General features: G+C 72.2%; 39 protein-coding genes. 15 read left to right on the plus strand and 24 right to left on the minus strand.

Features of this window, described 5'->3' with window-relative positions:
• The 4 genes from NJ376_RS08990 to NJ376_RS09010 all read right to left on the minus strand — a co-directional run.
• Window positions 1–559, minus strand: a 559-nt coding sequence (locus NJ376_RS08990; RefSeq protein ID WP_252952909.1) for a creatininase family protein, incomplete at its 3' end; no start/stop codon positions are given.
• Window positions 560–793: 234 nt separating this feature from the next.
• Window positions 794–2,314 carry a class I SAM-dependent methyltransferase gene (locus NJ376_RS28975; RefSeq protein ID WP_305879969.1) on the minus strand — a complete coding sequence of 507 codons (1,521 nt, stop codon included), beginning with the start codon at window positions 2,312–2,314 and terminating at the stop codon, window positions 794–796.
• Window positions 2,315–2,510: 196 nt separating this feature from the next.
• Window positions 2,511–2,726, minus strand: a complete 216-nt coding sequence (locus tag NJ376_RS09005) for a hypothetical protein (RefSeq protein ID WP_252952910.1) — start codon at window positions 2,724–2,726, stop codon at window positions 2,511–2,513.
• Window positions 2,727–2,803: 77 nt separating this feature from the next.
• On the minus strand, window positions 2,804–3,418 hold the full coding sequence (locus NJ376_RS09010) for a DUF6134 family protein (RefSeq protein ID WP_252952911.1): 615 nt from the start codon (window positions 3,416–3,418) through the stop codon (window positions 2,804–2,806).
• A 344-nt stretch (window positions 3,419–3,762) separates the two neighbouring features.
• Between NJ376_RS09010 and NJ376_RS09015 the strand changes: the two genes are divergently transcribed.
• The 7 genes from NJ376_RS09015 (at window position 3,763) to NJ376_RS09045 (ending at window position 11,324) form a co-directional block, all read left to right on the plus strand.
• Window positions 3,763–4,311: a SixA phosphatase family protein gene (locus NJ376_RS09015; RefSeq protein WP_252952912.1), complete on the plus strand. Its 549-nt coding sequence runs from the start codon at window positions 3,763–3,765 to the stop codon at window positions 4,309–4,311.
• Entirely contained in the window at window positions 4,308–5,837 is a 1,530-nt protein-coding gene (locus NJ376_RS09020; RefSeq protein ID WP_252952913.1) for a CYTH and CHAD domain-containing protein, read from the plus strand. Before NJ376_RS09015 ends, NJ376_RS09020 begins: the two co-directional genes overlap by 4 nt.
• Before the next feature lie 76 nt (window positions 5,838–5,913).
• The gene (locus NJ376_RS09025) at window positions 5,914–6,471 is read left to right on the plus strand and encodes a thermonuclease family protein (protein ID WP_252952914.1); all 558 of its coding nucleotides are present in this window, start codon (window positions 5,914–5,916) and stop codon (window positions 6,469–6,471) included.
• 129 nt (window positions 6,472–6,600) lie between these two features.
• Window positions 6,601–7,917 (plus strand): citrate synthase, encoded by a 1,317-nt coding sequence (gene gltA / locus NJ376_RS09030; protein ID WP_252952915.1) that lies wholly within the window; start codon window positions 6,601–6,603, stop codon window positions 7,915–7,917.
• A 352-nt stretch (window positions 7,918–8,269) separates the two neighbouring features.
• Window positions 8,270–9,244, plus strand: coding sequence for a Gfo/Idh/MocA family protein (locus tag NJ376_RS09035; protein ID WP_252952916.1), 975 nt, complete (start codon window positions 8,270–8,272; stop codon window positions 9,242–9,244).
• A gap of 123 nt (window positions 9,245–9,367) precedes the next feature.
• A complete protein-coding gene (locus NJ376_RS09040) occupies window positions 9,368–9,718 on the plus strand; it encodes a RidA family protein (protein WP_252952917.1) in 351 nt (116 codons plus the stop codon).
• 874 nt (window positions 9,719–10,592) lie between these two features.
• Complete coding sequence (locus NJ376_RS09045) at window positions 10,593–11,324, plus strand: CHAP domain-containing protein (protein ID WP_252952918.1); 732 nt, start codon at window positions 10,593–10,595, stop codon at window positions 11,322–11,324.
• A gap of 75 nt (window positions 11,325–11,399) precedes the next feature.
• Here NJ376_RS09045 and NJ376_RS09050 read toward each other — a convergent pair whose 3' ends face one another.
• A complete protein-coding gene (locus tag NJ376_RS09050) occupies window positions 11,400–12,527 on the minus strand; it encodes a serine hydrolase domain-containing protein (protein ID WP_252952919.1) in 1,128 nt (375 codons plus the stop codon).
• Between the two features lie 4 nt (window positions 12,528–12,531).
• Window positions 12,532–13,461: a 3-hydroxyacyl-CoA dehydrogenase gene (locus tag NJ376_RS09055; RefSeq protein WP_252952920.1), complete on the minus strand. Its 930-nt coding sequence runs from the start codon at window positions 13,459–13,461 to the stop codon at window positions 12,532–12,534.
• A gap of 79 nt (window positions 13,462–13,540) precedes the next feature.
• Here NJ376_RS09055 and NJ376_RS09060 point away from each other — a divergent pair, with 79 nt between their 5' ends.
• Genes NJ376_RS09060 through NJ376_RS09070 form a run of 3 tightly spaced genes read left to right on the plus strand, consistent with a single transcriptional unit; the run spans window position 13,541 to window position 15,548 of the window.
• Window positions 13,541–13,693: a hypothetical protein gene (locus NJ376_RS09060; protein WP_252952921.1), complete on the plus strand. Its 153-nt coding sequence runs from the start codon at window positions 13,541–13,543 to the stop codon at window positions 13,691–13,693.
• Window positions 13,693–14,439, plus strand: coding sequence for a hypothetical protein (locus tag NJ376_RS09065; protein ID WP_252952922.1), 747 nt, complete (start codon window positions 13,693–13,695; stop codon window positions 14,437–14,439). Before NJ376_RS09060 ends, NJ376_RS09065 begins: the two co-directional genes overlap by 1 nt.
• Window positions 14,436–15,548: a toxic anion resistance protein gene (locus NJ376_RS09070; RefSeq protein WP_252952923.1), complete on the plus strand. Its 1,113-nt coding sequence runs from the start codon at window positions 14,436–14,438 to the stop codon at window positions 15,546–15,548. Before NJ376_RS09065 ends, NJ376_RS09070 begins: the two co-directional genes overlap by 4 nt.
• A 627-nt stretch (window positions 15,549–16,175) precedes the next feature.
• On the opposite strand, the gene tsaA is transcribed toward NJ376_RS09070, so the two are convergent.
• The 8 genes from tsaA to NJ376_RS09110 form a co-directional block, all read right to left on the minus strand.
• Window positions 16,176–16,631, minus strand: coding sequence for a tRNA (N6-threonylcarbamoyladenosine(37)-N6)-methyltransferase TrmO (gene tsaA, locus NJ376_RS09075; RefSeq protein ID WP_252952924.1), 456 nt, complete (start codon window positions 16,629–16,631; stop codon window positions 16,176–16,178).
• Window positions 16,628–17,827 carry a CaiB/BaiF CoA transferase family protein gene (locus tag NJ376_RS09080; RefSeq protein ID WP_252952925.1) on the minus strand — a complete coding sequence of 400 codons (1,200 nt, stop codon included), beginning with the start codon at window positions 17,825–17,827 and terminating at the stop codon, window positions 16,628–16,630. The genes tsaA and NJ376_RS09080 overlap by 4 nt, the downstream gene beginning before the upstream one ends.
• On the minus strand, window positions 17,824–18,666 hold the full coding sequence (locus NJ376_RS09085; RefSeq protein ID WP_252952926.1) for an FAS1-like dehydratase domain-containing protein: 843 nt from the start codon (window positions 18,664–18,666) through the stop codon (window positions 17,824–17,826). The genes NJ376_RS09080 and NJ376_RS09085 overlap by 4 nt, the downstream gene beginning before the upstream one ends.
• A gap of 47 nt (window positions 18,667–18,713) precedes the next feature.
• The gene (locus NJ376_RS09090) at window positions 18,714–18,995 is read right to left on the minus strand and encodes a hypothetical protein (protein ID WP_252952927.1); all 282 of its coding nucleotides are present in this window, start codon (window positions 18,993–18,995) and stop codon (window positions 18,714–18,716) included.
• A gap of 122 nt (window positions 18,996–19,117) precedes the next feature.
• Window positions 19,118–19,567, minus strand: a complete 450-nt coding sequence (locus tag NJ376_RS09095; protein ID WP_252952928.1) for a sarcosine oxidase subunit gamma — start codon at window positions 19,565–19,567, stop codon at window positions 19,118–19,120.
• Window positions 19,560–22,364: a 2Fe-2S iron-sulfur cluster-binding protein gene (locus tag NJ376_RS09100; protein ID WP_252952929.1), complete on the minus strand. Its 2,805-nt coding sequence runs from the start codon at window positions 22,362–22,364 to the stop codon at window positions 19,560–19,562. Before NJ376_RS09100 ends, NJ376_RS09095 begins: the two co-directional genes overlap by 8 nt.
• Window positions 22,361–22,627: a sarcosine oxidase subunit delta gene (locus NJ376_RS09105; RefSeq protein ID WP_252952930.1), complete on the minus strand. Its 267-nt coding sequence runs from the start codon at window positions 22,625–22,627 to the stop codon at window positions 22,361–22,363. The genes NJ376_RS09100 and NJ376_RS09105 overlap by 4 nt, the downstream gene beginning before the upstream one ends.
• 112 nt (window positions 22,628–22,739) lie before the next feature.
• A complete protein-coding gene (locus NJ376_RS09110; protein WP_252952931.1) occupies window positions 22,740–24,002 on the minus strand; it encodes a sarcosine oxidase subunit beta family protein in 1,263 nt (420 codons plus the stop codon).
• A 200-nt stretch (window positions 24,003–24,202) separates the two neighbouring features.
• Here NJ376_RS09110 and NJ376_RS09115 point away from each other — a divergent pair, with 200 nt between their 5' ends.
• Together NJ376_RS09115 and NJ376_RS09120 are read left to right on the plus strand one after the other, a co-directional pair.
• A complete protein-coding gene (locus NJ376_RS09115; RefSeq protein ID WP_252952932.1) occupies window positions 24,203–25,588 on the plus strand; it encodes an aspartate aminotransferase family protein in 1,386 nt (461 codons plus the stop codon).
• A gap of 61 nt (window positions 25,589–25,649) precedes the next feature.
• Window positions 25,650–26,492, plus strand: a complete 843-nt coding sequence (locus NJ376_RS09120) for a TauD/TfdA dioxygenase family protein (protein WP_252952933.1) — start codon at window positions 25,650–25,652, stop codon at window positions 26,490–26,492.
• A gap of 152 nt (window positions 26,493–26,644) precedes the next feature.
• On the opposite strand, the gene NJ376_RS09125 is transcribed toward NJ376_RS09120, so the two are convergent.
• The 5 genes from NJ376_RS09125 to NJ376_RS09145 form a co-directional block, all read right to left on the minus strand.
• Complete coding sequence (locus tag NJ376_RS09125; protein ID WP_305879970.1) at window positions 26,645–27,844, minus strand: CaiB/BaiF CoA transferase family protein; 1,200 nt, start codon at window positions 27,842–27,844, stop codon at window positions 26,645–26,647.
• A 176-nt stretch (window positions 27,845–28,020) separates the two neighbouring features.
• A complete protein-coding gene (locus tag NJ376_RS09130) occupies window positions 28,021–29,607 on the minus strand; it encodes an ABC transporter substrate-binding protein (protein ID WP_252952934.1) in 1,587 nt (528 codons plus the stop codon).
• Window positions 29,608–29,624: 17 nt separating this feature from the next.
• The gene (locus tag NJ376_RS09135; RefSeq protein ID WP_252952935.1) at window positions 29,625–30,401 is read right to left on the minus strand and encodes an SDR family NAD(P)-dependent oxidoreductase; all 777 of its coding nucleotides are present in this window, start codon (window positions 30,399–30,401) and stop codon (window positions 29,625–29,627) included.
• Window positions 30,394–31,158, minus strand: a complete 765-nt coding sequence (locus NJ376_RS09140) for an SDR family NAD(P)-dependent oxidoreductase (protein ID WP_252952936.1) — start codon at window positions 31,156–31,158, stop codon at window positions 30,394–30,396. The genes NJ376_RS09135 and NJ376_RS09140 overlap by 8 nt, the downstream gene beginning before the upstream one ends.
• 66 nt (window positions 31,159–31,224) lie before the next feature.
• Window positions 31,225–33,186, minus strand: a complete 1,962-nt coding sequence (locus NJ376_RS09145; RefSeq protein ID WP_252952937.1) for an elongation factor G — start codon at window positions 33,184–33,186, stop codon at window positions 31,225–31,227.
• A 419-nt stretch (window positions 33,187–33,605) separates the two neighbouring features.
• Between NJ376_RS09145 and NJ376_RS09150 the strand changes: the two genes are divergently transcribed.
• A complete protein-coding gene (locus NJ376_RS09150; protein ID WP_252952938.1) occupies window positions 33,606–33,800 on the plus strand; it encodes a hypothetical protein in 195 nt (64 codons plus the stop codon).
• 105 nt (window positions 33,801–33,905) lie between these two features.
• Window positions 33,906–34,679 carry an SDR family NAD(P)-dependent oxidoreductase gene (locus NJ376_RS09155; RefSeq protein WP_252952939.1) on the plus strand — a complete coding sequence of 258 codons (774 nt, stop codon included), beginning with the start codon at window positions 33,906–33,908 and terminating at the stop codon, window positions 34,677–34,679.
• Between the two features lie 254 nt (window positions 34,680–34,933).
• Here the strand turns inward: NJ376_RS09155 and NJ376_RS09160 are convergent, their stop codons facing one another.
• Window positions 34,934–35,821 (minus strand): TauD/TfdA dioxygenase family protein, encoded by an 888-nt coding sequence (locus NJ376_RS09160; protein WP_252952940.1) that lies wholly within the window; start codon window positions 35,819–35,821, stop codon window positions 34,934–34,936.
• A gap of 337 nt (window positions 35,822–36,158) precedes the next feature.
• Between NJ376_RS09160 and NJ376_RS09165 the strand changes: the two genes are divergently transcribed.
• Window positions 36,159–37,415 carry an ABC transporter substrate-binding protein gene (locus NJ376_RS09165; protein WP_252952941.1) on the plus strand — a complete coding sequence of 419 codons (1,257 nt, stop codon included), beginning with the start codon at window positions 36,159–36,161 and terminating at the stop codon, window positions 37,413–37,415.
• Between the two features lie 146 nt (window positions 37,416–37,561).
• Here the strand turns inward: NJ376_RS09165 and NJ376_RS09170 are convergent, their stop codons facing one another.
• The 4 genes from NJ376_RS09170 to NJ376_RS09185 all read right to left on the minus strand — a co-directional run bounded on the left by NJ376_RS09170 (window position 37,562) and on the right by NJ376_RS09185 (window position 41,113).
• On the minus strand, window positions 37,562–38,695 hold the full coding sequence (locus NJ376_RS09170) for a DegT/DnrJ/EryC1/StrS family aminotransferase (RefSeq protein WP_252952942.1): 1,134 nt from the start codon (window positions 38,693–38,695) through the stop codon (window positions 37,562–37,564).
• A 7-nt stretch (window positions 38,696–38,702) separates the two neighbouring features.
• On the minus strand, window positions 38,703–39,704 hold the full coding sequence (locus NJ376_RS09175; RefSeq protein WP_252952943.1) for an NAD-dependent epimerase/dehydratase family protein: 1,002 nt from the start codon (window positions 39,702–39,704) through the stop codon (window positions 38,703–38,705).
• Between the two features lie 69 nt (window positions 39,705–39,773).
• Window positions 39,774–40,751 (minus strand): potassium channel family protein, encoded by a 978-nt coding sequence (locus tag NJ376_RS29245; RefSeq protein ID WP_252952944.1) that lies wholly within the window; start codon window positions 40,749–40,751, stop codon window positions 39,774–39,776.
• The gene (locus NJ376_RS09185; RefSeq protein WP_252952945.1) at window positions 40,748–41,113 is read right to left on the minus strand and encodes a RidA family protein; all 366 of its coding nucleotides are present in this window, start codon (window positions 41,111–41,113) and stop codon (window positions 40,748–40,750) included. The genes NJ376_RS29245 and NJ376_RS09185 overlap by 4 nt, the downstream gene beginning before the upstream one ends.
• Window positions 41,114–41,542 lie beyond the last annotated feature (429 nt).

Below are 41,542 nucleotides of genomic sequence, written 5' to 3' on the forward strand. Positions count from 1 at the left end.
GCTCCATCCGCACGCTTTCGGGGCGGAGATGCATGATCATGCTGGTCTCCGCCTCGCAGGCATGCATCAGCCCGCCCTGGCGCTCCAGCAGCGGGCCGATCACCTCCGGCACCACATGCCAATAGGTGCCGCCGGCGACCTTCACGCCGAACTCCACCGAGAATTCGGTGGCCGCGACCGCCACCGCCTCGGCATTGCCGCCATGGCCGTTCAGCAGCATCACCCGCCTGAAGCCGTGCCGCACGGCGGAGCGGGTGATGCCGCGCAGCACGCCGGCGAAGCTGGCATAGTCCAGGGTGACGGTGCCGCCGAAATCCATGTGGTGCTCGGCGAGGCCGGACCAGACGCAGGGGGTCACAACCACGGGCCGGCCGGCGGCGGCGATGCGCTCGGCCGTGGCATGGGCGACGCCGGTGCCGAGGATGATGTCCACGCCGGTCGCCAGATGCGGCCCGTGCTGCTCCAGCGAGGCGACGGGGATGATGACGAGGGCGTCCTCCGCCGCGCGGGCCCGCAGCTCCTCGGCGGTCAGCCGCATCCATTCATAGTCGTAGGCCATGGCAATCTCTCCTTCGCTGCCGCATTGCGGCAGGGGATGGGCGGGCTGTCCAGGCCTGGCGGGGGCTCCGGCAGGGGGCGCTGCCCCCTGCACCCCCGGACCCCGGTATGAGTTGGCCAGTTCAACCGACGGGTCCAAACTCCGACCGGGGTCCGGGGCCAGGTCCTGGCCCCGGCGGGAGTGCAGAGGGCAGCGCCCTCTGCCCAGGGGCATCGGGGGCGAAGCCCCCCAACCTCACCCCACCAGCCCCATCGCCCGCCAGGCGGCCCCCCGATCCGCCAGCGTCTCCCGCACGAAGCCCTCCGCCGCCGCCCGCCGCGCCGCCGGCGCATCCGGCGGCAGCAAGGCGGCAGCGAGCTGGGCCGGGCTGCCCGGCCGGGCGGCGAGGCGCAGCGCCAGCCTGGCCTCGGTCGGGGTGAGCGGGATCGCCCCGCCCAGCAGCGGCACCGCCAGGCCGAAGCGATGCCCAGCCGCGCTCAGCTCCCCACCCCAGCGGCGCAGCGCCGCCTGGCTGAAGCGCAGCGCCCGGGCGCGGTCGGCAGGCGCCACCGCCTCCCGCCAGGCCGGCGCGCAGACGCCGCTCGCCACCAGCAGGATGGCGAGCTCCGCCATCCCCACCACGCCGCCGGCAAGGGAGGACAGCTCCGACAGGCGGCGCGGCCCCGCCTCCAGCGCGGCAAGCAGCGGCGGCACGACCGCCTCCGGCAGCTTCATCGCGCCATGCGCGCTGCGGATGCCGATCTCCGGCCGGGCGGGCCGGGCGCAGAGGGCAAGGCGCAGCCCGGCCAGCGCGGCCTCGGGCGATTCCGCCGGCGCCGCGCCCGGCCCCGGGCGGAGGAAGATGTCGCGCCGCAGCGCCGCCGTCTCGAACCCGTCCCACAACGCCTTCGGCGCCAGCCCGGCCGGCGGCGCGGCCAGCGCCGCCTGCTGCGCCGGGGTGAGGTTGAGCGCCGGCATGCGCGCCCAGAGCCGCGCCTGGCCGAGGAAGCCGAGCCCCGCCCCGGCCATGGCGGCGGCGACCTCATGCGGTAGGCAGGGGCGCCAATTCACGTTCAGGAACTCATGCGCCAGATAGGCGGCGTCCCGGGCGATGCGCGCCGCCCCGCCCTCCCCGGCATAGCGGCGCAGCTTGGTGGAATGGGCCAGGCCCGGCGCGCCCGCCGCCTGCAGCGCCAGGGCCTGCTCCACCGCCTGTGCCACCCGCGCCTCCGGCCCGCCCGGCAGGCCGGCGGCCAGGCTGCGGATGAGCGGCGCCATGGCGAGGTCCCCGGCCCAGCCCAGCGCCGCATTGTAGCTGACCATGGCGAGGCCACCGGGCTTCAGGCGGTGCCGCAGCACCTGCAGCACCCCTGCCCGCACCGCGTCCGAGACCCAGCTCCAGAGGCCATGGACGATGACCACATCGGCTTCCGGCAAGCTGGCGAGCGCTGTCGCGTCCAGGGCGGACAGGTCGAGGGGCAGGAAGCGTGCATTGCCAAGTCCCGCCTCGGCCACGAGGGCCTCCGCCTCCGCCACATGCTCTCGCATGTAGTCCACGCCGGTCACCTGCCAGCCCGGATTGGCGGCGGCCAGCGCCAGGGCGGCGGCGCCGCGGCCGCAGCCGAGGTCGATCAGCCGGAGCGAGTCGCGCGGCGGGGTCCAGGCGAGGCCAGCCAGCGCCGCGGCAAGCTGTAGATAGGCCGGGCCGTGATCGGCCTGGAAGGTGACGATATAGGGCGATTCCCGGGCATAGCCGTCATCCGCATCCGCGGGCATGGAGGTCTCCGCACGGCGCAGCCGCCGCGCAGCCGGATGTGCGGCGGCTGCGCCGGCCTGCTGCTGAACGGGCCGGCCGCCCCGGCCAGGCACCGCCCGGCCGGGACCGGCCCGGACGGCGAGGCTTCCGGAAGGCGCCCCGCTTGTCCAGTGCCGGCCGGGCCGCGGCACTGCCCGGCCGTCGTGCCGCGTTCCGTCACCAGCGCCCACCAGAAGGCGCCGAAGGCCGCCGGCGTTCCGGCCGCCACGGCTTGGTGGCGAGATCGAGCAGGCGGCGCGTCACCTTCCGTTGCTGCGCGGCCACCCGATGGATGGCGCCATTGCGGCGGCCGGCGCCCGCCGCCGTCCTGGCCGCGCCGGCGAAGGCGCCTGACCCGCCTGGGCTGCCGTCGAGACCGGGCATCAGCGCCAAGCCAGGCGCCGCGGAACGCAGCAGGCGCGACCCGGCAGGCGGCTGCGCCTGCCTCCGGGCGCGGCCCCGGGGGGGGGTCAGCCCAGCCGCTCATAGGTCACGGTGCTGCCATCCTCCGCCTTGTGGGTCCAGTCCAGCCAGGTGCCGTCCGGCCCATAGCTCGCCGCGCTCTCCTCCTCGCCGCTGACGCGGCAGCGCACGCCGCCGCCCGGCAGGGGCGTGCGGGCCACCTGCAGCCGCAGCAGCTTGCCCGTGTCATTGGCGAAGAGCGGCCGGCCATCGAAGCGCGCCGGGTCCCACCAGGAGAGCGGCGCCGCCTCCGCCGGCAGGCGCAACGCGCTCTCCGGCCCCTGCACCAGCAGCGCCCCGCCCTCCTCCCGCGCCGCCATCTCCGTCACCCTGCCCTGCCGCTCGAGGCGGGAGGTGCAGAAGCGCAGCCGCCCGCCGGCCCAGGCCTCCTCGAAGCGGTGCTGGAAGCGGAAGACGGTAATGCCCATCAGCTTCACCTGGATCGCCACCTCGGTCAGCGCCGTCAGCCGGCCGCCCGTCTCGGCGAAGCTCACCCGGTGCTCGCCGATGGCGCTGCCCTCCCGCATGATGCGGAAGCGCAGCCCGGCCGGCAGCGCGCGCAAGGCGGCCGGGCGCAGCGCGGGCCAGAGCAGCGGCGCCGCCAGCAGGCTGCGCCGCCTCACGCCACCCGGCCTCGCCAGAGGGGACGGGGCCCTGCCGCAGCGGCGGGCCGGGGGCGCGCCGATGCGGCCGGCCCTCCTGGCCGGCTCGTCCCGTGCTGCTTCGCCATCGCCTTCCCCATCCGCGGCATCCTCGTTCCTGCTCCGACATGTGCCCGGCCGGGCAGATACCGCCCGGAAGCCATGCAGTCCGGCGTTTGCGCCTGCCCGGGCGGGCGCCGCCCCGGCAACGCCGTCGCCGCCAGATGGGGCGGGGGGGCAGGCAGGGAAAGGGCCGCCACCATCGCCTCGCCGCGTGGCGCGAATTCCAGGCGGAGGACAGGACAAGCCGGCCGGGCCGTGGCACCATGGCGCAGATGCGCCAGCTCCTGCTGCTTCGCCATGCGAAATCCTCCTGGGACGATCCGGGCCTCTCGGACCACGCCCGGCCGCTCAATGCGCGCGGGCGCCGGGCCGCGGCGGCGATGGCTCAGGCGATGCGCGATCTCGGGCTCGCCCCGGATGTCGTCCTCGTCTCCTCCGCCCGCCGCACGCTGCAGACCCTGGAAGCCCTGACGCCCTTCGAGGGCGGTGCGCTGGTCGAGCCGATGGATGCGCTCTACCTCGCCCCATGGCAGCAATTGCTGGACGCCATCCGCACCGCCCCGCCCACCGCGCGCAGCCTGCTGCTGATCGGCCATAATCCCGGGCTGCATGAACTGGCCCTGGCGCTGGCCGGCGCCGCCGCCGCCGGCAGCCCGGGCGGCGACCTGAAGCGCCTGGCCGAAGGCTACCCGACCGGGGCGCTGGCGGAATTCACCATCGCCGCCGGCTGGGACCGGCTGGAGCCGGGGGGCGGCCGGCTGGTCCGCTTCCTCGCGCCGCGCGACCTGTTGCCTGCGGAGCTGCCGGCGTGACCGCCTTCGACCCTGCATCCGAGGCCAGCGAATCCGACTCACCGCCGCCGCCCCCCGAGGTGGCCGAACCCGGCCTCGCCCTGGAATTCGCCCTGGAGCCCGGGACGGCGCAGCGTCTCTCCCGCCACCCGGTGATCGCCAGCCACCGCGCCGGGCGCAGCCGGGGCGGGGCGGAGGAGCTGATCTGGCTGGACAGCGCCAAGGGCGCCCTGGCGGAGGACGGGCTGGCGCTGGAAGCGCCGCAGCGCGGGCCGCGCCGGCTGCTGCGCAGCCTGCCCGACTCCGCGCTGCCCGCCATGCCCGGCTGCCCCGCGGTGGAGGAAGCGGTGCTGAAGCTGCCGGACGCCACGCTGGTGCCGGTCGCCGCCTTCAGCGGCCGGCGGAGCCAGATCCCGCTCGCCCTGGCGGAGGGTCCGGTCACCGCCACGCTCCGCCTCGGCAAGCTTCGGGCGGTGGCGGATGAGGCGCCAATCGCCCGGCTGCTGCTGCGCGGCCCGGCGGAGGCGGTGCTGGCCCTGGCCCGCCAGCTCACCGCCGACCTGCCGCTGCTGCCCGCCACCGTCAGCCTGCCGGAAGCCGGCCGCGCCCTGGCCCGGGGCGAGGCACCGCGGCCCCGCTGGCTGGGCGCGCCGGATCTCGGCCAGGCGCGGACCGTGGAGGAAGCCTTCCTCGCCGCCCTCGGCCAATTGCTGGAAGTGATGCTGCACCACGCCCCGCTCTGCCGGGCGGAGGCGGGGCCGGAGGGGGTGCACCAGCTCCGCGTCGCGCTGCGCCGGCTGCGCTCCGTGCTGAAGGTGCTGCGCCCGGCGCTGCGCGGCAGCCCGGCCGAGGAATTCGACCAGGGCCTGAAGGCGCTGGCCGACAAGCTGGGCCCGGCGCGGGACTGGGATGTCTTCCTGCTCGGCCAGGGCGCGGCGGTGGCCGAGGCCTTCCCCGGGGACAAGCGCCTCGCTGCCTTGCTGAAGGCCGCCGAGGCGCGGCGCCAGGCGGCCTATGCCGCGCTGCGCCAGGCGCTGGACGGGCCCGGCTTCCGCCTGCTGGTGCTACACGGACTCGGCCTGCTGCTGCTGCGCCCCTGGCGCGCGCCGCAGCCGGAGGGGGAGAAGCCCCGCCTGCTGCCCGAGACTCCGCTCGGCGAATTCGCCGCGCCGCTGCTCGACCGTCGCTGGGCCAAGCTGGCCGCGGCGGGGGAGGAGATCGCGGCGCATGGGCCGGAGGCGCTGCACGAGATGCGCCTCGATGCCAAGCGGCTGCGCTATGCAGCTGAATTGTTCGCCCCGCTTTGGCCCGGCAAGCCGGCGCGGCGCTTCCTCCGCCGGCTGGCGGCGCTGCAGGAGGCGCTCGGCCTCGCCAACGATGCCGCGGTGGCGCGCGCCCTGGTGGCGAGTCTCGGCGGGACGGTGCCGGGCTGGGCCGTGGGGGCGGTGGAGGGCTGGGCAGCGGCCCGCGCCCGCCCGGCGCGGAAGCACGCCCTCGAGGCCTGGGCGAATCTGAAGCTTGCGCCGGCTTTCTGGCCCGAGGTCTGAAGTGCAGTAGAATCAAGGCTCACGCGATCGCGAACAGGGGTTGCCGCCGACCCTCGGACCGCGTTAGGCCTCTTTCATGCGTCCGCGCCGCATCTTCCGCCCCGCCCCCTCCCCCCGCCGCTGGGGAACCTTTGCCGTTGGCGCCCTGGCGGCGCTTGGCGCCGTCACGATCGCGGTGGCCATCCCCGGCGACCTGTTCGGCTCCGCCCCGCGCGACCAGCTTTGGGCGGCCGGCCCGGGCGAGGTGCGGGTGCTGGATGGCGACACGCTCCGCCTCGGCGACCGCGTGCTGCGCCTGGCGGCGCTGGACGTGCCGGATCGCGGCCGCGCCAGCTGCCGCGACGCCGCCGGGCGGTTGGCGGATTGCGCCGGGCTGGCGGCGGAGAGCCTGGCAGGGCTGATCGCCGGGCGCGGGGTGGAATGCCGTGTCCAGGGGCGCGACCGCATGGGCCGCGGCTTCGGCAGTTGCCGTGCCGGCGGGGTGGAACTCAACGCCTCCCAGATCGCTGCCGGCTGGGCGCTCGCCGAATCCGGCTCGGCCCTCGTCCCGGTGGAGGCGGCGGCGCGGCAGGCGCGGCGCGGCCTCTGGGCGCCGGAGGCGACGCCGCCCGAAAGTTGGCGCGGCCGGCGCTGACGCTGCCCGCCTGCGCCGGGTTCACGCTTCGTCCCCGCCGCGTTGCCAAGCGCCAAGGGGCGTCTCTATCTTGCATTGCACCATCCCGGCGCCGCCGCGTGCGAAGCCGCAACACCTGAGGATCAGACCATGAGCAGCACGGCATCAGGCGGGGCGAAGCCCACCGTCACCATCACGCTCGATGGCTCCAACCGCAGCGCCACCCTGCCGCTGCTCTCCGGCTCCATCGGGCCGCAGACGGTGGACATCCGCAAGCTCTATGGCGAGCTCGGCATCTTCACCTACGATCCCGGCTACGGCGCGACCGCGAGCTGCGAGAGCAAGATCACCTATATCGACGGCGATGCCGGCGTGCTGCTTTACCGCGGCTATCCGATCGAGCAGCTCGCCGAGAAGTCCGACTTCATCGAGGTGGCCTATCTGCTGCTGGAAGGCGAGCTGCCGAATGCGACGCAGCTCGATGAATTCCGCAAGAACGTCACCTACCACACCATGCTGCACGAGCAGATCCGGCGGTTCTTCGACGGCTTCCGCCGCGATGCCCACCCGATGGCGATCCTTTGCGGCGTGGTCGGCGCGCTGGCGGCCTTCTATCACGACAACCTCGACATCAACGATGCCCGGCAGCGCGAGATCGCGGCCTTCCGGCTGATCGCCAAGGTGCCGACCATCGCCGCCTGGGCCTACAAGTACTCGATCGGCCAGCCCTTCATGTATCCGCGGAACGATTTGAGCTACGCGGAGAATTTCCTCTACATGCTCAACGCCGTGCCGGCGGAGCCCTGGAAGAACAACCCGATCCTGTCGCGCGCCATGGACCGCATCTTGGTCCTACACGCCGACCATGAGCAGAACGCCTCCACCTCCACCGTGCGCCTCGCCGGTTCCACCGGCGCCAATCCCTTCGCCTGCATCGCGGCCGGCATCGCCGCCCTCTGGGGCCCGTCCCATGGCGGCGCCAACGAGGCCGTGCTGAAGATGCTGGCCGAGATCGGCACGCCGGAGAACATCCCGCAGTTCATCCGCGAGGTGAAGGACAAGAACTCCCACACCAAGCTCATGGGCTTCGGCCACCGGGTCTACAAGAACTTCGACCCGCGCGCGAAGATCATGAAGGAGACCTGCCACGAGGTGCTGGCCGAGCTCGGCATCAAGGACGAGCCGCTGCTCGACATGGCGATGGAGATGGAGCGGATCGCGCTGGAGGACGACTACTTCGTCTCCCGCAAGCTCTACCCGAACGTCGATTTCTACTCGGGCATCATCCTGAAGGCGATGGGCATCCCGACCAGCATGTTCACCGTGCTGTTCGCCGTGGCGCGCACCGTCGGCTGGGTGAGCCAGTGGAAGGAGCTGATCGAGGATCCGTCGCAGCGCATCGGCCGGCCGCGGCAGATCTACAGCGGCGCGACCCAGCGCGACTACGTGCCGGTCTCCGGCCGGTAAGGCTCGCGGGTGGCGCCCAGCCCGGGCGCCGCCCTTGACGACACACGCCCGGCCGGGTGAGCGCCATGCATGGCGCCCCGCTGCGGCCGGGCGTGGTCATGTGGCGGCCGGTGCCCGCGGCGTGGGCCCAGGCACATGCACCCGCCCCGGTCCGCGCCTCTCTATGGCGGTGCCAGGCCGTGCGACCCTGTCCAGCCCGGTCACGGGCCCGGGCCGAGATGGGAGACAGGCGGTGCCCGCTGCCAAGCCTCCTGCAGGTGCGCCGGACGATATCCCCCCCCGCCCCTTCGCCACCTTGCCCCTCCGCCCGCCCCGTCGCACTCTCCCGCCCTTTCCGAGAGGGGAACATCGGATGCTGCAGGCCGCGATCGTGGGGATGGGCCGCTGGGGCCAGGTGCTGGTGGAGAGCGTCCAGGGTAGGAACGATGCCGGGCTGCGCTTCGTCGCTGGCGCCACCCGCACCCCGGCCAAGGCCGCAGCCTGGGCCGCGGCCAAGGGCATCCGCCTGCTGCCCGATTATGCCGCCGTGCTGGCCGACCCTGAGGTGCAGGCGGTGGTCCTCGCCACGCCGCATTCCCAGCATGCCGAGCAGATCATCGCCGCCGCGGCGGCGGGCAAGCATGTCTTCGTGGAGAAGCCCTTCACCCTGTCCAAGGCCAGCGCCGAGGCGGCGGTGGCCGCCTGTGCCAAGGCCGGCGTGGTGCTCGCCCTCGGCCATAACCGCCGCTTCCTGCCCGCCACGCTGGAGATGAAGCGGCTGCTGGCGGAAGGCGCGCTCGGCACGGTGACGCATGCGGAAGGCCATATCAGCGGCCCTGGCGCCTTCGAGTGGCAGGAAGGGATGTGGCGGGCGGACCGGGAGGAAAGCCCGCTCGGCGGCATGGGCGCCATGGGCATCCACATGATCGACATGCTGATCAACCTGATGGGTCCCTTCGCCGCGGTGAAGGTGGAGAGCTTCGCCCGCCTCTCCTCCCATGTGGACGACACCACGGCGATGCTGGCGCGCTTCGTCTCCGGCGCCACCTGCAATTTCGCCACCCTCTCGCTCTCGCCGCGCTACTGGCGGGTGGCGCTGTTCGGCACCGCGGCGATCCTCGAGATGCGGGGGCAGGAGCAGCTGGTCTTCACCCCGCTGAAGGGCCAGGGCTGGATCCGGGATTTCCCGAAGACGGATATCGAGGCGGCGGAGCTTGCCGCCTTCGCCGCCGCGGTCGCCGGCGGCCCGGCCTATCCGCTGCCGCTGGAGGATGCGGTGCACGGCATCGCGGTGTTCGACGCGATGAAGGGGGCCGCCGCCTCCGGCAGCAGCCATGCGGTCGGGTAGGATCCCCGGCCCGGCGTGCCGGGCCGCCCTGCCGCCCGGCGGCATGGCAGCAGGAAGCCTGTTCCCAGTCGCGGCAGGGGCGGGCTAGAAGCGGGCGTCGTCCGCAACGGAGGAGTCAACAGCATGGCCAAGATCACCCGCCAGGGCAGCAATGCCATTCTCTCAAGCTCGGTCGAGTACCATAATTTCGTCTTCCTGGCCGGCATGACGGCCGATGACCTGTCGAAGGACATCACCGGCCAGACCCGCGAAGTGATCGCCAAGATCGACGCGGCGCTGGAGGCGAACGGCACGGACAAGACGCGGCTGCTGAACGCCCAGATCTGGCTGAAGGACATCCGCGACCGCGACGCCATGAACAAGGTGTGGGTGGAGTGGCTGGGCGATGCCGGCCGGCCGGCGCGCGCCTGCGTGCAGGCGAACATGGCCGATCCGCGCCATCTGGTGGAGATCATGGTCAACGCCTGCCGCTGAGGCAGGTCCCAGTGTCCTGCCCGCGAAGTCCGTGGGATCTCACGTGAACGCAGCGGATCGGCGGGCCACTGAAGACAATGGTTGGTGGCCTGAGAACGACGTCCGCAGGACTTCGGGATCAGGACACTAGAGCAGATCGCGTTCAGATGGAATCATCTGAACGCGTGAAGATGCTCGCAAAACAACGGCCTAGAGCATGCTGCGTGAGCGCAAGCGAACGCAGCATGCTCTAAGGCCTGTTAGGGAATGGGTGAGGCGGAGGGCTGGCGAGGGTTTTTGGTGCTGGGCAGGAGGGCGGCGCAGCCAAGGCTGGTTGCCTTGGCGGGCCGACCGACGCCCCCGGCGCGAAAAAGACCCGCCGGACCGACCCGAGGCCCATTCCCTAACAGGCCGTAGAGCGGCCTCCGATCAGGTGGATCATCTGGTCGGATGTCTCGCTCTGACGGGGCGGAGGCCGCTGCAGGGGCCGTCTCCGGCCGGGCTGCGGAAGCGCCTCGCACCGGCCGGCCCCGTATCGCCCATGCCGGCACCGCGGGGCCCCGACCCAGCCGCCTGCTCGTCACGCTTCCGAAGCTGCTGCAGTAACAAACGATTTACAAGCCTCCACAATTCTTGCCTTGAAGACCCGCCGCCCGATTCTACACGGAGCGTGGCATTCCTGCCGCCACACCGTGGCGTACATCTTTTTTGACACGCAACCTAGGATTACTCTCCGCTTCGTGCTGCCGAAGCCGCCGCCAAATCAACAAATCACATAAGGCGGCGGTTCATTGCACCCGTCTCGGGTTGTCGACCCCGGCCACGCCTTGTTACGCCGGATTTCAGAGTGGCGCTCACGGCGTCGCGAGGGCGGCAACAACGAACTGGGTCCGGCATGCGCATGAAGAGCTCCACCCTGGTGTTTTGCGTCCTGCTCGGGGCGGCGGCGTCCGCGCCCGGCGCCGAAGCGGCATCCCAGCGGAGTTCGACAGCCAGTGCCCGGCCCGCCAGCCACGCCCCGCACCGCCCGGCGGTGCAGCGCCGGCATGTGGTGCGGGTGGCCTACAATGCCCCGCGGCGCACCTCCGCCGGCGGCTGGGGCGGCATCTCCTGCGTCCCCTACGCCCGCGCCGTCACCGGCATGGCGATCACCGGCAATGGCGGCGAATGGTGGCACAACGCCGCCGGCCTCTACGCCCGCGACCAGCGGCCGGAGCCCGGCTCGGTGATGGCCTTCCGCAGCGCGGGCGGCATGTCCCGCGGCCATGTCGCCGTGGTGCGCCAGGTGATCGGCCCGCGGGAGGTGCTGATCGACCACGCCAATTGGGCCGGCCCCGGCATCCGCCGCGGCACGGTGATGCACAATGTCGCCGTGGTCGATGTCTCCGAACGGAATGACTGGACGGCGGTGAAGGTCCAGGTCGGGCACGATTCCAGCGTGTTCGGCCGCACCTACGCCACCTATGGCTTCATCCACAACCGGCCGGATGCGGAGGGCGGCGCCGTCTTCGCCGGCCTGCCCATGCGCCGCGGCATCCGCTTCGAGCAGGTGGCGGAAGCCCCGGCGCCGCTGCCCGTGGTGCTGCGCAGCGATGCCCCCAACGCCCCGGGCGCCCGCCGCCGCTGAGCGGCGCAACCGGCCCGGCCTGAGAGGCCGGGCACGCAGGGCGGGGGCATCCGCCGCAGGGTTCGGCAGGTGCTCTCAGGCGTAGATGGCGCGCTCGAAGGCGGCGAGCACGGCCAGCACGCGGGGATCGGCGAAGGGCAGGCTCTGGGTCACGATCACGCCGGCCCGGTCGCGCTTCGGGTCGATCCAGTAATAGCAGTTGGACAGCCCGGCCCAGAACACGCTGCCGGCGCTCCGGCCATCCGGCCCCACCTCGTCATTCACCAGAAAGGAGAGGCCCCAGCCGCAACGCATGCCGGGAAACAGCGGCACGTCATAGGAGGCCTCCGGCACCGCCGTCACCATCTGCTGCACGGCGAGCGGCCCGAGATGGTCGCGCATTGCCTCCGCCACCGTCTCCGGCCGCAGCACCTGCGCGCCGTCCAGCATGCCGTGGTTCAGCCACATGCGGCAGAACCGGAGATAATCCCGCGCCGTGCCGTAGAGCCCGCCGCCGCCCATGAAGAATTCGGGCTCCTGCGGCATCTCGAAGGGGATCGGCGTCAGCCGGCCATCCGCCTCCCGCTTGTGCATGGCGCTCAGCTTCGCCCGCTGCACGGGGCCGAGGCGGAACACCGTGTCGGTCATGCCGAGCGGGCCGGTCACGCCTTCCCGGATCAGCGCATCCAGCGTCTTGCCGGTGACCGCCTCGGCCGCTTGGCCGGCCCAGTCGATGCCGATGCCGTAATTCCAGGCCGTGCCGGGGTCCGCCACCAGCGGCGCCTCCAGCGCCCGCAGCCGGCAGGAGGCGACGGGCGGGATACCCTCCTTCGCCATGTAGGCGGCCAGATCGGCATGCCACATATTGTAGCCGAAGCCGCTGGTATGGGTGAGGAGCTGGCGCAAGGTGATGGCGCCCTTCGCCGGGCGCAGCGACCTGCCTTCCAGCACCATGGGCCTGGCCAGCGCCGGCAGCACCTCGGCGATCGGCGCATCCAGGGAGAGCCGCCCCGCCTCCACCTGCTGCAGCACCGCCACGGTGGTGATCGCCTTGGTCATGGAGGCGAGCCAGCCCACCGTGTCCGGCGCCATCGGCTGGCCGCTGCCGCGCGAGCCCGCTGCGCCTTCATACAGCGTGCTGGCCGCATTGCCCGCCGCGGCGGCGATGCCGACCACGTCGCCCCGCTCCACCGCCGCCCGCAGCAGCGCGTCGATCGCCTGCATGGTCCTACCCTTCCTGACTGCGCTTATGGGCGATCAGCGCCATCAGCCGCCGGTCGCGCCAGGCGCTGCGATCCTCGATCTTCTCAAGCGGCAGGACGGCGCGGCGCTCTTCCGTTACCTTTCCCACCGTCGGGGCGTCGTAGTCGTAGGGTGTCTGCTCCACGGTGATGCCGCCCATCAGCGGGCCGAAGCGGTCGGCGTAATCGGCAACGCCGCCCGGGGCGTTGAGGTCGATGGTCTCGAAGGGCCCCATGAAGGACCAGCGCAGGCCGAGCCCGTCCTTCACGCAGCGGTCCACATCCTCGGGCGACATCACCCCGTCGCGCACCATGCGGAAGGCCTCCGCCACCAGCGCCGCCTGCAGGCGGTTGAGGACGAAGCCGCGCGTCTCCTTGAAGGCCACCACCGGCACCTGACCGACGCGCCCCATCAGCGCGCGGGTGCGGGAGACCACGGCGGGGTCGGTCCAGGGCGCTCCCACCAGTTCCACCAGCGGCACCAGATAGGGGGGGTTCACCGGATGGGCGACGAGGCAGCGGCCGCGGCCGGCGAGGTTGCCGGTGAACTCGCTGGCCGGGATGCCGGAGGTGGAGCTGGCCAGCACCACCTCCTGCGGGCAGAGCCGGTCCAGCTCGGCGAAGAGCTCCTGCTTGGGCGCCAGCCGCTCCGGCCCGTTCTCCTGCACATGCTTCGCGCCGGCGACGCACTCCGCCAGGGTGGCGGCGGGGGTGATGCGGGCGGCGATCGCCGCCAGCGTCTCCTGCACCAGCCCGGCGGCGTGGAGGTCGGCGAGGCTGTTGGCGATGAGGCCCATGGCCCGCTCCGCCACCCCATCCACCTTGTCCCAGAGCCGGACCTCCAGCCCCGCCCGGGCGAAGACCATGGACCAGGCCCGGCCGATCAGCCCGGCGCCCACCACCGCGATGCGTTCCATCCCCGCCCCTTCCCTCTTTCACGATTCCTTGCGCGACATGCGCTTGATCCGCGCCAGTCGCGCCGCGATCTAACGGCGCGTGAGCGAGACCCGCAACCTGCCCGATTCTCCGCCCCCTGCCCCGCTGCACACCCCGCTGGTCTGGGCCTGGGGCAGCGCCCTGCTGACAGCAACACTCTGGCTGACCGGCACGATTGCCGTGGTGCAGGCCGTCATCGGCCTGTTCGACTGATGCCGCAGCGCGTGCTCGGCGCCTGGATCGGCCTGCGCGGCCGGTGGCGCGGCTATGGGCTGCCGATCTTTGCCTCCCCCCTGTTGCTCTCCGGGCTGCTCGGCGCCATCGGCGGCGAGGAGAAGATCGCCCTCGGCAGCGCCCTCGGCTTCGGTCTGACCCTGCTGGCCGCTCGCGTGCTGCGGCGGGGGCGGGAGGGCGATATCCGCCGCGCCTCCTGGCTGGTGGCGGTGGCGACGGGGCTGGCCGCGCATTACGCCGCGGATCTGGGGTCGATCTTCCCCTTCATCCTGGCCCTCGGCGCGCTCTACGGCACGCGGCTGAGCTACCGGGCGCTGCCCGAGGCGCCAGCCCCGGAGCCGCCCCCGCCCCCCGAGCCGCCCAGCCCGGTGGCGGAGAGCCGCGCCCGGCTGGCGCGGGTGCAGGACGAGGCGGCGCGGCTGCAGGTGCCGGGGCTGCGCGACGTGGCCTCCGCCATGGGGGGCGTGCTGGATGATCTGGACGCGCATCCGGACCGGCTGCCCCAGGCCCGCCGCTTTCTTGCCGTGCATCTGGACGGGTTGGAGCGCATCACCGGCCGGCTCGCGGCCGGCGCCACCCCGCCGGCGACCCTGGATCCGTTGCTGGCGGAGCTGACCCGCGCCGCCGGGGAACTGCGCGAGACATTGCGGCGTCACGAGACCGAGAATCTGGAGATCCAGGTGAAGGTCCTCTCCGACCGGCTGCGCGAGGAAGGCTTCCGATGAGCACCACCCAAGAGACCCTGGCCCCGGCCGAGGCCGCGCGCGACGCGGCCGCCGCCAGCCTGGCCGCCGCCGCCGAGACCGTGCCGGAGCGCCGCCGGGCGGAGGTGGAGGCGCTGGCGGCGCGGCTCGACATCACCGAGCCGGGCAACATCCTGCGCTTCGGGCAGGAGGCGCAGAACCGCGCGACGGCCGCCGCCGACGCCATGCTGGAAGGCGCGCGCAACCGGGAAGCCGGCGAGGCCGGCGTCACCCTCTCCACCCTCATCGGCACGCTGCGCGGCTTCGACATGTCGGGCCTGGCGGAGCGGCCGGGCTTCTTCGCCCGCATCTTCGGCCGCACCGGCGCCGAGGTGGCGAAAGTGGTACAGCGCTACGAAACCATCAAGGGCCAGGTGGAGGGGGTGGCGGATCGGCTCGACACCCACCGCACCCGGCTGCTGGAAGACGTGGAGAAGCTGGAGCGGCTCTACGGCGCGACGCTCGACTGGTTCCACGCGCTGGGCGACCACATCGCCGCCGGCGACATGGTCCTGAAGCGGGTGGAGCAGGAGGCGATCCCCGCCCTGGCGAAGGAGGTGGAGGGCGGCGACAGCGTCGCGGCGCAGCGGCTGCGCGACCTGCGCGCGGCGCGGGACGAGCTGGAGCGGCGGGTCCATGACCTGCGACTGACACGGCAGGTGGCGATGCAGGCCCTGCCCTCCATCCGGCTGATCCAGGAGAACGACAAGGCCCTGGCGGCGAAGATCCAGAGCGTCATCGCCAATACCGTGCCGCTCTGGCGGCAGCAGCTTGCCCAGGCCCTGGCGATTTCCCGCATGCGGGAGGCCGGGCGCACGCTGAAGGAAGCGACCGACCTGACGAATGAGCTGCTGACGGCGAATGCCGAGCGGCTGCGCCAGGGCAACATGGAGGCGCGCACCCAGCTTGAGCGCGGGGTCTTCGATATCGAGGCAGTGAAGCAGGCCAATGCGGCGCTGGTGGCGACGATCGAGGACAGTTTGAAGATCGCGCAGGAGGCGCAGGCGAAGCGGGCACAGGCGACGAAGGAGCTGGAGACGGCCGAGGCGGATATCCGGCGGGCGCTGACTTCGGCGCGCGCGGGGCGATAAGGTTGAGGCGGGCTCTGCCCTCCTCAAGCTCCACCCGCCAAAGGCCGAAGGGCCTTTGGAAGCCTTGGGTTTATGGGCTTGGCGATGGGTGCGGCGCGTTCCCTTGCGCGCAGGGTGACGAGTTCCGCGATGCCCAGCGCCACGAGCGAGAACACTGTCACAATACCGCTGAATCCAGCGAGGAATCGAGCTGCATCCCAGGTCACCGCAGGACGGTCCGGCTGCACTCGTAACCGCGGCGCCGGCCGGACCCGCACTTGAACCCACATGCCTTCCTTAGGCGGGGCGATGTCGGGGTCCGAGGATACGCCCAATCCGCGAGGATTGGCTCGGCCGAGCCGCGTTCCACCGAAAGGCTGAGCACCCGGCTTTCCGGGGCCTTTCCCTTGGGTGGTTGCAGCCGGACTGAGATGATCCTGGCCGCCGCCGGTTCCGACGCATGCAGGAACCACCAGGCATCGAGCGCACTGAGGCCGGCCGCGATGAACAGCAGTAGCGCACCGCCCAGCCACATGATGCCAAGCGACCATGCAACCTCATATGCCGGCGGGGACTGCCATGCGGCCCAAGCCACGCTCCCGGTGCCCTGAGAAAGCTCCAATCCCCCCAGCCGCCGCCCATGCCGACCTATCCCGGCCGCGGCGTCCGGTGCGGCGCGAGCCACCCCATGCTCGCCTCCGGCTCCGCATCCGTGCTCGGCAAATAGGGCTTGATGTCCAGCAGCGGCGTCCCGTTCACACAGTCAAGGTTCTGCACGCGCAACACGCCGGGCGCAGCGAAGCCAAGGAAGCGCACCACCGAGAGCGCCACCGGATTCGGCCGGAAGGGCGCGCGGGTGGCGAAGACGCCGCGCTCCTCCCCATCGAAGGGTGGGGTGAAGCGCAGCTTCGGCAGTGGGGCCTGGTGCATCCAGTAGAGCAGGATCAGATGGCTGAAGCCCTCCAGCCCCAGCAACCCGTCCTGGTACGCCGGCGTCACCACCGCGCAGCATTCCGGCAGCGGGTCCGGCTGGCGGCCATTGCGCGGACACGCCCCGGGCGTGGCCCAGGGCGTTTCCAGATGGCCGATCGCCGTCAGCCTCATGGCGGCGGCAGCACCGCGCGGCTGCCGAGCAGGCTGTCGATCTCCGCCTCGCTGTAGCCGGCCTTCGCCAGTACCACTCGGGCATCCTCGGACAGCCGCGGTGCGAGTTTCAGCTCATCCGGCCCGGCGGCGGAGAAGGTGACGGGGCGCCCGAGCCCGGTCATCGGCCCTTCCGTCGGGTGCCGTTCCTCGCGCAGCAGCCCCACCTCCCAGAGATGCGGGTCCTCCAGCAGCCCCTCGATGGTGTTGAAGGGCATGGCCGGGATCTCCCGCTTGCGGAACTCCACGGCCCATTCTGCCGTCGTGCGCGTCCGCAGCGCCTCCGCGCGCAGGGTGAAATAGGCATCCACATTGCGGAAGCGGGCGCCCACGCTGTTGAAGCGCGGATCCTCCCTCAGCTCCGGCCGCCCGATCGCCTCGAAGAAGGCGAAGGCCTGGGCATCGGTGTTGGCGGAGACGGCGATATAGCCATCCTTGGTCGGGATCGGCTTGGCGTCCGGGTTCATCACCCGCGGGTCGCCGGTCGGGCCCGCCTTGTCGAAGGTGCGGCGGAACATGTGCTCCGTCAGCACGAAATGCGCCATGCTTTCATACATGGGCACCTCGATCTCCTGCCCCTCCCCGCTCCGCTCCCGCGCGAAGAGCGCGGCGGTGATGGCCTGGCTGGCGATGATGCCGGTGATGTGGTCGCACAGCACGAAGGGCGCGAAGCGCGGCTCCCCCAACACGCGGCCGAGCGCGGCGGCGAAGCCGGACATGCCCTGGATGATGGTGTCGTAGGCCGGGCTGTCATGGTAGCGGCCGCGTTTGCCGAAGCCGGCGATGACGCAGAAGACGAGGCGTGGATTGCGCGGCTTCAGCGCCTCCCAGGTGATGCCGAGCCGGGCCAGCGCGGCGCCGCGCATATTCGTCACCAGCACATCCGCCTGCTCGGCGAGGCGGAGCAGCACCGCCTTCCCCGCCGCGGTCTTCAGATCCACGGCGATGCTCTGCTTGCCGCGGTTGAAGTGGATGAATTTGGGCGACATGTCCGGCGAGGGCGCCGGCCCGCCGAGCTTGCGCAGCAGGTCGCCCTCGGGCGCCTCCAGCTTGATGATCTCCGCCCCCTGCTCGGCAAGCGTCAGGGTGCAGGAGGGGCCGACGACGACAGCGGTGAGGTCGAGGACCTTGATGCCGGAGAGCGGGCCTTTCGTCATGCCGCGCACTCCGCCAGCGTCTCGAAGGCCAGCCTTCCGCCATCGTCCAGCGCCCAGAGGCGCAGCTTGCCCGGCGCCTTCCGCTGCGCTGCCAGCGTCACCTCCCGCCCGACGAAGAGCGGCCGCCCCGCCCGCGTCGTCACCTTGGCGACGGGCCCCGGCAGCAGGCGCTTCGCCAGCTCCGTCAGCTTCGTGGTGGTGATGCCGCCATTCACCACCAGCGCGGGGTAGCCCTCCACCTGCCGCGCATAGTCCGCGTCGTAATGGATGCGGTGGCCGTTATTCGTCGCAGCGGAGTAGCGGAACAGCAGCGTGGTGTCCGGCGTGAAGCTCTCCCGTACCGCATCCGCCGGCAGTTCGGGCAGCGGCGCCTCGGCCGGCTTGGCGCCTGGGGTGGCGGCGTCGCGATAGACCAGGTCCTGCTCCTCCACCACGCATTCCCGCCCCTCGCTCTCGATGCCGTGGCGGATGGTGACGAAGATCATCTTGCCGCTCCGCCCCTCCTTCGGGGTGATGGCGGCGATGCGGGAGACGCGCCGGACCTCGGCGCCGATCGCGATGGGCGCGTTGAACCAGGTGCGGCGGCCGGCGAACATGCGGCGCGGCAGCGGCACCGGGGGCAGGAACTCGCCCTTCGCCGCATGGCCATCGGGGCCGAGACCGCTCTGCCGCGCCAGCGGGCCGAACAGCACGACATGCCAGCCCTCCGGCATCGGCGCGCCGCGCTGCAGCGCCATGGGGTCCTGGTCCAGCAGCGCCGCCAGGCGGCGGAGCAGGGTGAGGCTCGCCTCATCCTCCACCACCTCGCTGCGGCCGATCCACTCCTGCAATGCGTCCATCTGCGTCCCACTCCCTCGCCCGCATCATCGGGCGGGGCGGGGCGACGTCAACGGGGCTGGAGGCGCTGGTCGCCGCCGGGGGTGCCGGGGGGCGGAATCACCGGGGTGGTGTTGGGCTGCGGCGCCGGGGCCGGGGCGTGGATGCCAGGGTCCACCGCCGGCGGTGGGCGGACCACGCCCTCCGTCTGGGGCGGCGCGGGAATGGGCGGGCCGGAGGGCTGTTCCGGCGGCGCCGGGGCCGGCGCAGGCGGGCGCGGCTGGGGCGGTTGCGCCAGGGCAGGCGCTGCCAGCAGGAACAGGCCGAAGGCGAGGCAACCGGGGCGGTTCATGCCTGGCAAACGCGACGCAGTGGCGACGGTTCAGGGGGCTCTGCCCCTATCCCCCCGGCAGGGGACCTCTGCCCCCTGCACCCCCGCCGGGGCCAGGACCTGGCCCCGGACCCCGGTCTGAGTCAGGCCTGCAAATCGGCCCGGGCTTCCGCCAGATGGGCCGTGAGGTGCAGGGCGAAGGACCGAGCCGTCTCGACATGCCAGCGCGCCTCGGCCCGGCGCCAGAGCAGGATCTCCACCTTGCCGAACAGGGTGCGGGTGCAGGTGCCGGGCGGGAACTGCTCCAGGTCAAGCGGGCAGCCCTCCGCCAGCAGCAGCGGCGCACCTGGGCCGGAGAGGCTGACGCCAGCACGGCCGGCGGAGATCTCGGTCGCCCAGGCCCTGCCGGGCCAGGTCAACGGCGCCTCCGCCAGGACCCACCATTCGTCGGGGCCCAGGGCCAGCACATGCGCCCCCCCGCCAGAGGCGGCCCGCAGCAGCAGCGGCGCCTCCAGGCCCAGCGCCGCCAGCGGCGTGGCATCGCCGCGCAGGACGTAGCGATAAAGCGAAGGCAGGGGCGCGATCTCAACCATGCAGGCGCTTGCCCTCCGGGTCCCAGAAGACGGGCGGCACGATCTGCAGGGGCTGCGGCGGGCCGTCCAGCCGCGTCGCCAGCACCGTCTCGCCATGCCGCGCCCGGCCCCGGGCCAGCAGGCCCAGCGCGATGGGCCGCCCCAGCGCGGCGCTGGCATAGGCGGAGGTGACATGCCCCTCCGCCTCCCTTGCCCCCGGCCTGGCGAGAAGCTGCGCCCCTTCCTCCGGCGCCCGCCCCTCCAGCGGCGCCAGCCCGACGAGCTGCCGCCGGTCCGGCCGCTGCATCTCCGCCCGCGCCAGGCTGCGCTTGCCGATGAAGTCCCGCTTCGCCTTCCCGATCACCCAGCCCAGGCCGAGATCGAGCGGCGTCACCGTGCCGTCCGTCTCCTGTCCCACAATCACGTAGCCCTTCTCGGCCCGCAGCACGTGCATGGCGTCGGTGCCGTAGGGGGTGGCGCCGGCCGCGATCAGCGCCTCCCACAGCTCCGGCAGACGGTCGGCGGGGAGGTTGATCTCGTAGCCGAGCTCGCCGGTGAAGCTGACGCGGAAGAGGCGGGCGGGGATGCCCATCACCTCCGCCTCCGCCACCGTCATATGCGGCAGGGCGGCAAGCTCGCAGCCGCGGACCAGCGGCGCCAGCATCTCCCGCGCCGCCGGGCCTTGCAGGGCGGCGACGCCCCAATGCTCGGTGGTGGAGGTGAGGAAGACCCGCAGCGCCGGGAATTCGGTCTGGGCGTAATCCTCCAGCAGATGCAGCACGCGGGCGGCGCCGCCGGTGGTGGTCGTCAGGTGGAAGCGGTCCTCCGCCAGGCGGGCGAGGACGCCGTCATCGAACAGGAACCCGTCCTCCCGCAGCAGCAGCGCGTAGCGGCAGCGTCCGGGGCGCAGCGAGTGGACGGCGTTGACGTAGCAGCGTTCGAGGAACTCGGCGGCATCGGGACCCACGATCTCGATCTTGCCGAGGGTGGAGGCGTCCAGCAGCCCGGCCTTCTGCCGCACGGCGAGGCATTCGCGGGCGACGGCGGCGTGCAGCGCCTCCCCGGCCCTGGGATAGGCGCGGGCGCGCTGCCACTGCCCCACCGGCTCGAACACCGCGCCATGCGCCTCGGCCCAGCCATGGCTGGGCGCGGTGCGGATGGGGTCGAAGAGCGGCCCGCGATGCCGCCCGGCCAGGGTACCGAAGGAGAGCGGCGTATAGGGCGGGCGGAAGGTGGTGTGCCCCGTCTCCGGCACCGTCCGGCCGCTGGCCGCGGCGGCGGTGGCGAGGCCCAGCATGCCGCCCACCTTGCCCTGGTCGGTGGCCATGCCGGTGGTGGTGTAGCGCTTCACATGCTCGATGGAGCGGAAACCCTCCTGCACGGCCAGCGCGATATCGCGCGTGGTGACGTCGTTCTGCGGATCGACGAAGGCGCGGCGGGCGGTGAGCGCGCCGGCGGCGATGGCGGCAATGGGGTGGCCCGGTCCGCGCCCGGCGGCGCAGGCCCCGGCGCAGGTGAGCGCCTCGGCGACCTCGCCGGGCAGGAAGGCATCGGCGGCTTCGTCCCACCGTAACCGGCCGCGCGCCTGGGAGAACAGGGCGAGGTTCGGGGTCCAGCCCCCCGCCATCAGCACCAGGTCGCAGGGGATGGGCGTGGCGCGCGCGGCATCCGGGCTGCCATCCGGGCGCAGCGGTGCGGCCAGCACGCCCGTCACGCGCAGCCCGCCGCGCGTGGCGGCGATGCCATGGGCGGCGCGCACCTCGATGCCGCGGGCACGGGCGGCCGCCGCCAGCGGCGGCGCGGCGCGGAGGTCGAGGATGGCGGCGATGCGCGCGCCTCGATCCTGCAAGGCGAAGGCCGCCTCGTAGCCGCTGTCATGCGCGGCGAGCAGCACCGCCTGCCGCCCCGGCAGCACCGCCCAGCGAGCGGCATAGGCCCGGGCGGCATCGGCCAGCATCACCCCTGGCCGGTCGTTGCCGCGGAACGGCAGGGGGCGTTCCAGCGCGCCGGTCGCCAGAACCACCCTGGCGGTCCGGACCTGCCAGAGCCGTTCGCGGAGGCCGTCGGGACGATCCAGGATCTCGGCGAGCGAAACGAAATTCTGCAGCCCGTAATGGAAGGCGGTGGTGCGCGGCAGCAGGGTGACGCGGAGGTTGCCACGGAGCGCGGCGAGGCCCGGCACCTCCCCGGGCGAAAGCAGCAGGCGGCCGCCGGGCTCCATCTGCTCGTCGCAGAGGATGACGCGATCGCCGGCCTCGGCCGCTTCCAGCGCTGCGGCGATACCGGCGCGGCCGGCGCCGATGACGAGCGTCTCGCAATGGGCAAAGCGATGCGCGTAGCGGTCCGGGTCTGGTGCCTCCGGCGCCCGGCCGAGGCCCGCCATGCGCCGGATCAGGGGCTCCCAGCGCCGGTGCCAGGCCTCGCGGCCCGGGCCGAGGAAGGTCTTGTAGTAGAAGCCCGCGGGCAGCAGCGGCGCGGCCAGGCTCGCCAGCGCCGCCAGGTCGAAGCGCAGCGAGGGGAAGCGGTTCTGGCTGCGTGCCGTCAGCCCCTCCACCAGCGGCACCATGGTGGCGCGAGTATTGGGCTCCCGCCGTCCAGGGCCGCGGTCGATCTCGACCAGGGCGTTGGGTTCCTCCGCGCCGGCGGAGAGCAGGCCGCGCGGGCGGTGATACTTGAAGCTGCGGCCGAGCAGATGCACGCCATTGGCGAGCAGGGCGGAGGCGAGGGTATCGCCGGCGAAGCCGGTGAAGGCGCGGCCGTCGAAGGTGAAGCGCAGGGGCTTGCTGCGGTCGATGCGGCCGCCGCTCGGCAGCCTCATGGGGCCTCCCCCGGCTTATAGGTGGCGGAGATGCGGTCCGTCAGCGTGTGGCGCCTGGCGTTGAAGAAGCGGCCGCAGCCATGGAGGTGGCGCCAGCGTTCCGCGTGTTCGCCGCGCGGATTACTGCGCTCGTACAGATAGGCGGCCCAGGCGGCGTCGGAGACGGCGGCGGGATCGGCGGGGCGCGCGAGATGGGCCTCACCCGCATGGCGGAATTCCATCTCCGGCCGGGGGCCGCACCAGGGGCAGGCGATCAGCAGCATCCGAGACCCCACACCGTCCTGCGCGTCATCGCCTCCGGGGACGTCCTGAGCACCCGGAATTGCCGCAAAGGCGCCGGGAAAGCTCCGTCCACCGAGGCAGCGAAAGGCGGGCTCAATGCATCACCGCCGCCGCCGCCGCCTCGTCGATGACACGGCCGGTCACGAAGCGGTCCAGGCTGAAAGGCGCGGCGATCGGGTGCGGCTCGCTCCGCGCGATGGTGGCGGCGAAGACATGGCCGCTGCCCGGCGTCGCCTTGAAGCCGCCCGTGCCCCAGCCGCAATTCACATACAACCCCGGCACCGACGTCGTCCCGATGATCGGCGAGCGGTCCGGCGTGACATCCACGATCCCGCCCCAGGCGCGCAGCATGCGCATGCGGCGGAAGATCGGGAAGATCTCGCAGATCGCCTCCAGCGTATGCTCCAGGATCTGCACATTCCCGGCCTGGGAGTAGGAGGTGTACTGGTCCGTCCCGGCGCCGATCACCAGCTCCCCCTTGTCCGACTGGCTGACATAGGCGTGGATGGTGTTGGACATGGCGACGCAAGGGAAGACCGGCTTCACCGGCTCGCTCACCAGCGCCTGCAGCGGGAAGCTCTCCAGCGGCATGCGCAGCCCGGCCATGGCCATGACCAGGCTGGTGGAGCCCGCCGCGACCACGCCCAGCTTGCCGCAGCGGATATGGCCCTTGCTCGTCTCCACCCCGGTCACCGCTCCGCCCCGCGGATCGCGGGCAATGCCGGTGACCTCGCAATTCTCGAGGATGTCCACGCCCAGTGCGCTGGCCGCACGGGCGTAGCCCCAGGCCACGGCATCATGCCGCGCGACGCCGCCGCGCCGCTGCAGCGCGCCGCCCAGCACGGGGTAGCGGATGGCCGGGCTGATATCGAGCGGCGGGCAGAAGGCCTTGCACGCCGCTGGCGCCAGCCATTCATTGTCCACCCCGGCCAGCCGGTTCGCATGGACATGGCGTTTCAGGCTCTGCACATCGTGTTCGCCATGCGCCAGCATCAGCACGCCGCGTGGGCTGAACATGACATTGTAGTTCAGCTCGGCCGAAAGCCCTTCCCAGAGCCGCACGGCGTGGTCGTAGAGCGCGGCGCTTTCGGGGAAGAGGTAGTTGCTGCGGATGATGGTGGTGTTGCGCCCGGTATTGCCGCCGCCGATCCAGCCCTTCTCCAGCACCGCGATGCGGCCGACGCGATGCTCCTTCGCCAGATAGTAGGCGGTCGCCAGGCCATGGCCGCCGCCACCCAGGATGACGATGTCATAGGCCGGCTGGGGCCGCTCCGGGCTGCGCCATTGCGGGCGCCAGCCGGCATGGCTGCGCAGCGCCTCACGCGCCAGGGTGAGGAAGGAGAAGCGGTTCGGCATTCGCCATGGCTATAGCTCGGGCGGGGGCGGTGGGGAATCGGCCGGCCGCAATTCGGCGGCTTGCCATGCCGCGCCCGCATGCGATGCTGCCGCGTATCAGCCTGGGCCAAGGCGCCGCGGGCGGCACCCGCCCTTCCCGCCCCGGCCCGGGGGAGGCGGGCCGTCCCCGTCCCGGCCCCCTCACCGCCGCGGATGCGCCCATGCCGAGCCTGACGCCCAGCAATTCCCCCATCGTCGCCGCCTATGTGGCGAAGACCCCACGCTCCGCCGCCCTGCACGCCAGGGCCAGCGGGCACCTGCCCAGCGGCATCGCGCATGACAGCCGCCATACCGACCCCTACCCCATCTACACCGACCGCGCCCTCGGCCCGCGCAAATGGGACACGGACGGCAACGAGCTGATCGATTTCTACGGCGGCCATGGCGCCCATCTGCTCGGCCATTGCGACCCGGCGGTGATTGCGGCCGCCCAGGGGCAGCTCGCCCGCGGCACCCAATTCGGTTCCTGCCATGCGCTGGAGGTAGAGTGGGCCGGCCTCATCACCCAAATGGTCCCCTGCGCGGAGCGGGTGCGCTTCACCTCCTCCGGCACCGAGGCGACGCATATGGCGCTGCGCCTCGCCCGCGCCTTCACCGGGCGGCGGAAGATCATCCGCTTCCAGAAGCATTTCCACGGCTGGCACGACCATATGGCCTTCGGCGTGGACGGGCATTTCGACGGCAGCCCCTCCCCCGGCGTGCTGCCGGAGCTGGCGGCCGAGGTGGTGCTGCTGCCGCCCAACGATATCGACGCCGTGCGCCGCGCCTTCGCCGAGGATGACGACATCGCCGCCGCCATCCTGGAACCCACCGGCGCCTCCACCGGCATGGTCCCGACCGGGCCGGATTTCCTGCGCGCGCTGCGGGAGGCCTGCACCGCCCGTGGCGCCGTGCTGATCTTCGATGAGGTGGTGACGGGTTTCCGTATCGCCCCGGGCGGCGCGCAACAGGCCATGGGCGTGACGCCCGATCTTTGCACGCTTGCAAAAATCGTCGCCGGCGGGCTGCCAGGTGGGGCGGTGGCGGGGCGGAAGGACATCCTCGACTGGATCGATTTCGAGGTCTCCGCCGCCCGCGGGCGGGAGAAGATCAAGCACCAGGGCACCTACAACGCCAACCCGGTCTCCGCCGCCGCGGCGATCGAGACGCTGCGCCGCATCCGGGACACCGATGCCTGCGCCCGCGCCACCGACGCCGCCCAGGCGATGCGCCACGCCTTCAACCAGGTGCTGGCCGAGGAAGGCATTCCCTGGGCGGTCTATGGCGACCATTCCGTGATCCATTTCTTCACCAACCCGGCGGGGCTCGACATCGACCCGCTGGCCTGGGACGCCAATGCCCAGCCGGCCGCCACCTTCAGCGCCGATCCGCGCAAGACCATGCTGGCCAAGCTCTACCTGGCGCTGGTGGTGAACGGCATGGACCCGAAAGGACCGCGCGGCGCCATCCTCTCCGCCACCCATGGCCCGGCCGAGATCGAAGCCGCGACCGAGGCCTGGCGCCGCAGCCTGCGCATGCTGAAGGAGGAAGGCGAGCTGCGGCGTTGATTGACAGGCGCCACCGGCGGCGGGAGGCTTTGCGCCAACCACCAAGGCGCGGAGGAACGCCATGCGCAACAGCCGGATCACGGTGCGGAAAGTCTCGGGCGCGGTCGGGGCGGAGATCGACGGGGTGGACCTCGCCGAGGCCTCGGATGGCGAGATCGCCGATATCCGCGCCGCGCTCAACGCCCATGGGGTGGTGTTCTTCCACAACCAGCGCCTGAACGCCGAGCAGCAGAAGGCGCTGGCGCGGCGTTTCGGGGAGATCTTCGTCCACCCGAATTTCCGCGGCAGCGGCGCCGATCCGGAAGTGGTGACGATCCGGCGGGAGCCGGGCGACACCTCCGTGGTCGGCGAGGAATGGCATGCCGACACCACCATGTGCCCAGCGCCGCCCATGGGCGCCATCCTCTACGGCATCGAGGTGCCCGAATGGGGCGGCGACACGCTCTTCGCCAGCCAGGCCGCGGCCTATGAGGCGCTGTCGCCCGGCATGAAGCGGATGCTGGAAGGTCTGCGGGCGGTGCATAGCGACCGCCGGGTAGCCGGCCCGCAGGCCGGGATGAATGCGCGCCGCGCCACCAAGGTGCGGGAGGATGAGGAGTGGCGGGAGACGATCAGCCTGCATCCGGTGGTGCGGACCCATCCGGAGACCGGGCGGAAGATGCTCTTCGTCAACCACAGCTACACGGTGGGGTTCGAGGGCATGACGGAGGCGGAGAGCCGGCCGCTGCTGCACTACCTGCTGGAGCACGGCCATCGGCCAGAATTCACCTGCCGCTTCCAGTGGCGCAGCGGCTCGGTCGCCTTCTGGGACAACCGGGCAGTGAAGCACATCGCGTTGAACGACACCGGGCCGCAGCGGCGGGTGATGCGAAGGGTGCAGATCGCCGGAGACGTGCCGGTCTAGAGCAGATCGCCGTAGGGCGGCGTCGCCCGAAGGTGTGAATCTGTTCTGCAAACAAAGGCGTAGAGCGTTTTCGGTGAACGCATGTGAACCGAAAATGCTCTAGGTCCATCCCGGCCCGGCCTGCCGGCTGCGGCAGGCCGGGCCGATGCCATCTACCCCATGCGGACGGCGCCGCAGGCGACGAGGGCGGCGATCTCCTCCTCCGCCATGCCGGCTTCGCGCAGGATCTCCCCGCCATGCTCGCCCAGCCGCGGCGCCGGGCGGCGCGGCGAGGGCTCGCTGGCCGAGAAGCGCATCGGCACCGCCATCCGGGTCACGGGACCCTCGCTCGGATGCTCCTCGGTGGAGAAGAAGCCGGTCGCCAGCAGATGCGGGTCCTCGAGGATGCTCTCCAGCGTGTGCACCGGCGTCACCGGCAGATCGGCCTTCTCCAGCAGCTCCAGCCATTCGGCGGTGGTGCGGGTCAGGAACTCCGCCGCCAGCATGCCCAGCACCTCGTCGATATGTGTGGTGCGGGTGGCGTGGCTGGCGAAGCGCGGATCGGTGGAGACGAGGTCCGGCCAGCCGACCGCGGCGCAGAAGCTGCGCCATTGCCGGTCATTGTAGATCATGGTGCAGACATGCCCGTCCTTGGTCCGGTAGGGCCGGCGGTCGGGCGAAAGCAGCCGGCCATAGCCGCCTATGCCCTCCTTCGGGTCGAAGACCTTGCCGCTGAGATGGTCGCCGAGGACGAAACTCACCATCGTCTCGAACATCGGCACCTCGACCAACTGCCCCTCCCCGCCCCGCTCCCGCTGCACCAGGGCGGCGTTGATGGCGCCGAAGGCGGCGAGGCCGGTGATGCGGTCCGCCATGGCCAGCGGAACATAGCGCGGCTCGCCGCCATTCACCTTGGCGTTCAAGGCGGCGATGGTGGTGGCGCCCTGCATGAGGTCGTCATAGGCCGGGCGCGGGCCATAGGGCCCGTCCTGCCCATAGCCGAGCACCGCGGCGTAGACGAGGCGCGGATTGACCGCGCGCAGCGTGGCATAGTCCAGGCCCAGCCGGGCCATGGCGGCGGGGCGGATATTCGTCACCAGCACATCGGCGGTGCGGGCCAGGCGCAGCAGCACCGCGCGGCCTTCGGGGTGCTTCAGGTCCAGCGCCAGGCTGCGCTTGCCGCGGTTGATGGTGAGGAACATGCACCCCATGCCGGGGTTGCGGGCCGGGCCGATGAGCCGGACCACATCCCCCTCCGGCGCCTCCACCTTCGTCACCTCGGCACCGAGCTCCGCCAGGAGCTGGGTGCAGTAGGGGCCGACGAGGACGGTGGTGAGGTCGAGCACGCGGATGCCCGCAAGTGGTCCCGGCATGGTGCTGCATCTCTCCCTCGTGGCGGCCTTCGGCGCTTCAGCTTGCTACACCGCCGGGCGCCGCCGGCAAAGGCTCCCGCGAGCGCTGCTCAGGGCGCAGCGCGGCTTTGCCAGGACAGGCGATGCGAAGCCCGGGCCCCGAACGCTTGCCGGCCGCCACGGCGTCGCGCGGAGAATCAGCGGCTCCGCCCGATGTTCCACAGCACCGGGAAGCCGAAATCGATCACCCCCCGCAGCTCCGCCCGCCACACCGCCGGCGCCTGGAACTGGCCGGAGAGCGGAAAGGTCGCATGGTCATGCGAAAGCCGTTGCAGCTCCGCTGCCAGCTCCCGCCGCTTCTGGGGATCACTCTCGGCGGCGAAGCGCTCCAGCACCGGCTTCATCGCCTCCACGCAATAGCCCCAGGGCTGGTTGTTCGTGCAATTGTAGCCCACCGCGACATTGGAGAGCGGGTCCGCCATATCGAAGCCGGTATAGATCACCGGCACGATGTTCCAGCCGCCCCGGTCGATCGGCTCCCGCCCCACCCAGCGCTGGGCGATGGAGGACCAGTCAGAGGCCTGCACATCCAGGTTGAAGCCGGCGCGCTTCAATTGGTCGATGACGACCAGCGCCATGGGATTGATCAGCGCGCTGTCCGCCGGCTGCAGCAGCACGATGCGCTCGTTGTTGTAGCCCGCCTCGCGCAGCAGCGCCCGCGCCCGCTCCAGGTTGCGGCCGGGCACCAGTTCGGCCCCCGCATTGCTGGCGTAGCGCGTGCCGCAGAGATAGATGGAGACGCAGGCGGCATCTGTCATGCCCTCCGGCAGCCCATGCCCCGCCACCACCTCCGCCCTGTCGATCGCCGCCTGCACCGCGCGGCGCATCAGCACGTTGTCGAAGGGCGGCAGGTGATGGTTCAGCGAGACGCCGCCGACGATATGCGCGATGCCCCCGGGATTGGCGATGACGAGGTTGCGGTCCCGCCGGAAGCGCGGCAGGTAGTCGATGGGCGCGTATTCCAGATAGTCCACCTCACCCTGGGTGATGGCGGCGGCGCGCAGCGCGATGTCCGGCAGGGTCACCAGCTCGGCGCGCTCCAGCTTCACCACCTTGCCGCCGGCCAGGCCATCGGCCGGCTCGGCCCGCGGCCGGTAGCGCGGGTTGCGGCGTACCGGGGTGCGCTCGCCGGGGATCCATTCGCTGCGGTTGAACAGGAAGGGGCCGCTGCCCACCACCTCCGGCACCTGCGCCGTCGGCCCGGTGGTGCCGGCCAGCCGTGCCGGCATGATGAAGGGCACATGCACGCTCGGCTTGCCCAGCGCGTCGATGACGCCGCCGAAGGGCTGCGCCAGCTCCAGCACGAAGACATTCGGCGCGGTCGCGGTCAGCGCCCTGGTCGCCGCCATCAGCCGCCGCCCGATCGCGTCCCGCTGGCCCCAGCGCCGGAGGGAGGCGACGGCGTCCTCCGCCGTGACCGGCGCGCCGTCGCTGAACTCGAGGCCGGGGCGCAGGGTGAAGGTCCAGGTCAGCCGGTCCTCGCTGGCCTGCCAGCCCTGCAGCATCTGCGGGCGGACTTCGCCCTTGCTGTCCATCGCGACCAGCGTGTCATAGACCAGATAGGCGAAGTTGCGCGTGACGAAGGAGGGGGAGGAGATCGGGTCCAGGTTCTGCAGCCCGACATTCACCACCACGCGCAGCGGCCGGTCCTGCGGCTGCGCCGCCGCGCCGAAGGCCAGCAGCCCGGCGGCCGCAAGGCCGAGCAGGCAAGATCCGATCCGCATCGCCACCCCCTCCGCTGTCAGTCCTCGATCCCCTCCGCCACCCGCGGCGCGTGCCGCCCGGTCAGCCAGCCGCCATCCACCGCCACCACCTGGCCGGTGACGTAGGAAGCCTCGGGCGAGACCAGGAAGGCAATGACCGCCGCCACCTCCTCCGGCCTCCCGGCCCGACGCAGCGGCGTCGGGCGCAGGATGGCGCGGCGGTAATCCGGGTTCTTCAGATGGCCCTCGGTCATCGCCGTCGCGATGACGCCGGGCGCCACGGCGTTCACGGTGATGCCCTGCGGACCGATCTCGGCGGCGAGCTGGCGGGCGAATTGCGCGACGCCCGCCTTGGCGACGGCGTAGGGCGTGGTGCCGGGGTAGCCCGCCAGGCCGAAGGTGGAGGCGACGCTGACGATGCGCCCGCCCGGCCGCGGCAGATGCGGCAGCACCTCCCGCGTCACCCGCAGCACGGCGCCGAGATTGACCGAGAGGAAGCGCTCGATCAGCGCGTCGTCGGACTCCGCCAGCGGCTTCGAGCCGCCGATGCCGGCGTTGTTCACCAGGATATCGATGCGGCCGAAGGCGGCCAGCGCCGCCTCCGCCAGGCGCCGCCCCGCTCCCGGCGCGGCCAGGTCCAGCACCAGCGCCTCGGCGTCGAGCGCGGCGGCGGTTGCCGTCACCTCCGGCGCCAGATCCGCCAGCAGCACCCGCGCGCCCTCCTGCGCCAGCCGCGCCGCCGTGGCGGCGCCGATGCCGCGCGCCGCGCCGGTGACGATGGCCGCCCGGCCGGCAAAGCGGGCGGGATCAGGCAAGCCGGCCTCCATCCACCGGCAGGGCGACGCCGGTGATGAAGGCGGCGGCATCGCTCAGCAGGAACAGCACGGTCTCCGCTACCTCATCGGCCTGGCCGAAGCGCTGCATGGGGTGGCGGGCGCGGAAAGCGGCCTGGCGTGCCGCCTGCGCCAGCTCGTCCCCGGCCGAAGCGAAGGTCGCCTCCAGCATCGGCGTCTCGATGGAGCCGGGGCAGACGGCATTCACCCGGATGCCTTCCGCCGCATGCACCAGGGCGAGGCTCCGCGTCAGCATCACCACCGCGCCCTTGCTGGCGGAATAGGCCGGTAGGGTGGCGGAGCCCGCCAGCCCCGCCGTGGAGGCGAAGGTGACGATGGCGCTCCGCCCTGCCTCCCGCAGCTGCGGCAGCATGGCGCGGATGGTGAGCCAGGTGCCCTTGACGTTCACGTCGAAGAGCTGGTTCCATTCCGCCTCCTCCAGCAGCTCCGGCGGCAGGGCGGGGCCGAGGATGCCGGCCGCGGTCACCAGCAGGTCGGCCGGGCCGAAGCGGGCGGCGCAGGCGGCGGCGGCGGCTTCCAGATCCTCCGCTTTGGTCACGTCGCCCGTCACCGCTTCCGCATGCGGGCATTGGGTGGCGGTACCCGCCAGGCCGACCGCGCTGCGGTCGAAGAGCAGCAGCCTCGCCCCCTCCCGCGCCAGGGCCAGGGCCGTGGCCCGCCCAATTCCGGACCCGGCGCCGGTGACCATGGCCACGCGGCCTTCGAAGCGACCTGCCATCCGCCTCCGCCTGTACAGCGCCGCAGCATGGGACCAAGCGATGACGCACAGGTCAACTGGGTCCCGCTATTTTCCCCGCGCCTCCGCCAGGTGGTCGAAGCGCCGGGTGAAGCTGCCGAGGCCCTGGGTCTGGCTGCGCAGCTCGATGATGAGGTCGGCAAGCTCCGCTTCCGGCACCAGCGCCTCCACCGTCTCCCAGCCCGCCTCATCCTCCAGCGTGGCGAAGCCCAGGATCTGGCCGCGCCGTGCCGTCAACAGGCGCTGCGCCCCGGGCGCATGGCCAGGCGGCACCCGCAGGGTGACATGGTCCACCGGCTCCAGCAGCACCGGCCCGGCCTTGGCCAGCCCCTCCTGCATCGCCATGCGGGTGGCGGTGGCGAAGGCCATGTCGCTGCTGTCCACGGCATGGAAGGTGCCGTCCAGCAGCGTCACCGCCACATCCACCACGGGATGGCCGAGCGGTCCCTTCTTCGTCGCCGCCTCGGCGGCCTCGGCGACGGCGGGGATGAAGCGCTTCGGCACCGCGCCGCCCACCACCTTCTCGTCGAAATGGAAGCCGGCGCCGCGCGGCCGCGGGGTGATCTCCAGCTTCACATCGGCGAACTGGCCATGCCCGCCGGTCTGCCGCTTCAGCCGGGCATGCTGTACCACGCCGTGGCGGATGCTCTCCCGATAGGGGATGAGCGGACGGGCGGTCTTCAGCTTCACCCCCGCCATGCCGGCCAGCCGTTCCAGCGCCGCGCGCAGATGCAGCTCCCCCTGGCCGGAGAGCAGGGTCTGGCCGGTCTCGGCGTCGAGGCTGAGGCCGAGCGCGGGGTCCTCCTCCGCCAGACGCTGCAGCGCGGCGGAGAGGCGCACCTCATCCTTGCGGTCCTCGGGCAGCAGGGCCAGGGCGTGCAGCGGCGCGGGCGGCGCCGGGAAGGGCAAGGGCGGGCCGCCCAGGGTGGTGCCGGCCGTCACGCCCTCCAGCCGGCCGAGGGCGAGGATCTCGCCCGCCGCCCCCTCCCCGGCTTTCTCCAGCTCTCCCCCCGGCGCGCGGTAGAGCCCGCCGATGCGCTGCCCGGCGAGGGTCGTGCCGTCCCGCAGCGGCCCGCGCCAGAGCCGCGCCCAGGCCAGGCGCCCGGCATGGCCGGCCTGGCGGGTGCGAAAGATCTGCGCCAGCGGCGGCCCCTCCGCCGCGATGCCGAGCCGGGCGGCGGTCGCGGCGGGGCCGGGCGTGTCGTGCCGCAGCGCCTTCCACAGCCGCCGGATGCCGCCCGCGGCGGCGGCGGCGCCGAACAGCACGCCGATGACAGCGCCGCGCGCCTCGCCCCATTGCAGCGGGCGGTAGATCTCGGGTGGCTCGGTCGGCTGCTCCTCCAGCAGCTTCTCCAGCAGCGCGTCATCGTGGTCGGCAAGGTTTTCCAGCAGGGCGGTGCGGGCCTCCACCTCGCGCGGCCGCACCGCCTCCGGCAGCGGGATGCGCTCCGAGGCCTCGCCGCTGCGGTAGCGGTAGGCGCGCTCGTTCACCAGATCGACATAGCCGGTGACGGCACCGTCCTCCCGGATCGGCACCTGGCGCAGCAGCAGGCGGCGGCTGGTCTCGGCCTGCAGCATGGGCAGCATCTCGCGCAGCAGCCCGTCGAACTGGTCGATCTTGTTGAGGAAGAGCAGCGCCGGCAGCCCGGCCGCCTCGATCTGGCGGAAGATGGGGCCGAGCGCGGCGGCGCGGCCGGCGACCGGCTCCGCCACCACCAAAGCGAGATCGGCGACAGCGAGGGCGCAGGCCGCGTCATGGGCGAATTCGACGGAGCCGGGGCAGTCCAGCAGCGCCCAGCTTTCCGCGCCGTGGGCGGCATGGGCGATGCGTAGCTCGCCCGGGGAGGCGCGCGCGGCGCCGCGGCGCAGCGGTAAATCGACGGCGGCCAGCAGCGCCTCGAACAGGGTGGATTTGCCGCTGCCCTGCGGCCCGACCAGCGCGATGCAGCGCGGCCCGGCCGCGCCGCCTCCTCTGCCCGGGTCGCTGCTCCGCATGAGGTCTTCTGGCATGGACGTGCCCTCCGCATGGCGGCGGGCCGGCACGGGCGGCAAGGCGGCGCGCGTGGCGGCCGGCCGATGGGCCTTTGCGGCCCTGTTGGCTGCGCCGCGCCGGGGCGAGGCGCCGGGCCAGCCTAGAGCAATATCCAGCCAAGTGGAATCACGTGATCGGATGTCCCGGCACGGAAACATAATGTCTTGAGGAGCTTATCCGCGGTCCGACGGCGCGGTGGCTGCTCCGGGCACCGCGGGCGCGGCCGGCAGGAGGATCACGCCGCGGCATGCAGGCCCGCTCGCCGCGCGGCAAGTCGGAGGCGATGCACGATTCGGCAAGATTCGTCGCCTAGATTGTCCCGCGGCATGAGACTGTCACAGGCGGGTGGGATTTCAGCTCACCGGGTGCGGCGATGCATGAAAGGATCTGTGACCCGATGACTCCCGCCCTCTCCCCCTCCCCCGCGGCCGGGATCTCGGCTCCCCTCTCCCTGGGGCTGGCCGGGCTGGTGGCGCTGGCGCTGCTGCCGCCCGAGGCGAGCTTCCTGGCCGGGCTGGCGGGGGCGCTCTGGCTTGGCCTGACCATCGCCGCGGCGCGGCGGCGGCTGCTGGAGCGGGGCCAGGCCGGCTGAGCCCCCGGCGCGCCACGGCGATAGCGGCAGGGCTGCGCGCAGGCCGCCTCTTCCGCTGCTGCACCGCCGGGTTAGGCTGGGCGGGCAAGCGAGGGGGAGGGACGCATGAGCGAGGCACGGGCCGGCAATCTCGGCGAATACCCGTTGACGGGGAAGGTCGCAGTCATCACCGGCGGCAGCAACGGCATCGGCGCCGCCGCAGCGCGGCGCCTGGCGGCGGCCGGGGCGAAGGTGGCGGTGGGCTACAACCAGGGGGTGGAGCGAGCCCGGGCGCTGGCGGCGGAGCTGCCGGGCACAGGCCATCTCGCGCTGCGCACCCCGATGGAGGACAGCGCGGCGCTGCGCGCGGCCGCCGCCGAGGTGCAGGCGAAGCTCGGGCGCTGCGACGTGCTGATCAACTCCGCCGCCGTGACGCGGCCGGTGCCGCATGCGGACCTCGAGGCGCTGGACGACGAGCTGATCGACCGCGTGCTGGTGACGAATGTGCGCGGGCCCTTCGCCACCATCCGCGCCTTCGCCCCCCTGCTGAAGGCGAGCGGGGATGCGGTGATCGTCAACATCTCCTCGCTGGCCGCCCTCAGCGGCAGTGGCAGCAGCGTGATCTACGGCGCCTCCAAGGCGGCGCTGGACACGATGGGCATGTCCCTGGCGCGGGTGCTGGGGCCGGAGATCCGGGTGGTGTCCATCTCGCCCTCCATGGTGGCCACCGATTTCGTGCCGGGGCGCGGGCGCGAGGTGGTGGAGCGGCAGGCGGCGAAGACGCCGCTGAAGACGGTGACGGAGGCGGACGACGTGGCGCTGGCCATCATGGGCGCGATCACCCATCTGCGGCTGACCACGGGCAGCATCATCCTGGTGGATGGCGGCAACCACCTGTGAGCTGAGGCCGGCCGCGGGGAATCGCGCGAGGACGCCCCGGAAGGGCGCCGCGCGCGGTGCGGGCAGCCTGCCTGCGAGGTGATGCGCGGCGCCGCCGCCGGCTTCGCACCCGAACTGCGCGCGGTACGCGCACGCACGCAAGCCCCATGCAGGGGCAAGCCGCTGCAGCGGCGGCGCGCTCCATCCGGCGCCGGGCGCCGGAGCAGCCGCCGATCCGGCGGATCGCGACGTGACCCGCCGGATAAGGCTTTACCCTACGCCGCCTGCTCCAGCGTCGGCGCCACATCCGCTACGGTGGTGCGGTGCAGGTCGCGCACCTGGGTCGCGTCGTAGCGGCGGGCGCGGTGCATGGTGACGCGGTTGTCCCACATCACCAGGTCATGCGGCCGCCAGACATGGGCGTAGACGAATTCGCGCTGCGTCGCGTGCTCCGTCAGGTCGCGCAGCAGGGCGCGCGCTTCCGGCACCGGCCAGCCCTGGATGGCGCCGGCATGGGCGGAGAGGAACAGCGACAGCCTTCCGGTGCGCGGATGGCGGCGCACCAGGCGCTGCGGCACGGGCTGCCACTTCGCCACCTCCTCCGGCGTGAAATCGGTGAAGCCGAGGATGCCGCGGGAGAAGAGCTGGCTGTGCTCGGTGACGAGGTCGCGCGCCAGCGCCTTGGTCTCCGCATCCAGCGCATCCCAGGCGGCGCGCATATCGGCGAATTCGGTGTTGCCGCCGCTGCCCGGGATCACCCGCGCCGAGAGCAGGGAGTATTTCGCCGGTGTCGGCTTGAAGCTGCTGTCGGAATGCCAGAGCATGTTGCCCAGGCTGAACAGCCGCTTGCGGTCGTCCCGCGCCATCACCTTGCCGTCGCGCTCCAGGTTGGAGATGTCGTTCACCTCCATGGGAAGGCGGCGCGCCTGGCCCTGGACGATGTCGCCCGTCGCCAATTCCAGCGGCCCGAAATGCCGGCTGAAGGCGAGCTGCTGCTCGTCATTGATGTCCTGGTCGTGGAAGACCAGCACGCCGAAGCGGTCCATTCCCGCCTCGATCGCCGCCGCTTCCGCCGCGGTCACGCCCCGGCGGAGATCGACGCCCGCGACCTCCCCGACGAAATCCGGCCGCGCGGGGTTGATGGGGGTGATGGTAAGGGTCATTGCGCTTCCTCCCGGTTCCGGAGCTTGGCCCGGCTTGCCGCGGGGATGCTAGAGCAATATCCGAACGGCCTGCCCACGGCTGGTTGGCTGACCCGCAGGGTGATGCTCGCCATCGGCGCCCGGGCGGGCGGCACGACGCGTGTCCGGGTACCGGCGCGACCCGTCGGCCATTGCAGCCTCGCCCCGGCGCGACCAGGCTAGCCGGCGGGACACCGCGATCGGGGGCGAGGCGGGCTCCAACGGTTCGCCGGCGCACCACGCTTGCCGCCGCCTGTCCAGGCATGTGTAATTGTCCGGCTGATCAATGGCTAATCAATAGCCTCCGGAGGAAACATCCATGGCCCTCACCAGGCGCCAAACCCTTGCTGCGTCCCTGTCAGCCGCTGTCGGTGCAGCAGCGGGCGGCAGCGTCACCCGGGCCTACGCCCAGGCCGGTGGCGGCAGCGGCCGCCCGAAGCTGAAGCTCGGCATCATTTCCGACCTCGCCGGCCCCTATGCCGACCTGAACCGGCCCACCCTGCCCTGCGCCCAGCAGGCGCTGGAGGATTTCGACGTCGCCGGCCGCGGCTGGGACGTGGAGATCCTCTTCGGCCAGCATTTCGACAAGGCGGACAACGCCGTCACCATCGCCCGGCAATGGTTCGACCGGGAAGGCGTGGATGCGCTGCTCGACGTCAACACCTCGGCCACCTCGCTCGCGGTCGCCTCGGTGGCGCGGGAGAAGAACAAGGCGCTGTTGCTGTCCGGCCCCGGCACCACAGAGCTGACCGGCCGGCAGTGCTCGCCCAACCACATCCACTGGTCCTGGGACACCTACATGCTGGCGAGTTCCAGCGGATCGGCCGTGGTCAAGCGCGGCGGCGCCACCTGGTTCTTCGTCGCGGCCGACTATTCCTTCGGCCAGCAGCTGGTGAAGGATGCCGCCGGCGTCGTCGAGGCGAATGGCGGCAAGGTGCTCGGCACCACCTTCTACCCCTTCCCGACCACGACCGACTTCTCCTCGCTGCTGCTCCGCGCCCAGGCCTCGGGCGCCAAGGTGCTGGCGTTGGGCAATGCCGGGGCCGACCTGCAGAACTGCATCAAGCAGGCGCGCGAGTTCGGGCTGAACCGCAGCATGACCATCGTCAGCCTGCTGACCTACGACACCGATGTGCGGATGCTGGGCCTTCCGGTGGCGCAGGGGCTGATGACCACCCAGGCCTATTACTGGGACCTGAACGACCGCACGCGCGCCTTCAACACCAGGGTGCGGCCGAAGACGCCGGAATTCTGGCCGAACATGGCCAATGCCGGGATCTATGCCCAGACCTTGCACTACCTGAAGGCGGTCGCGGACATGGGCGTCACGGCGGCAAAGGCGGATGGTGCGGCGGCCATCGCGCGCATGAAGGCGATCCCGACCGACGATGACTGCTTCGGCCCGGGCCGCATCCGCGAGGACGGCCGCAAGCTGCACCCCGCCTACCTGATGCAGGTGAAAGCGCCAGGCGAGAGCAGCGGCAAGTATGACGTGCTGAAGCTGCTGGCGACGGTGCCGCCGGAGGATGCCTTCCGGCCGATGAGCGCTGGGGGATGCCCGCTGGTGCCGAGCTGAACGCCGGGGGACGGGAGGGAGCATCCTTCCCTCCTACCCCCTTAATTCTTCCATGAGGCTGCCTCGGGCCATCGAACCGACGGGAGCCCTTGGCGAGCAGGGGCTTCGGAGGGTGCGGCACTACCGCAACCGGTGTCCCTTCCCCATCACCGCCCGAGCGTCGCGAGCGCCGCGCAGATCCGCTCGATCTGCTCCTCCGTCAGTTCCGGATACATCGGCAGGCTGAACACCTCCTCCGCCGCCCGCGCCGTCTCCGCGCAGCCGGCCGGCCCCAGCGCGATGCGGTCCCTGTAGGCGGGCTGCAGATGGACCGGCGCCGGGTAATGGATGCCGGTGCCGATGCCCTGGGCCTTCAGCGCCGCCATCATCGCGGCGCGGTCCGGGCTGCGCAGCACGTATTGGTGGAAGACATGCTCGGCGCCCGGGCGCCGTTCCGGCGGCGCGATGGGCCCGCCGGCCAGCGCCGCGTCGTAGCGCGACGCGATCTCCCGCCGCTTCGCATTGCCGGCATCCAGCGCCGTCAGCTTCACCCGGAGGATCGCCGCCTGCACCTCGTCCAGCCGGGAATTCACCCCGACCATGGCGGAGATGTAGCGCTCCCTCCAGCCATATTGCCGGATGGCGGCGATGCGGTCGGCCAGCTCGAAATCATCCGTCGCCAGCACGCCGCCATCGCCGAGCGCGCCGAGATTCTTCGTGGGGTAGAGGGAGAAGGCCGCCGCCGAGCCCAGCGTGCCGAGCTTGCGGCCATGCAGCGTCGCGCCATGCGCCTGGGCGCAATCCTCGATGAGGGCGACACCCGCGCGGTTGCAGGCCTCCAGCATGGGGCCGAGGTCGCAGGCCTGGCCATAGAGATGCACGGCAATGGCGGCGCGGACCGGCGGCAGGCCGGGCGGCGGGTCCTCCAGCACCGCGGCCAGCTCGTCCGGGTCCATGGTGTAGCTGTCCGGGTCGATGTCCAGCAGCAGCGGCGTGGCGCCCGCCATCTCGATGGCGGCGACGGTGGCGACCGCGGTGTGGGAGACGGTGGCGACGGTCGAGCCCTCCCCCACCCCCATGCCGCGCAGGATCAGCGCCAACGCATCCGTGCCATTGGCGCAGCCGATGGCCCGGGTGGTGCCGAGCCAGGCGGCGAATTCCTGCTCGAAGGCCTCGCCTTCCTTCCCCAGGATATACCAGCCGGAGGCGAGGGCGCGCGCCACGGCGGCGTCGATCTCGGCCTTCTGCGCCTGGTAGCCGGCGCCGGGATTGGCCTGCGGAATCATCGGAAGCGGGTCCATCATCCCCTCACGTGTAATCGGCCAGGCGGCTGCGGTACCAGTCGAGCGAGCGGCGCAGCCCCTCATCCAGCCCGACCAGCGGCGCCCAGCCCGTCGCCTCGCGGAAGGCGCGGTCATCGGCATGGTAGCTGCCGATGTCGATGGGCGCCCGATCGGCCGGGAATTCCTTCACGCTGTAGTGACCTCGCCCGTCATTCGCGGCGATCAGCCGCTCCGCGAGGTCGAGCAGCGAGGCGGGCGGCGACCCGCCGAGGTTGAAGACGCGGCCGGCCACTTCGGGCTGCGGCGCCGCCTCGGCCGCCAGCAGGAAGGCGCGCACCACATCGTCCACATAGGTCAGGTCGCGGAGCTGCTCGCCGCCCCAGACCTCGAAGGGCTCGCCCTTCAGCACCTGGCGGATCCAGATGCCGAGGAAGGTCTGCCGCGCATCGCGGATGCGCAGCCGCGGACCGTAGCAGTTCGTCAGGCGCAGGGAGACGACGGGGCGCTTCAGCACCCGCTGTTCCAGCAACCAGTACTGCTCGCCGGCCCATTTGGAGACGCCATTGGCATCCGGCGGGTTCACGGGATGGAGCTCATCCACCGGCAGGGAGAGCGGGCGGCCGTAGAATTGCCGCGTGGAGGCATGGACGACGGTGGCCTTCGGCGCCGCGTCCCGCATCACGCCGATGAGGCGGACCTGGGCGACGGCGTTGATGGCGATGTCCGCCACCGGGTCCTTCTGCCCGCCCATATGGCTGGTCTGCGCCGCCATGTTGAACAGCACGTCCACGTCCTGGCAGAGCGAGTGCAGTTCCACGTCGCGGATGTCGCCGCGCACCAGCAGCACGCCGGCGCCTTCCAGATTGGCCATGTTGGCGCCGCCATCCGGGTTCATGACGTCCAGCGCGGTGGTGCGGGCGCCGAGCGCGGCCAGGGCATGGCAGAGCGCACTGCCGAGGAACCCGGCCCCCCCCGTCACCAGCACCCGCTTGCCCCGCCAGAAGGCAGCCCGTTCAGCCTCGGTCATCGCACCCTCTTACCCCGCGCAGGCCATGCCCGCACCCTGTTGTCGCCCCGGATTGCGGCGGAACCGCGCCTATTCGCCGGCGGCGCCGCGGCGGTTTTCGGGCGCCGCATGCGGCCCCTCCCCCGCCTCTGCCACGCCCAGCCGGCTGCCGCGCACGATCTCGAGGAAGCCGAAGAGCAGCAGCAGCTGCCCCGCCAGCATCTGCAGCCCGGCCAGCAGCCGGATGCCATCATCCATCGGCTGGATGTCGCCATAGCCCACGGCGGAGAGGGTGACGACGCTGAAATGCAGCGCATCCGAGAAGCCGAGCCGCATCGGCCCCTCCGACCCATGGAACAGCGGCGCCTTCGAGGCACCGTCGGCGATGCGGTAGAGGCAGCCGAACCCCACCGCCAGCAGCGACCAGAGGCTGGAATAGGCGGCAATGGGCACGGCGAGGCGCGACAGCCGCCGGGTGACGTTGCGGAAGATGATGGCGACATCGACCAGCAGCCGCACCACATCGGCCACCGCGACGGCGCCGATCAGCGCGATCATGCCCATCGCCGCCAGCAGCGCCCAGCCCTGCTCCACCGGCACCAGGCGGTTCACCGGCGCGGCGAGGCAGACGACGCCCACGGCGCCGATGGCGCCGAGCCAGCGTGCGACGCGCGGCAGATGGGTCAGGTCCGCTGTCGCATCCTGCTGCGCCCAGGCACGCAGCGTCTCCCGCTGGCCCCGGCAGGCGATGACGAAGGCGGCGACCGGCAGCAGGAAGCCGAGGGCGCGCATCCATTCCGGCGCCTCCGGGAAGCCGGCGCGGCCCATGATGACGTAGAGGCAGCCATACATCGCGAGGCCATTGGCGGTGCCGAGGGCGAATTGCGGCCCATGCGGGAAGATCAGGTAGAGCATCCCCACCGCCGCCGCGGCGCCGCCCAGCAGGACCAGGGAGAAGCCGGCCCCCTGGTCGGCGACCGCCGCGGCCACCAGCAGGATCAGCGCGAAGGGGAGGCCGATGGCCGAAGCGAAGCCCGCCGGCGCGCCGCGAGGGCGGCGCCCGATCACCTTGCCGCATCCTCCGGCAGGGCGGCGATCCCGGTAACCTCGACGCGCCAGGCGGGGTCCACCAGCTTCGCCTCGATGGTCATGCGGGCCGGCTTGGCGCGGGGGTCCAGCCAGCGGTCCCAGGCGCGGTTCATCGCCGGGGCTTCGGTGATGTCCCGCAGCACCACGGTCACGCTCAGCAGACGGGACTTGTCGGTGCCGGCTTCGGCCAGCAGGGCGTCGATCTGCGCCAGGATGTCGGCGGTCTGGCCTTCGGTGTCCAGGCTGGAATCATCCGCCACCTGGCCGGCCAGATAGACCAGCCCGCCCTGCACCACCGCGCCCGAAAGCCGCTCTTCCTCGCCGATTCGCCGAATGGCCATGGTTCTCCTCCCCTCCTGCCGGGCGAGGGAGGCGTCTCCCCCCCTCCGGCCCAGCGACATCCCTGGCCTGGATGGCCGGGTCAAGCCCGGCCGTGGCACAGGGAAGAGGCTTGCTGCCGCGCCCCATGCGCCGCCGCCCCGCCCGACCACCCGCTGCCCTGCCGCGGCTTCGTCGCGGCAGGCTGTGCAAACTGCCGATCGCCAGGCGACATCCGGGGGCCCCCATGGCGTCGCGCCAGCGACATCATGGGGAGCTGGGGTCTGTCAGGGACTGGGCGAGGCGGAGGGCTGGCGAGGGATCTGTGTGCTCGGCAGGAGGGCGGCGCAGCCAAGGCCGGTTGCCTTGGCAAGCCGACCGACGCCCCCGGTGCGAAGAAGATCCGCCAGACCGACCCGAGGCCCATTCCCTAACAGGTCTTAGGCCATGGC

This window comes from Siccirubricoccus soli (genome assembly GCF_024178315.1).
Taxonomy (GTDB): Bacteria; Pseudomonadota; Alphaproteobacteria; order Acetobacterales; family Acetobacteraceae; genus Siccirubricoccus; species Siccirubricoccus soli.

Bases quoted from the DNA above. Each gene is read 5' to 3' on its own strand.
- NJ376_RS09095 (WP_252952928.1), bottom strand. From the start codon at position 19,567: ATGGTTGAGATCGCGCCCCTGCCTTCGCTTTATCGCTACGTCCTGCGC.
- NJ376_RS09155 (WP_252952939.1), top strand. From the start codon at position 33,906: ATGAGCGAGGCACGGGCCGGCAATCTCGGCGAATACCCGTTGACGGGG.
- NJ376_RS09035 (WP_252952916.1), top strand. From the start codon at position 8,270: ATGCTGCAGGCCGCGATCGTGGGGATGGGCCGCTGGGGCCAGGTGCTG.
- gltA (WP_252952915.1), top strand. From the start codon at position 6,601: ATGAGCAGCACGGCATCAGGCGGGGCGAAGCCCACCGTCACCATCACG.
- NJ376_RS09175 (WP_252952943.1), bottom strand. From the start codon at position 39,704: ATGACCGAGGCTGAACGGGCTGCCTTCTGGCGGGGCAAGCGGGTGCTG.
- NJ376_RS09110 (WP_252952931.1), bottom strand. From the start codon at position 24,002: ATGCCGAACCGCTTCTCCTTCCTCACCCTGGCGCGTGAGGCGCTGCGC.
- NJ376_RS09085 (WP_252952926.1), bottom strand. From the start codon at position 18,666: ATGGACGCATTGCAGGAGTGGATCGGCCGCAGCGAGGTGGTGGAGGAT.
- NJ376_RS09100 (WP_252952929.1), bottom strand. From the start codon at position 22,364: ATGAGGCTGCCGAGCGGCGGCCGCATCGACCGCAGCAAGCCCCTGCGC.
- NJ376_RS09065 (WP_252952922.1), top strand. From the start codon at position 13,693: ATGCCGCAGCGCGTGCTCGGCGCCTGGATCGGCCTGCGCGGCCGGTGG.
- NJ376_RS09070 (WP_252952923.1), top strand. From the start codon at position 14,436: ATGAGCACCACCCAAGAGACCCTGGCCCCGGCCGAGGCCGCGCGCGAC.
- NJ376_RS09115 (WP_252952932.1), top strand. From the start codon at position 24,203: ATGCCGAGCCTGACGCCCAGCAATTCCCCCATCGTCGCCGCCTATGTG.
- NJ376_RS09140 (WP_252952936.1), bottom strand. From the start codon at position 31,158: ATGGCAGGTCGCTTCGAAGGCCGCGTGGCCATGGTCACCGGCGCCGGG.
- NJ376_RS09170 (WP_252952942.1), bottom strand. From the start codon at position 38,695: ATGGACCCGCTTCCGATGATTCCGCAGGCCAATCCCGGCGCCGGCTAC.
- NJ376_RS09080 (WP_252952925.1), bottom strand. From the start codon at position 17,827: ATGACGAAAGGCCCGCTCTCCGGCATCAAGGTCCTCGACCTCACCGCT.
- NJ376_RS09090 (WP_252952927.1), bottom strand. From the start codon at position 18,995: ATGAACCGCCCCGGTTGCCTCGCCTTCGGCCTGTTCCTGCTGGCAGCG.
- NJ376_RS09165 (WP_252952941.1), top strand. From the start codon at position 36,159: ATGGCCCTCACCAGGCGCCAAACCCTTGCTGCGTCCCTGTCAGCCGCT.
- NJ376_RS09145 (WP_252952937.1), bottom strand. From the start codon at position 33,186: ATGCCAGAAGACCTCATGCGGAGCAGCGACCCGGGCAGAGGAGGCGGC.
- NJ376_RS09055 (WP_252952920.1), bottom strand. From the start codon at position 13,461: ATGGAACGCATCGCGGTGGTGGGCGCCGGGCTGATCGGCCGGGCCTGG.
- tsaA (WP_252952924.1), bottom strand. From the start codon at position 16,631: ATGAGGCTGACGGCGATCGGCCATCTGGAAACGCCCTGGGCCACGCCC.
- NJ376_RS09130 (WP_252952934.1), bottom strand. From the start codon at position 29,607: ATGCGGATCGGATCTTGCCTGCTCGGCCTTGCGGCCGCCGGGCTGCTG.
- NJ376_RS09160 (WP_252952940.1), bottom strand. From the start codon at position 35,821: ATGACCCTTACCATCACCCCCATCAACCCCGCGCGGCCGGATTTCGTC.
- NJ376_RS09025 (WP_252952914.1), top strand. From the start codon at position 5,914: ATGCGTCCGCGCCGCATCTTCCGCCCCGCCCCCTCCCCCCGCCGCTGG.
- NJ376_RS09050 (WP_252952919.1), bottom strand. From the start codon at position 12,527: ATGCAGGCGATCGACGCGCTGCTGCGGGCGGCGGTGGAGCGGGGCGAC.
- NJ376_RS09150 (WP_252952938.1), top strand. From the start codon at position 33,606: ATGACTCCCGCCCTCTCCCCCTCCCCCGCGGCCGGGATCTCGGCTCCC.
- NJ376_RS09125 (WP_305879970.1), bottom strand. From the start codon at position 27,844: ATGCCGGGACCACTTGCGGGCATCCGCGTGCTCGACCTCACCACCGTC.
- NJ376_RS09105 (WP_252952930.1), bottom strand. From the start codon at position 22,627: ATGCTGCTGATCGCCTGCCCCTGGTGCGGCCCCCGGCCGGAGATGGAA.
- NJ376_RS09040 (WP_252952917.1), top strand. From the start codon at position 9,368: ATGGCCAAGATCACCCGCCAGGGCAGCAATGCCATTCTCTCAAGCTCG.
- NJ376_RS09185 (WP_252952945.1), bottom strand. From the start codon at position 41,113: ATGGCCATTCGGCGAATCGGCGAGGAAGAGCGGCTTTCGGGCGCGGTG.
- NJ376_RS28975 (WP_305879969.1), bottom strand. From the start codon at position 2,314: ATGCCCGCGGATGCGGATGACGGCTATGCCCGGGAATCGCCCTATATC.
- NJ376_RS09015 (WP_252952912.1), top strand. From the start codon at position 3,763: ATGGCGCAGATGCGCCAGCTCCTGCTGCTTCGCCATGCGAAATCCTCC.
- NJ376_RS09045 (WP_252952918.1), top strand. From the start codon at position 10,593: ATGCGCATGAAGAGCTCCACCCTGGTGTTTTGCGTCCTGCTCGGGGCG.
- NJ376_RS09120 (WP_252952933.1), top strand. From the start codon at position 25,650: ATGCGCAACAGCCGGATCACGGTGCGGAAAGTCTCGGGCGCGGTCGGG.